54 protein-coding genes, 1 pseudogene and 2 riboswitches (2 of these 57 running past the window's edge) are annotated in these 57,671 nt (G+C 37.6%); of the genes and pseudogenes, 20 read left to right on the plus strand and 35 right to left on the minus strand.

Annotated features, from left to right (window positions below):
- Positions 1-618, plus strand: partial view of a LysR family transcriptional regulator gene (locus AC0KUU_RS15925; RefSeq protein WP_043980256.1) — the 3' portion only. Its footprint begins 255 nt before the window's first position; the window shows 618 of its 873 coding nt (coding positions 256-873); its start codon lies off the left edge, out of view; it ends in the stop codon at positions 616-618.
- Between the two features lie 31 nt (positions 619-649).
- Here AC0KUU_RS15925 and AC0KUU_RS15930 read toward each other — a convergent pair.
- The 10 genes and pseudogenes from AC0KUU_RS15930 to pdxR all read right to left on the minus strand — a co-directional run bounded on the left by AC0KUU_RS15930 (position 650) and on the right by pdxR (position 11,086).
- Positions 650-831, minus strand: a pseudogene (locus AC0KUU_RS15930) (hypothetical protein).
- Between the two features lie 134 nt (positions 832-965).
- On the minus strand, positions 966-1,934 hold the full coding sequence (locus AC0KUU_RS15935; protein WP_043980258.1) for a tripartite tricarboxylate transporter substrate binding protein: 969 nt from the start codon (positions 1,932-1,934) through the stop codon (positions 966-968).
- A gap of 24 nt (positions 1,935-1,958) precedes the next feature.
- Positions 1,959-2,630: a response regulator gene (locus AC0KUU_RS15940; RefSeq protein ID WP_013081881.1), complete on the minus strand. Its 672-nt coding sequence runs from the start codon at positions 2,628-2,630 to the stop codon at positions 1,959-1,961.
- A 27-nt stretch (positions 2,631-2,657) separates the two neighbouring features.
- Positions 2,658-4,247: a sensor histidine kinase gene (locus AC0KUU_RS15945; RefSeq protein WP_322551750.1), complete on the minus strand. Its 1,590-nt coding sequence runs from the start codon at positions 4,245-4,247 to the stop codon at positions 2,658-2,660.
- A gap of 153 nt (positions 4,248-4,400) precedes the next feature.
- Entirely contained in the window at positions 4,401-5,705 is a 1,305-nt protein-coding gene (locus AC0KUU_RS15950; protein ID WP_043980264.1) for a CitMHS family transporter, read from the minus strand.
- Positions 5,706-6,033: 328 nt separating this feature from the next.
- Entirely contained in the window at positions 6,034-6,597 is a 564-nt protein-coding gene (locus AC0KUU_RS15955; protein ID WP_043980266.1) for an ImmA/IrrE family metallo-endopeptidase, read from the minus strand.
- Between the two features lie 228 nt (positions 6,598-6,825).
- Entirely contained in the window at positions 6,826-7,236 is a 411-nt protein-coding gene (locus AC0KUU_RS15960) for a CBO0543 family protein (RefSeq protein ID WP_157842262.1), read from the minus strand.
- Positions 7,237-7,692: 456 nt separating this feature from the next.
- Positions 7,693-8,325 (minus strand): fumarylacetoacetate hydrolase family protein, encoded by a 633-nt coding sequence (locus AC0KUU_RS15965; RefSeq protein ID WP_013081877.1) that lies wholly within the window; start codon positions 8,323-8,325, stop codon positions 7,693-7,695.
- 293 nt (positions 8,326-8,618) lie between these two features.
- On the minus strand, positions 8,619-9,554 hold the full coding sequence (gene mmuM, locus AC0KUU_RS15970) for a homocysteine S-methyltransferase (RefSeq protein ID WP_043980270.1): 936 nt from the start codon (positions 9,552-9,554) through the stop codon (positions 8,619-8,621).
- A 134-nt stretch (positions 9,555-9,688) separates the two neighbouring features.
- Complete coding sequence (pdxR, locus tag AC0KUU_RS15975) at positions 9,689-11,086, minus strand: MocR-like pyridoxine biosynthesis transcription factor PdxR (RefSeq protein WP_043980272.1); 1,398 nt, start codon at positions 11,084-11,086, stop codon at positions 9,689-9,691.
- Between the two features lie 111 nt (positions 11,087-11,197).
- Between pdxR and AC0KUU_RS15980 the strand changes: the two genes are divergently transcribed.
- Positions 11,198-11,668 carry a GNAT family N-acetyltransferase gene (locus tag AC0KUU_RS15980; RefSeq protein ID WP_043980274.1) on the plus strand — a complete coding sequence of 157 codons (471 nt, stop codon included), beginning with the start codon at positions 11,198-11,200 and terminating at the stop codon, positions 11,666-11,668.
- Between the two features lie 229 nt (positions 11,669-11,897).
- On the plus strand, positions 11,898-12,098 hold the full coding sequence (locus AC0KUU_RS15985; protein ID WP_074893948.1) for a YolD-like family protein: 201 nt from the start codon (positions 11,898-11,900) through the stop codon (positions 12,096-12,098).
- A gap of 76 nt (positions 12,099-12,174) precedes the next feature.
- On the opposite strand, the gene ltaS is transcribed toward AC0KUU_RS15985, so the two are convergent.
- A complete protein-coding gene (gene ltaS, locus AC0KUU_RS15990; protein WP_043980277.1) occupies positions 12,175-14,103 on the minus strand; it encodes a lipoteichoic acid synthase in 1,929 nt (642 codons plus the stop codon).
- A 375-nt stretch (positions 14,104-14,478) separates the two neighbouring features.
- On the opposite strand from ltaS, the gene AC0KUU_RS15995 reads away from it, so the two are divergent.
- The 6 genes from AC0KUU_RS15995 (at position 14,479) to AC0KUU_RS16020 (ending at position 17,597) form a co-directional block, all read left to right on the plus strand.
- The gene (locus tag AC0KUU_RS15995; protein ID WP_370881275.1) at positions 14,479-14,679 is read left to right on the plus strand and encodes a YolD-like family protein; all 201 of its coding nucleotides are present in this window, start codon (positions 14,479-14,481) and stop codon (positions 14,677-14,679) included.
- Between the two features lie 148 nt (positions 14,680-14,827).
- Entirely contained in the window at positions 14,828-15,046 is a 219-nt protein-coding gene (locus tag AC0KUU_RS16000; RefSeq protein ID WP_013081870.1) for a helix-turn-helix transcriptional regulator, read from the plus strand.
- Positions 15,036-15,506, plus strand: coding sequence for a DUF2178 domain-containing protein (locus AC0KUU_RS16005; protein ID WP_013081869.1), 471 nt, complete (start codon positions 15,036-15,038; stop codon positions 15,504-15,506). Before AC0KUU_RS16000 ends, AC0KUU_RS16005 begins: the two co-directional genes overlap by 11 nt.
- 191 nt (positions 15,507-15,697) lie before the next feature.
- Complete coding sequence (locus tag AC0KUU_RS16010) at positions 15,698-16,108, plus strand: hypothetical protein (protein WP_342314839.1); 411 nt, start codon at positions 15,698-15,700, stop codon at positions 16,106-16,108.
- 12 nt (positions 16,109-16,120) lie between these two features.
- Positions 16,121-17,044, plus strand: a complete 924-nt coding sequence (locus AC0KUU_RS16015; RefSeq protein WP_043980285.1) for an FAD:protein FMN transferase — start codon at positions 16,121-16,123, stop codon at positions 17,042-17,044.
- Complete coding sequence (locus tag AC0KUU_RS16020; RefSeq protein WP_322551749.1) at positions 17,019-17,597, plus strand: ferric reductase-like transmembrane domain-containing protein; 579 nt, start codon at positions 17,019-17,021, stop codon at positions 17,595-17,597. The genes AC0KUU_RS16015 and AC0KUU_RS16020 overlap by 26 nt, the downstream gene beginning before the upstream one ends.
- A gap of 32 nt (positions 17,598-17,629) precedes the next feature.
- On the opposite strand, the gene gdh is transcribed toward AC0KUU_RS16020, so the two are convergent.
- The 4 genes from gdh to AC0KUU_RS16040 form a co-directional block, all read right to left on the minus strand.
- Positions 17,630-18,415 (minus strand): glucose 1-dehydrogenase, encoded by a 786-nt coding sequence (gene gdh, locus AC0KUU_RS16025; protein WP_043980290.1) that lies wholly within the window; start codon positions 18,413-18,415, stop codon positions 17,630-17,632.
- Positions 18,416-18,432: 17 nt separating this feature from the next.
- Positions 18,433-19,293: a RhaT/GlcU family sugar-proton symporter gene (locus AC0KUU_RS16030; RefSeq protein ID WP_028407570.1), complete on the minus strand. Its 861-nt coding sequence runs from the start codon at positions 19,291-19,293 to the stop codon at positions 18,433-18,435.
- 219 nt (positions 19,294-19,512) lie between these two features.
- Positions 19,513-20,199 (minus strand): response regulator, encoded by a 687-nt coding sequence (locus AC0KUU_RS16035; protein WP_043980293.1) that lies wholly within the window; start codon positions 20,197-20,199, stop codon positions 19,513-19,515.
- A gap of 12 nt (positions 20,200-20,211) precedes the next feature.
- Positions 20,212-21,780: an ATP-binding protein gene (locus AC0KUU_RS16040; protein WP_043980295.1), complete on the minus strand. Its 1,569-nt coding sequence runs from the start codon at positions 21,778-21,780 to the stop codon at positions 20,212-20,214.
- A gap of 108 nt (positions 21,781-21,888) precedes the next feature.
- Between AC0KUU_RS16040 and AC0KUU_RS16045 the strand changes: the two genes are divergently transcribed.
- Positions 21,889-22,947 carry a DctP family TRAP transporter solute-binding subunit gene (locus AC0KUU_RS16045; protein WP_043980297.1) on the plus strand — a complete coding sequence of 353 codons (1,059 nt, stop codon included), beginning with the start codon at positions 21,889-21,891 and terminating at the stop codon, positions 22,945-22,947.
- Between the two features lie 147 nt (positions 22,948-23,094).
- Entirely contained in the window at positions 23,095-24,363 is a 1,269-nt protein-coding gene (locus AC0KUU_RS16050) for a dicarboxylate/amino acid:cation symporter (protein ID WP_013081860.1), read from the plus strand.
- A 340-nt stretch (positions 24,364-24,703) separates the two neighbouring features.
- On the opposite strand, the gene AC0KUU_RS16055 is transcribed toward AC0KUU_RS16050, so the two are convergent.
- The gene (locus AC0KUU_RS16055) at positions 24,704-25,369 is read right to left on the minus strand and encodes a TerC family protein (protein ID WP_016763134.1); all 666 of its coding nucleotides are present in this window, start codon (positions 25,367-25,369) and stop codon (positions 24,704-24,706) included.
- 376 nt (positions 25,370-25,745) lie between these two features.
- Between AC0KUU_RS16055 and AC0KUU_RS16060 the strand changes: the two genes are divergently transcribed.
- Positions 25,746-25,928, plus strand: a complete 183-nt coding sequence (locus tag AC0KUU_RS16060; RefSeq protein ID WP_043980299.1) for a YolD-like family protein — start codon at positions 25,746-25,748, stop codon at positions 25,926-25,928.
- Positions 25,929-26,086: 158 nt separating this feature from the next.
- Here the strand turns inward: AC0KUU_RS16060 and bioA are convergent, their stop codons facing one another.
- The 5 genes from bioA to AC0KUU_RS16085 form a co-directional block, all read right to left on the minus strand.
- Positions 26,087-27,460, minus strand: a complete 1,374-nt coding sequence (bioA, locus tag AC0KUU_RS16065; RefSeq protein WP_043980301.1) for an adenosylmethionine--8-amino-7-oxononanoate transaminase — start codon at positions 27,458-27,460, stop codon at positions 26,087-26,089.
- Entirely contained in the window at positions 27,441-28,163 is a 723-nt protein-coding gene (bioD, locus tag AC0KUU_RS16070) for a dethiobiotin synthase (RefSeq protein ID WP_322551748.1), read from the minus strand. Before bioD ends, bioA begins: the two co-directional genes overlap by 20 nt.
- 30 nt (positions 28,164-28,193) lie before the next feature.
- On the minus strand, positions 28,194-28,757 hold the full coding sequence (locus AC0KUU_RS16075; RefSeq protein WP_322551747.1) for a biotin transporter BioY: 564 nt from the start codon (positions 28,755-28,757) through the stop codon (positions 28,194-28,196).
- A 136-nt stretch (positions 28,758-28,893) separates the two neighbouring features.
- Positions 28,894-30,330, minus strand: a complete 1,437-nt coding sequence (locus AC0KUU_RS16080; protein ID WP_043980305.1) for an amino acid permease — start codon at positions 30,328-30,330, stop codon at positions 28,894-28,896.
- A gap of 315 nt (positions 30,331-30,645) precedes the next feature.
- The gene (locus AC0KUU_RS16085) at positions 30,646-31,839 is read right to left on the minus strand and encodes a NupC/NupG family nucleoside CNT transporter (RefSeq protein WP_013055534.1); all 1,194 of its coding nucleotides are present in this window, start codon (positions 31,837-31,839) and stop codon (positions 30,646-30,648) included.
- Positions 31,840-31,976: 137 nt separating this feature from the next.
- A riboswitch (purine riboswitch) is annotated at positions 31,977-32,078 on the minus strand.
- 385 nt (positions 32,079-32,463) lie between these two features.
- Between AC0KUU_RS16085 and liaG the strand changes: the two genes are divergently transcribed.
- On the plus strand, positions 32,464-33,333 hold the full coding sequence (liaG, locus tag AC0KUU_RS16090) for a LiaG family protein (RefSeq protein WP_043980308.1): 870 nt from the start codon (positions 32,464-32,466) through the stop codon (positions 33,331-33,333).
- Positions 33,334-33,359: 26 nt separating this feature from the next.
- On the opposite strand, the gene AC0KUU_RS16095 is transcribed toward liaG, so the two are convergent.
- The 3 genes from AC0KUU_RS16095 to folP form a co-directional block, all read right to left on the minus strand.
- Positions 33,360-33,554 (minus strand): hypothetical protein, encoded by a 195-nt coding sequence (locus tag AC0KUU_RS16095; RefSeq protein ID WP_013055532.1) that lies wholly within the window; start codon positions 33,552-33,554, stop codon positions 33,360-33,362.
- Positions 33,555-33,795: 241 nt separating this feature from the next.
- Positions 33,796-34,929 (minus strand): zinc-dependent alcohol dehydrogenase, encoded by a 1,134-nt coding sequence (locus tag AC0KUU_RS16100; RefSeq protein WP_043980312.1) that lies wholly within the window; start codon positions 34,927-34,929, stop codon positions 33,796-33,798.
- Between the two features lie 118 nt (positions 34,930-35,047).
- Positions 35,048-35,896: a dihydropteroate synthase gene (gene folP / locus AC0KUU_RS16105; protein WP_080781637.1), complete on the minus strand. Its 849-nt coding sequence runs from the start codon at positions 35,894-35,896 to the stop codon at positions 35,048-35,050.
- A gap of 353 nt (positions 35,897-36,249) precedes the next feature.
- Here folP and AC0KUU_RS16110 point away from each other — a divergent pair, with 353 nt between their 5' ends.
- A complete protein-coding gene (locus AC0KUU_RS16110; RefSeq protein ID WP_165575530.1) occupies positions 36,250-37,236 on the plus strand; it encodes a S8 family peptidase in 987 nt (328 codons plus the stop codon).
- Positions 37,237-37,305: 69 nt separating this feature from the next.
- Here the strand turns inward: AC0KUU_RS16110 and AC0KUU_RS16115 are convergent, their stop codons facing one another.
- The 4 genes from AC0KUU_RS16115 to yknW are packed head-to-tail and all read right to left on the minus strand — an operon-like array spanning position 37,306 to position 41,002.
- Positions 37,306-38,502, minus strand: a complete 1,197-nt coding sequence (locus tag AC0KUU_RS16115; protein ID WP_043980319.1) for an ABC transporter permease — start codon at positions 38,500-38,502, stop codon at positions 37,306-37,308.
- The gene (locus AC0KUU_RS16120; protein WP_165575531.1) at positions 38,499-39,188 is read right to left on the minus strand and encodes an ATP-binding cassette domain-containing protein; all 690 of its coding nucleotides are present in this window, start codon (positions 39,186-39,188) and stop codon (positions 38,499-38,501) included. Before AC0KUU_RS16120 ends, AC0KUU_RS16115 begins: the two co-directional genes overlap by 4 nt.
- Complete coding sequence (locus tag AC0KUU_RS16125; protein WP_165575532.1) at positions 39,185-40,315, minus strand: efflux RND transporter periplasmic adaptor subunit; 1,131 nt, start codon at positions 40,313-40,315, stop codon at positions 39,185-39,187. Before AC0KUU_RS16125 ends, AC0KUU_RS16120 begins: the two co-directional genes overlap by 4 nt.
- Positions 40,316-41,002, minus strand: a complete 687-nt coding sequence (yknW, locus tag AC0KUU_RS16130; protein ID WP_043980323.1) for a YknW family membrane protein — start codon at positions 41,000-41,002, stop codon at positions 40,316-40,318.
- A gap of 344 nt (positions 41,003-41,346) precedes the next feature.
- Between yknW and AC0KUU_RS16135 the strand changes: the two genes are divergently transcribed.
- The 3 genes from AC0KUU_RS16135 to AC0KUU_RS16145 all read left to right on the plus strand — a co-directional run bounded on the left by AC0KUU_RS16135 (position 41,347) and on the right by AC0KUU_RS16145 (position 44,241).
- Complete coding sequence (locus tag AC0KUU_RS16135) at positions 41,347-42,654, plus strand: homocysteine synthase (RefSeq protein ID WP_043980325.1); 1,308 nt, start codon at positions 41,347-41,349, stop codon at positions 42,652-42,654.
- Between the two features lie 97 nt (positions 42,655-42,751).
- The gene (locus AC0KUU_RS16140) at positions 42,752-43,489 is read left to right on the plus strand and encodes an ABC transporter ATP-binding protein (protein ID WP_043980327.1); all 738 of its coding nucleotides are present in this window, start codon (positions 42,752-42,754) and stop codon (positions 43,487-43,489) included.
- On the plus strand, positions 43,486-44,241 hold the full coding sequence (locus AC0KUU_RS16145; RefSeq protein ID WP_043980330.1) for an ABC transporter permease: 756 nt from the start codon (positions 43,486-43,488) through the stop codon (positions 44,239-44,241). Before AC0KUU_RS16140 ends, AC0KUU_RS16145 begins: the two co-directional genes overlap by 4 nt.
- A gap of 30 nt (positions 44,242-44,271) precedes the next feature.
- Here the strand turns inward: AC0KUU_RS16145 and AC0KUU_RS16150 are convergent, their stop codons facing one another.
- The 6 genes from AC0KUU_RS16150 to AC0KUU_RS16175 form a co-directional block, all read right to left on the minus strand.
- Positions 44,272-45,279, minus strand: a complete 1,008-nt coding sequence (locus tag AC0KUU_RS16150) for an aromatic ring-hydroxylating dioxygenase subunit alpha (protein ID WP_162213652.1) — start codon at positions 45,277-45,279, stop codon at positions 44,272-44,274.
- 392 nt (positions 45,280-45,671) lie between these two features.
- Positions 45,672-46,115 carry a hypothetical protein gene (locus AC0KUU_RS16155; RefSeq protein ID WP_014461480.1) on the minus strand — a complete coding sequence of 148 codons (444 nt, stop codon included), beginning with the start codon at positions 46,113-46,115 and terminating at the stop codon, positions 45,672-45,674.
- Between the two features lie 216 nt (positions 46,116-46,331).
- Positions 46,332-49,100, minus strand: a complete 2,769-nt coding sequence (gene ppc / locus AC0KUU_RS16160) for a phosphoenolpyruvate carboxylase (RefSeq protein WP_322551746.1) — start codon at positions 49,098-49,100, stop codon at positions 46,332-46,334.
- A gap of 462 nt (positions 49,101-49,562) precedes the next feature.
- Positions 49,563-50,072 carry an acyl-CoA thioesterase gene (locus AC0KUU_RS16165; RefSeq protein ID WP_043980336.1) on the minus strand — a complete coding sequence of 170 codons (510 nt, stop codon included), beginning with the start codon at positions 50,070-50,072 and terminating at the stop codon, positions 49,563-49,565.
- A 151-nt stretch (positions 50,073-50,223) separates the two neighbouring features.
- Positions 50,224-51,270: a DUF5105 domain-containing protein gene (locus AC0KUU_RS16170; protein ID WP_322552486.1), complete on the minus strand. Its 1,047-nt coding sequence runs from the start codon at positions 51,268-51,270 to the stop codon at positions 50,224-50,226.
- A 182-nt stretch (positions 51,271-51,452) separates the two neighbouring features.
- Positions 51,453-53,048, minus strand: coding sequence for an APC family permease (locus AC0KUU_RS16175; RefSeq protein ID WP_013055516.1), 1,596 nt, complete (start codon positions 53,046-53,048; stop codon positions 51,453-51,455).
- A 56-nt stretch (positions 53,049-53,104) separates the two neighbouring features.
- Positions 53,105-53,183: riboswitch (ZMP/ZTP riboswitch) on the minus strand.
- A gap of 385 nt (positions 53,184-53,568) precedes the next feature.
- Here AC0KUU_RS16175 and AC0KUU_RS16180 point away from each other — a divergent pair.
- The 3 genes from AC0KUU_RS16180 (at position 53,569) to AC0KUU_RS16190 (ending at position 56,248) form a co-directional block, all read left to right on the plus strand.
- The gene (locus AC0KUU_RS16180) at positions 53,569-54,168 is read left to right on the plus strand and encodes a cupin domain-containing protein (RefSeq protein ID WP_080781639.1); all 600 of its coding nucleotides are present in this window, start codon (positions 53,569-53,571) and stop codon (positions 54,166-54,168) included.
- 377 nt (positions 54,169-54,545) lie between these two features.
- Entirely contained in the window at positions 54,546-54,749 is a 204-nt protein-coding gene (locus tag AC0KUU_RS16185) for a DUF3311 domain-containing protein (protein ID WP_043980340.1), read from the plus strand.
- Positions 54,749-56,248 carry a sodium:solute symporter family protein gene (locus tag AC0KUU_RS16190; RefSeq protein ID WP_043980342.1) on the plus strand — a complete coding sequence of 500 codons (1,500 nt, stop codon included), beginning with the start codon at positions 54,749-54,751 and terminating at the stop codon, positions 56,246-56,248. The genes AC0KUU_RS16185 and AC0KUU_RS16190 overlap by 1 nt, the downstream gene beginning before the upstream one ends.
- A 30-nt stretch (positions 56,249-56,278) precedes the next feature.
- Here the strand turns inward: AC0KUU_RS16190 and AC0KUU_RS16195 are convergent, their stop codons facing one another.
- A protein-coding gene (locus tag AC0KUU_RS16195; protein WP_043980344.1) for an alanine/glycine:cation symporter family protein crosses the window boundary here: on the minus strand, positions 56,279-57,671 show its 3' portion. Its footprint extends 38 nt past the window's final position; the window shows 1,393 of its 1,431 coding nt (coding positions 39-1,431); the start codon falls outside the window, past its right edge — the gene reads right to left on this strand; it ends in the stop codon at positions 56,279-56,281.

The following is a 57,671-nucleotide window of genomic DNA, read 5'->3' on the forward strand; positions in this document are numbered from 1 at the left end:
GATGATCAATTAACCGGTACTTTACGTCTAGGAGTGTCTAACTTTTTCACTGACTACAAGCTCCCTGGACTATTACGGCTATTTAAAGAGCGATTTCCTGACGTTGAATTCAAAGTCACCACCGGATGGAGCAGTGACATGGCCCACTTACTTTATAAGCACGATGTTCATATTGCGTTTGTAAAAGGTGATTATAACTGGCAGGATCAGAAAGAGCTGCTTTTTAAAGAAACGATTTGCATTGCGTCTGCACAGCCTGTTGATATAAACAACCTTCCCAATATACCTCGAATTGATTATCACCAAGATCGTTTTTTAAAAACATCTGTTGATAACTGGTGGGCTGAAAATTACTCTCAGCCTCCCCTTGTCAGTATTGAAGTGGATAAAGCAGAAACATGCAAAAAGATGGTTGTAAACGGACTCGGTTATGCGATTTTGCCGAGTATGCTGCTTGATGACGCAGCAGAGATTTACAGATACACGTTAAAAACAAAAGACCAGCAGCCTTTAACGCGCAGTACATGGATGTTTTATCATGAGGATTCATTAAAGATTAACATCGTAAAAGCTTTTATTGAGTTCATTCAAAACTTGGATTTAAAAGATGTACGCTGATAGAAAGAGGTTGAGACATACCGAAATGAATTTAATCTAAAGACGAACAAATGGGATGTATGAGCTGAACTGCTTTTGACCCTGCAGTTGATTTCCGTGCAAGACTTCTCTTTCCGCGGGAGGCCGGTGTGAGCCTCCTCGTCGCTAACTCTCCTGTGGGGTCTCACCTGTTCCGCTTCTCCCGCAGGAGTCTTCGTCTTGCCCTCCAATCAACTGCTAGAAGGAACAAAACAGATGAAACTATCCTCACCAAAACAAAAAAATGAACCACGAATCAAAAACCTTGATCAATGGTTCGTTTTTCACTCCGTCTAAAATCCTTTTATCCCAACCTCTTTCTATTGTATTTATTCATCATTTGTTCCGCCCATTAAGTCAGAATACAGCTTGCTTTGCTGTTCAAGAAAGACTTTAGCACCGCTGCTATTTTTATAAAAAGAGGTTAAATCGTTATCTTTAAGCAGCTGTTCCCATTCTTTTGTATGAACCATTTCATACACTGTCTTATTCCAATATGCTACCTGCTCTTTGGTCATATTAGGCGGTCCCATTAGACCTCTCCAATGGCTAAATGTTACGTCAATTCCCGCTTCTTTCCACGTTGGGATCTCTTTTAACTCTTCTAGCCTGCTGGGAGAAGAAACGGCGAGTATTCTTACCTGCCCTTGTTCATACTGCTTTTTTACTTCTGATAATGACATAGGTGCTACATCTAGCTGATGATGAACGAGCGCATCGATCACTTTATGACTGCTGTTGTAAACGAAAAACTCAAGCTTGGAAGAGTCTACGCCTGCTTTTTTATTTAGCTGCATGAACGATAAATGATCGTCATTTCCTAAGCGAGGTGATATTCCCACTTTCATGCTGGATTCACTTTGATTTAACGTGCGTATGAGCTGTTTTAAATTATATATAGGAGAGTTAGCCGGGACTACGATGACCTCCCATTCAGATGTTAAAATAGCGAGCGGAGTAAAGTCTTTATAGGTTAATTGACTTTGCCCTAGCAAATTATTTGTAATCAGTAAGCTGGAATTTCCGGAAACAATATTCCCTTCTTTTCTCTGTTTAATATATTTCCATCCTTCTTCACCTTGCCCACCTATTTTATTACTAACAGAAACGGGTACCTTCACAATCTTCTTTTCCGTTAGCACCTGTTGAATGGCTCTTACTGTTGCATCTGCTCCTCCGCCTTTTGCACCGGCTGCCACAATTTCAATTTCCCCCATATCAATATGGTCTTTTTTAGAGGGAGAAGAACAGCTAACAAGCAATACACTTATAAACACTATCATGAGCTTTTTGATCATATATACCATCCTTCAAGGCTAATGCTACGCTAAATAGTACTTGCGCTCCGGCCGTCCAATAATCCCATAATCATATTCAACGTGACATTCACCAGTTGATACTAGATACTCTAAATATCGTCTAGCTGTCGTTCTAGATACTCCCATGTGTTGCCCCATCTCTTCGATCGTAATTCCTTTGATGCTTTTTAAAATATCTTTTGACTTTTGTAATGTGATACCATCAATACCTGAAGGAAGAGATTTATCCGCTTTTGGCTTTGTTCTGACATGTCCAAAGTACGCATCAATAAATGATTGATCAACTTCTTCATGCGTACTAAACAGTTCCTTTTTCTCTTGATACTGTTTAATAGCATTAATGAAGGATTCCATCATAACCGGCTTAATCAAATAATTAACGACGCCGTTTCTCAAACAGATTTCTACAATGTTTTTTTCGGTGGCAGCCGTTACCACGATAACGTCAACGTGTGGAAACTGCGCTCTGATTTTTGGCAGTAAATCTGTTCCCATTTCATCTGGCATATAGATGTCTAAAAGAAGTAAATCAACTTTCTTCTCCTTTAGCATTTCAAGCGTCTCTTTTGCATTCAACGCTTTACCTACAACTTCCACACCATCTACTTCTAATAAAAATCGCTCTTGAACTTGAGCAATTCGAAAATCGTCTTCTGCAATTGCGACTCTTAACATTTCAACTCTCCCCTTACTTCTCATGATTCAGTTTTTTGGAAGGTAAACTGAAAAAATGGCTCCTCCTTTTGGCTGATTATACACTTCAATAGATCCTCCAAGCTCATCTACTATTTTCTTTATATTTGCCAGTCCGTATCCTCTGTCTGTACCTTTGGTTGAAAAACCTTTTGTGAAAATTTGATTTAGTACTTCTTCTGATATACCAGGTCCGTTATCCATCACTTCAATAATTAAATCATGACCAATATCGGTAATAAAAAACGACACTTCTTTTTCAGGCTGCTGACTCACCGCTTCAAATGCATTATCAATTAAATTCCCAATAATGATAATGAGATGAGAAATTTCAATATGTTCTGGGAGCGTATCGAGTGTACTCTCCGAATCAACCGAAAAGTGAATTTTCTTTTCAGATGCTTTTCCAATCTTCCCAAGCAATATTGCTTGGACTTTAGAATCTAGTATCTGATCAAATAGAATACGGTTTTGTGTTTGGTGTACGGCTGATTCTTTTTGAATAAACTCAAATGCATCTTTGTACTGCCCTAACTGCAGCAAACCCGACAACACATACAGCTTATTCGTAAACTCATGCGTTTGAGCTCGTAAATCCTCTGAATACTTTCGTACTTCTGAAATCGTATTGATTAAACTTTTTAATTCTGTCTTATCACGAAAACTAGCGACCACTCCTACAATTCGCTGATGTTCAATAATAGGTGTTAAGTTTAAGATAAACGTTTTTTCATTTAGAAAAATCTCTTGGTCGCTTCGGGCTATTCCCGTATCTAGCACTTCAATCATATTCGTATAAGGAAACACTTCAATGATATGATGATGTAAATATTCCGTCTGTAGTCCTAGCATATTTTTAGCTGATGTATTCATCATCGTAATAAAGCCTTGATGATCAATAGCAATAATTCCTTCTTTTATCGAAAGTAAAATCGCATTTCGTTCACGGTATAAAGAAGCGATTTCATGGGGCTCAAGACCGAGAGTATCTTTTTTAATACTTTTAGCTAAAAAAATACCCCCGATCATACCAAGCAATAAAACAGCTAGTGAAAATAGGATAATTTGCTGAATGCGCGTAATGAGCTGAGCATGAACATGAGACTTTAAAAACTCAACCGTCACTACTCCCACGACCTCCGTATACTTTCCGTGACTGATGACAATAGGCGCTTTCCCCATAATTGCAGGACCTGTGGTTCCCTCTCCGTCAAGCGTATAATATCCGCCGAATAATAGTGCTCTATCGTTAACCGCCTCTTTGTCTTTCTTTCCTATCCATTTTTGATTAGCATGAGAATAGATGATTTGCTCACGGTTTTGAACTACAATACTTGCTGCTCCGATTTGTTCCCTCACTTGCTCGGCAAGCGGCTGAATGTAGCGACTCGGCTGTTTTTTTTGAAAAGCAGCTTTGACTTCCGGCATAAATGATATTGATTTGGCTGCTTGAAGAGCCAGCTGCTCGGCTTGCCTTTTAGATTCTACAAACTGCATGTAAGAGAAAATACTCGCTAAAAGAACAATAACAGTTATGATTAATGCTGCGGATAAACCTACGATTTTTGTTTGCAGCGATACTTGAAACCATTTTTTCATTTCATCGCACCTTTAGCCTTTACCTTATAGTTCTATTCCTCTTTTATTTTATCAAAATTTTTTGTATATCCGCTCCTTATTCCAAAAGCTTTTTAGACAAAAAAACTTATCAATCCCAAAAGCGGAATTGATAAGTTTTTAGGTTCATGATCTTTACAGCGTAATAACTCCTGTAATAATAGCTACTAAAAGCATCACCATCGCTGTTCCAATCGTCCACTTTAAAGTAAAGCGCTGGAATTCACCAAGCTCGACTTTTGCCATACCGACCAATAGATACGTAGAAGCAACTAAAGGACTTAGTAAGTGAACAGGTTGACCAATCAATGAAGCACGGCCAATTTCTGCAGCATCAATACCGTATGCTGAAGCTGCTTGAGCAATAATTGGTAAAATTCCATAGTAGTAAGCATCATTTGACATAAAGAACGTAAATGGCATACTTGTGATGGCTGTAATCACAGACATGTAAGGCCCTAACGCATCTGGAATTAATCCTACTAAACTATTACCCATTGCATCTACCATTTTTGTACCTGATAAAATGCCTGTGAATACGCCTGCTGCGAATACAAGAGATACAACAGCAAGTACATTACCGGCATGTGCTGTGATACGCTCTTTTTGAACTTCTAAATTTGGATAGTTAATCATGATAGCGATTGCAAATCCAATCATAAACAGAACTTGAAGCGGCATAACTGCTGTGATAAGTCCTACTAATAAGAGAGCTGTTAAAGCAAAGTTTACCCATAAAAGCTTCGGACGCTTGTACTCGATTCCTTCAGCAGCGGCTGCTTCTGCAAAAGCTACTTGAGCATTTGTAACGTCTTGAATATCAATAACACCTAAGCGCTGGCGCTCTTTTTTCCCGAAATAGTAAGCCGTAAATAATAACCAAACAGCTCCACCAATCATGGCTGGAATCAGTGGTGTGAACACCTGTGAAGCATCTAACTTCAATGCGCTCATCACACGAGCAGTAGGTCCGCCCCAAGGCGTTAAGTTCATAACTCCACTACCCATAATAGCGATACAGGCTAAAATCATAGGCTTCATGTTTAGCTTTTTATAAAGCGGAAGCATCGCTGAGAGCGTAATCATATATGTTGTTGTTCCGTCTCCGTCTAATGAGATAATAAGAACTAAAATAGCTGTACCAATTGTGATTTTTAGTGGATCACCTTTTACGATTTTTAAAATTCTTCCTACAACTGGATCAAACAAACCAGCATCAATCATAATCCCAAAATATAAAATAGCAAACATTAACATAACGCCTGTAGGTGCTAATTCTTTTACACCATTTAAAGCCATTTCTCCAATATCACTTGTGAATCCCCCTATGATTGCAAACAATACTGGAATAACCATTAAAGCAATAAGCGGCGTTAATCGTTTTGTCATAATTAGAAACATAAATGTACAAACCATCAAAAACCCAAGAATAGCTAACATTATTACCCCTCCTATTTTTGAATCCGCTTTCATAACAGTGGAAGCGATTCGTTTGTATGTATGACTCGCATATGTATGCCAGTTCGTCTATACGATTACAACATCGCTTGTTCACTATTAAGTTGTACCTTAAAACTTTAAAATTTTCTGTTTTTTCTTAAAATAATCATAATTTACAGGAGGGTATAGTGTAAATAATTCGTACTATAAAAACTTTTAAAACTTTATGGGTAATTAAATCCTTTTTGTTCATTGGAAGAATAAAAGAAAGGAAGAGGAAAAAAGATAGGAAAATAAAAAACGGAGAGAGAGGAACTATTCTCGTGAATTATTCAATTTGAACTCTAAGAGAATAAGCTCCAGAATGAGGAGTTTTATTCCATTGAGTAAGAGACTCCTCTAAAAATGGAATGTTTTTCAACTTCTTTGTTTGGAACTTTTCTATTTTTGAATATTTCTCTAAAGCATACGTATTAGCAAACATTTCTTGCGTTCTATTTCCTTCTTTTAAAAGCGTTCCATTTGTCATACGATCCACATGATGGCCTAATTCATGCAGAATGATAAAAGCAAATTGATGAGGCTTTTTATTTTTTGTTGTATCGATAAAGACAATAGGACATTCCGTTACTGTATATTTAATATAGTCAATTTCAAACTGAAGTTTGCGCTTATCTTTTGGAAGGTTATCATTAAATTGGCCATAGTACACGCCTAGCACATCTTTCCCTTGCACTTTTACACTGCCTAAGCAATACACACCTTTTAGCCCATCCCAGTCTTTTTCGTCTGTTACATTAGCAATTTCCTGCAGGGCGGCTTTTTGCTTCGCACTCATGACTCCATGAAACGTTACGCCATGAATTTGGATTTTTTCACTACGCTTAAACATCTTCTTGCCTCCTTTGCTAAATTCCTTCTACAACATATTATTTAGCAATAAGTATATTCATTCACAATACATGGTTAAAAACATGAAGTTAATGTCAAGATTCCCGTTTTGATGTTTTTTAACCCTGCTTATATGCTGCTTCGTTTATTTTCTATTTTTACTATATTACATATGTAGCCATTAATAAAATATCATTTTTTTATGATTTATCATTACTTTTTTTTATTTCTATTTTTGTTTATCGATAATCTGAAGCCTCCGTATCATTTTTAAATTTAAAACCATTGCTATATAAAGAAAAGGATAGCAAAAAAACGAGTATAGCGTCTTCCATTCGTTATAATAAAACACTTCTGTTTGGGCAGAAATATATTCAAACAGGGTTGTAAGAATTACCCACACTGTAATATATAAAGCTTTTTTAGCCAAACTCTTGCTCTGTGGATAAAAATTTAAAAATACACTATTCGTTGCAGGATAAACAAAAATAAAAATTAAAAGATATTCAAAATCTACTCCTTTTGTGAAGAATCCATAAAGATCATATTTAACATCAAGATATATATCTGCTACCGATCCTAAAAACATAACAAACAAAGAAGTTGTGTACATTTCTATCCAGCTGATACGTTTTGGCATAACTAGTACACTCAAAATAGAAATCACCGTTGTAAGGATTAAGAGCACCATGCTGAGGACCTCGTTTTCTATAGGAGATAGAAACAGCTTTCCCATTGGATATTAAATTCATTCTGAAGGCTAAAAAATTAAGACTTCGCAGAAAAAGAGATTGAGGCATAACGAAAGCAAGCCAAACTAAATACGAACAAATAGGATAAATGATTTGGACTGCGTGGTACACCGCTGTTGATTTTCGTGCAAAACTTCACTTACCCTTCTGCGGGGTCTCAGCCACTCCACTTTCCTCCCGGAGTCTTCGCCTTACCCTCTAATCAACAGCTAGAAGCAAATATATACAATCTACGTTCACCATCACAATAAAAGATCCGAACGAGTTGGATTCTCTATCAAGAATCTCAATTCATCGTTCGGATCTTCCTTCAACTAAACTACTTTTGTTTCAGCTTCTTTTTGTTAACGAAAGGAAATGATGCAAGAACCAAGCTCTTGCTGTCCCCATTTAAGTGAAAGCTCATCATGATGAGTAAGCGGACCTACTCCCTCAGGTGTCCCTGTAAAAATAAGATCTCCTTTATCAAGACCAAAATGTTTTCCTGTAAAATCAATAATCGTTTGTAAGTCAAAAATCAAATCTTTAATATTCCCCAGCTGCACGCGTTCATTGTTTTTCACTAACGAAAAGTCTTTCTTCTTAGATGCTTCTACTCCTTCAAATGGAATAAAGTTTCCCACGACCGCTGAACGTTTGAACCCTTTTGCAAGCAGCCAAGGGTGCTTTTTTTGTTTTAATTCGCTCTGCACGTCTCGAAGGGTCAAGTCTAATCCAATCGTCATCTCGTCAACAAGTTCATCTACTGTTATGCCCTCTTTGTAAGATTGTCCAATATGAAGAATCAGTTCAGTTTCAAAGTGCACCTCTCCTTGGTCGCTAGGAAGAGTGATTGATTGTCCAGCTGCTTCAACGAGAGCGTGAGTAGGTTTGGAAAATAAAAAAGGTGATGTTGGAATATCATTATGTAATTCTTTTGCATGCAGTGCGTAGTTCCGCCCTACACAATAAATATTTTTAATATCTTTCACTTTCATCATCCCTTCTTTCGTTCAAATAAAGATTTTTCAACTTGTATTCTTTTATTTTACAAAAAAAAAAGATTGGGACATAATAAAATGAATCTAATCTAAAGACAGAAAATGGGGATAAATGAGCTGAACTGCTTATGACACCTTTGTTGATTTCCGTGTAACAGCTAGAAGGACCTGCCCACACGAAACCTACGTTCACCATGACCATAAAAAACACGAACGATCTATTTTTGATAGATCGTTCGTGTTTAACGTTAGCGAAACAACTTTTCTCACATTCTCTTTCTTTTAATCCGTTATTTTCTAGCCCATTTTGTAATGCCTTTGATATCATCTGGAGTTGTACGACAGCACCCTCCGATTAACTGAGCACCTGCTTCATACCAGCTGTGAGCGCTGGAGCCATACGTTTCGCCTGCAGATATCCCGTTCCATGTTTTAGATTCAGCATCATAATGCTCCCCTGAATTTGGATACACAATGACTGGCTTATCCGTTTGAGATTTAATTTCTTTAATAAGTGAAGAAATATATTGAGGCGGCGTACAGTTAACTCCAAGAGCCGCTACTTGCTCATAGGAATCCAGATAGCGTGCACACTCCGAGATTAATGTTCCGCTGCTAATGTGCAGGTCATCTTTTGCGCTGAACGTAATCCATGCGTACGCTCCTTCAAACTCTTCTAGCAGCCTCGCAATGGCTCTTGCTTCCATTACATTAGGAATAGTTTCACAAGCTAATACGTCTGCTCCTGCTTCAATTAATGCTTTCATACGAGGACGATGAAATTCCATTAACTCTTCTTCTGTTACGTCATACTGTCCAGTATATTCCGATCCGTTTGCTAAAAATGCTCCGTAAGGCCCTACCGAAGCGGCGACAATTGGTTTTGGGCGATTAAGACGATTCTCTTCTTGCTGCCAAAATTCATCTCTTGCTTCAGCCGCAATTTTTACAGATGCTTGAATTAACTCGCGAGCCTCTGCTTCACTCAAACCACGTTTAGAAAAACCTTCAAATGTGCTTTGATAACTTGCTGTAATCGCACAGTCAGCTCCTGCTGAAAAGTAATCTTGATGCACTCTCTTAATCAATTCTGGCTGCTCCATCAGCACTTTAGCAGACCATAAGCTGTCGTTTAGATCACAGCCATATCTCTCCAGTTCAGTTGCCATTGCACCATCTAGTACAATCACAGGAAATGTATGTAAAATTTGTTGGATAGGATTCATTGTTTAATCTAGGGTTGTCCACTAGCAGTTAGCTTCGATTACCCTATCCTCCTTTCAGATAATTTAAAATATATGCAAAAAAGTCTAAAGGACTAGGCAACTTTTGTCAAGAAACCGAAAAAACGAGCATGGATTTATAACCAAGCTTTTTTTAATCGTTTTATTCCTTCTTCTATTTCTTCTCTCCCCAAACTTCCGAAGCCTAACAAAACATGAGGCTTTTGTTTAGGTACTTCCGTAAGCCAATAACGAGAGGTACCGTAGACAGAGACATCTTGCTTTCGAGCTGCGTTAATTAATTGCTGTTCGTTCATATCGTTGTGCACGCGTATAAGTATATGCAAACCTGCAGATTCTCCTGACAACGTGATGTTTTTGTTAAACTCCTTCTGTAAAGCTGCTAAAAGAGTACTGTGTTTCAGTTGATAAGCAGTTCTTACTCTTCTTAAATGCTTACTCCACTCTCCATTTTTCATCATCAGCCCGAGCGTCCGCTGATGGAGAGTTGGAACAGCTTGCTCGTATAAAGAGAAGCGTTCATGATATTCCTTTAGAAGAACTTCAGGTAATACAAGGTAGCTGATTCTTAAAGAAGGCATAAAAGATTTTGAAAATGTACCTGTATAAATGACGCGCCCCTCAGTGTCTAAGCTTTGCAATGAAGGGATGGGAGAGCCTTTATAACGAAATTCTCCGTCATAATCATCTTCAATAATAAACCCGTTGCGGTCATTCGCCCATTTAAGAAGCTCTATTCTTCTTGAAACAGGCATGATCATTCCGTATGGAAACTGATGAGATGGTGTGACATAAACAGCTCGTGCTAGGCTATCATAAAGCTCTTGGATGTTTATCCCTTTGTTATTAAGCGACACGGGTTTTAAGGAAAATCCATGCTGCTTAAATACAAAGCTAGCCCCGTCATAACAAGGGTTTTCAAAGGCAATGTCCCAGATGCTTGGTTTTAGCATCTGCGCTAGTAAACTGAGTGATTGCTGCGTACCTGCTCCAATAATAATTTGATGTTTTGAACAAACCACTCCTCTTGATTGATAAAGGTACGTCGCAATTTCTTCTCGCAGTGATTCTTCTCCTTGACTTTCTTGGTAAGTAAACAGAGATTCTCTATAAGTTTGAAGACTTTCATTGTATCGTTTTTTCCACTCATCCAAGGGAAACAAACGGTTATCAACTTTTCCATACCGAAAATCATAGGTATACGACTTTGTTTCTGAGTGAGGATGTAAAAATACAGTCGGCTTTCTATCTGTTTGCAGTAAATCAAACTGTGTATTCGTTACGTACAGTCCACTTTTGGGCCTGCTTTCTACATACCCTTCAGCTAAAAGCTGCTGATAGGCCATATCTACAGTATTTCGACTTACGTTTAAGTAATCAGCAAAAGACCGGATAGAAGGCAGTTTGTCATTCACTTCTACCCTGCTGGATACAATTTCTTTTTTTATATATTCATATAGCTGGTGATACAAAGGCATATCATCTTTGCGGTTTAATAAAGGTGTGAACTTCACGCTAGCTCCTTTCATCTGTCCCTATTTTTTTTTTCAAATCTGGCTCTTTTAGAGGGGATACATTTCTTTTACTATAAGTGTAGATCATCTGATTAAAAAGGAGAAGATTTAATGACTACTATTACAATTCGTCAAGCTAATGCCGCTGACATGGAAGCACTTATTTCATTAATGAACGAATACATTGTTGATTTTTACAAGCGCCCTCAGCCTACCAAAAAGCAGCTGAGAAATTTAATTAATCACTTATTTCAGCATCCGGATGCTGGCGTTCAGTTTATCGCGACTCAAAATGACGAAGCAGTAGGTTTTTCGACGCTTTATTTTACATTTAGCACCACGCGTGTAAAGCCTGTAGCGATTTTAAATGACTTGTACGTTACTGAAAAAGCAAGAGGACAAAAAATTGGAGAAAAGTTATTTTCGACTAGTCACCAGTATACAAAAGAACATCAGTATGCAACTATGTCTTGGGAAACGGCTTATGATAACACAAGAGCCCAAATGCTTTACAGAAAAATGGGCGGAAATGTAACAAACGATGAATGGATTCACTACGACATTTCAAACGATATTTTATAATATTCTTCCATCCATAAAGTTTTAACACGTTCTTAACACTCCTTTCATAAATGTGTTTTATGATGAATACGACAAATAAATTAGTTTCTGTATGTATTTGTCACATTCTCTGTTAAAGTTTTCACAAAGTGTTCAAACTTTAAGTGAAAACGCTTTCTATTTTTGTGTATAATAAAAATATGCAAATGAAAATGAATGTTACAGCTCGTTAATCATAAACATTTTAAATATGGAAGGAGTTTTGAAGATGATTTTAAAAGCATTAAGAAAAAACGGGGCCGTTACAATTAACTATTATAAAAACGGTTTGCTTCAAACGTTTAAAGGAAAAGTACAGCGCCTAGATTTAACGGACCAAACGCTTTCATTAAAAGATGAACAGCAAAATACTTTCTCTATTCGCTTATCGGGAATTAAAGAAATTTATTAATGAATAGTTTACAGTAAAAAAGAACATGATGTTCATTCTGCTTTGCAGAAGTCATCATGTTCTTTTGATTTTAGCTTTATTTAGCTGATGTTTCTGTTTCTTCTTTCCCGTACATATATTTCGAAGGGTCGACTGTTTGAAAATCCTTCAGCTTGTGGAAACGAAGCAAGTCTCCATAAAGCACTTGATCAGATAACTCCAGTTCTTTCGCTACCTTCTGTTTATAAGCTTTCATTTGATTATTTTCTTTAAGGGCTTGGCCCGTCTTAGAATCATAATACGTTCCATCCACTAATGTATATTTAGGAGATACGTAGTTGCCATTGCGGAATGCAACTACATCATCATGATCCTTAGAAAATAAATCTGTGCCAAATTGGATAAACTCTTTGCTGTCAATCCCTACTAAATGAAGAAGAGTTGGCACAACGTCAATTTCTCCACCGTACGTATGATTAACTCCGCCTTTCACTCCAGGAACGTGAATGAATAGAGGTACACGCTGCAGCTGAGCATTTTCATAAGGGGTAATTTCTTTTCCCATTACTTTTTCCATTGCCGCATTATGATTTTCAGAAATACCGTAGTGATCTCCATAAATCATAATCACAGAATTATCATAAAGCCCAGAAGCTTTCAGTTCTTGGAAGAAAGATTGCAATGATTCGTCTAAATAACGAGCCGTTTGGAAATAACGGTCAACTGTTGCATCGCCCGTGTTAGCCGGCTGTATGCTTGCCTCATTGTTTCCAAGTAAAAATGGAAAGTGATTTGTTAACGTAATTAAATGCGCATAGAACGGCTGCGGTAAAGACTGCAGCATTGGAACAGATTCTTTAAAGAACGGTTTGTCTTTTAAACCATAATTAATTTTATTTTCACCCGTCATATTGTAATAACTTGCATCAAAGAACTTATCCACACCGAACTGCTTGTAAATTTCGTTACGGTTCCAAAACGTCTTATAGTCTCCGTGCAGCACAGCGCTCGTATAGCCAGCTTTTTGATCCAAAATAGCTGGTGCTGCCTGATACGTATTGCTTCCTTTCAGTACAAAGGCAGAACCTTGAGGAAGGCCGTATAGAGAATTGTCCATCATCAGCTCAGCATCTGATGTTTTTCCTTGTCCCGTTTGATGAAAGAAGTTATCAAAATACGTAAAGTCATTTCCATGGGCCAACGAATTTAAGAAAGGTGTCACTTCCTGGCCATTTAATTTGTAATCAATTAAAAAAGACTGAAATGATTCCAAATGAATTTTAATAATATTTTTCCCTTTAGCTTTTCCAAAATAAACGGAATTAGGCTCCGCATAATGACTGTTTTTAAAATTAACGACGTTTGTTAAATCATTGCTGCTTGCAAAAGCTCGCTGTTTAGAGTTTTGAGCAGTCTGAACACCGTCATACATCGTATAATTATAGGCGCCTAAATACTTTACTAGATAATTGCGGTCAAAAGTTCGAGATAGAAGCTGCGGGCGATCAATTTCTGCTAATGTTAAATTTACAGAAAAAACCATAAATCCTAAAGAAAGAATGGTTACAGCATTCTTAACCGATACTTTTTCATTATGCCAGTCAATTTTTTTACTAAAAAAGAAGAAAAAATAAATAATAAAATCAACAAAATAAAAAACATCATGTGCTTTTAATAAATCCATAATGCTTCCGCCCATACTTCCTGCATTACTTGTTTGCAACAGTGTAGGAAGCGTTACAAAATCGTTAAAAAAACGATAATAGAGAACGTTGCTGTATAACAGCAGCGTCATAATGAAACTGCCTGCAAGGATCCAAGCTCCTGCTTTCTTTCCTTTTAAAAATAAGCCGATTCCTAAAAAAATCAGCACTGAACTCACAGGGTTTATGAACAGCAGCATTTGCTGCATTACGCCGCTTACGCCTAAGTTAAATTCAGTTTTATAAGCCACATACGACTTTATCCACATTAAAACAGCGGCTAATATGAAATAGTGCAGCGGCTTAGAAACGATTCGCTTCATTTTGATTTTCCTTTCTCGATTAGTTTATGAGTAGATTCACAAAGAACATATAGAAAACCTTTATCATTGTACTCATAGAAAATGAAAATTAAATGAAATCCTAGCCTTCACAACCATAGATAGATTCTTTAAATTCATCTACTAGTTTACCTAATACCCACAAATAAATAAACTAAAATCACCTTTTTTATCATAAAACCCCTTCTTCCCTCATATACTGTACTCTGTTGCAACACCCGTACTGCAAACTTGTGCATTTTTTCACAATTTATATACAAACTATTCTCATCTTGCTGTATAATAATAATTCTGCCTTGAGCATTCTCCACATTCTTATGCTTAAGCCACAGCTTTCTTTTCATAACAGATGCACACATGAAAGGAGATGAATTAATGATTTTAAAAGCGTTAAAGAAAAACAAACATGTAACCGTGAATTATTACGAAAATGGCCTGCTTCAAACCTTCAAAGGAAAAATCCAAAATTTAAACCTAACCGACCAAACCCTCTCCCTACGAGATGAAAAACAAAACATTTTTTCCATTCGTTTGTCTGGCATTAAAGAAATTTATTAACAAAAAAGATCCTGAAGAATTCTTCTAGGATCTTTTTTGTATTTTTTATCCATAAACTATTGAAAAATTATCCAATTGGTGTTAAATTAACTTTACATAATGTTAAATCAACTTAACAAATTCATTAAAAAGACAGCGGGTGATCATATTGACTCTTATTAATCACGTAAAAGAGCTTAGAGCTAAACATGGATATACGCAAGGAGATTTAGCTGAAAAAGTTGGAGCCACTCGCCAAACCATTGCAGCTATTGAAAAGGGAAATTACGTTCCTTCCCTACTACTTGGTTTAACAATTTGTGATGTCTTTCAATTAAAAATGGAAGATGTTTTTACACTTCAAAAGGAGGAGAAAAATGTTGAGTAATGTTATTAAATCTTATTTGTTGAATGTAGTGTCCCTGTTGTGCGTAGGTTGGTTTTTATATGATTTTTTAAGCCTAAATATTCAATTTAGTGAAGTTATGACCGACCCTGAGCCTCCGTGGGAAATTACTATGTCTATAGGCTCTTTTGCTTCTTTAATTGTTCTTTTAATTGTCTCATTTTTTTACTACCGCGCGCGTAAAAAGACGAAGAACGTTTCGCCTTTATTATTTCCTTTTGAATTTGCAGAAGAAGATGAACGTGAAAAGATGATAACAGCAGAAGCTTGCAAAAAAGCCTTTGTTTTCCTCCTATTTTCTATTCCTATAGGTGCTATATTAATAGCTTTTTATCCGCTATTACCTAATTCTTTTAGCTTCTATCCCATTGCCGTTCTTTTGCTTCTTTCTCTTGTACAGTTAACGGTTTATTACGTATCAATTAGTAAGATTTATCGGTGATTAAAAAAGGGTTGTTCTAAAAAGAACAACCCTTTTTTAATCTAATAATTCACTCAATTCCCCCACAAAAATAATCCGACCTACATCTATTTCACTATTTTTTCATTTTCTCTGTCTATATTGAACTATAACAATTGAACGATGTATGTTACCTTCCACTGCAGTTTTTCTTCAGTGTTCAGTTGCAAAATATGAAAGATAAAAGGAGCATATCAATGGCAGCTAATAAATGGACAAAATGGATGGTTGGTTTATCGAGCGTTGCTGCATTTACCACTTTTATAGGACTTTCTCAAAAATATGATCAAACAAATTCAACAGCTCCAGCACTAAATAACGATGCATCAGCCGATAATTCATCTCAAACTCAAACGGAAGATGAGACGGATCTATTTCCAGATTCAGGATCTGGTTCCAATACGAACAATGGAACTAACGGGCAAGATCAATGGTCAAATGACAATTCTAGTGAGCAAAGTGATCAGTGGTCAGACGATGATTCAAGTAGCCAGCAAGATCAGTGGTCTAATGATGATGCTGGAAATAGTCAGGATAATTGGGGCAATAACGATGATTCTTCTATGCAATCAAGACCTTCTTAAGGATGTGATATAATGAGCTACTCATTTAAAGCAATGAATACCGAATTTAATGTATATGAGCTTGAAACACTTGTCAGCCAAAAAGTGGAGAGCTGGTGTTATCTTGTAGAAGAAACCCTAAGCCGCTTTCTTCCAACAAGCGAGCTTTCACAGCTTAATTCGCTGAACGGAAGATTATTTTTACCGTCAAAAATGTTGTATGAAGCTGTAAAAACAGCCTCTTACTATCACAATGAGACAAACGGGATTTTCAACCCATTTCTGTATCACTCTATTCAAACTCTAGGATATGACCAAAGCTTTGAACAACTGCCTAACAATCAGCTTCCTCAAGAAGTAGCAGCTTTTGATGCTGTTAACCCTATTATGATTCACAAAGGAATGAGAAGTATTCAGCTTGCTTCTAATGTCGGTCTGGATTTAGGCGGAATCGCAAAAGGTTGGAGCATTCAGCAAATGGCGAATCAATTAAAGAAAAAAGGAACTTCACTTGGTGCAATCGATGGAGGCGGTGATATTGTAACGTGGGGGCCTGCTAGCAAGCACTGGTCTATTGCGCTCTCTCATCCATTTGATTTATCAAAAAATCTCATGAGTATTAAAGTAAAGAGCAACAGCGGCATTGCCACAAGCAGTGTGGGCAAGCGATTGTGGAAAGTAAACGGACACACTCACCATCATATTATTGATGGCAGAATCAGCAAGCCTAGTTCATCAGAGCTTCTGCAAGTAACGGTTGTTTCAGAAGACTTGACCGTTTCTGAAGTCTATGCAAAATGCATGCTTATTCTCGGATGGGACGCCGGATTAAGATTAGCTAAAATGCATCACCCTTCTTTAGAGGTAATTGCGGTTACAAAAGAAGGCGAAGTGTTAATCGAAAAAAATGTGAAAGGTCAGGTATACCATTATGGCTACTCTCCTCGCGCAATTTAGTGCCCACTTTCCCGTTTGGAATACCATTCGGGCAGCCGGCTTAACTTCTTATTTGCTCATGTTTGTATCGGTTGCCGCTGGCATTTCTCACAGCTTTTCATTTTTTAAACCAAAACGAAAAAAACAGCTTTTGCGGGTTCATCAATCATCAGGGTGGTTCGGATTATTATTTGGCATGATTCACGGACTTGTTTTATCATTTGATCAATCGATTCATTTTTCACTTTCTGACATTTTAATTCCATTCACTTCCGATTACAAACCAATTAGCACAGGTCTTGGTACTATTTCACTCTACATTTTATTCGTACTGATTATCACATCCGATTTTATAAAACAGCTGGGGAGAAAAACATGGAAAGCCATTCATTTTCTTGCTTTTCCAGGCTATTTGCTCGCACTGTATCACGGCATTACTTCTGGAACAGATACACAGCAACCGCTTATTTTTGGGATGTACAGCATCACTGGCTGCATCATTTTGATTTTTCTTTTTTTACGACTTCAACACCAGTCAGCTCCTAAGAACCAAAAAAAAGCTCAGGAAAACTAAAAAACGCACTCTATCATAGAGTGCGTTTTTTCTTATCCGCGTCCTGCTTGGAATGATGGATACTGTGTCATACCGCCGTCAGCAAAGAGTGTAATCCCTGTTACATAACTTGCCTCTGAAGAAGCTAGCCATGCAGCAACCGCTGCAATTTCTTCCGGCTCTCCAATGTATCCCATTGGAATCATGCTTTCTACATCTGCACGCTGCTCAGGATCAGCGAATTTCTCAGCGTTAATCGGTGTATTAATTGCTCCCGGTCCAATGTTATTTACACGAATACCTTTTGGAGCGTATTCTAATGCAAGTGTTTCGGTCATGAGCTTCATTCCGCCTTTACTTGCTGCGTAATGAACAAATAATGGCCAAGGAATTTTCTCGTGAACACTCGACATGTTAATAACTGTTCCCTTAATATCATTTTCCACAAAATATTTAATCGCTTCACGGCTGCCTAAAAATGCTCCCGTTAAGTTCGTATCAATGACTTTATTCCAATCGCTTAAAGACATTTCATGAGATGAAACCGGATTTTCCATTCCTGCGTTATTAATCATAACGTCTAACTTTCCAAATTCTTTAATAGCAGATTGAACTAAATTGATCACGTCAGACTCAACTGTTACGTCACCTTTAACGGCAATTGCCTCTCCGCCAACTTTTTTAATTTCTTCTAAAACGCTGTTAGCTTCTTCTTCTTTCGAACGATAATTCACAACTACCTTGGCTTTTTCTGTCGCAAAACGAATCGCCATTGATTTTCCCAAACCGGTAGATGAACCTGTTATGACAACTACTTTTCCTTCTAAATCTTTATACATTGTTAATACCCTCCTAGTTAGCTTTTGGCGAGCCCTAACATGACTCCTGCTATGATGATCAGTATAATTCCAATAATAATCCCAACTAGCTGACGCTTCGTTTTCTTCTCACCTAAAATAATGATCCCGCCTAATGTTGAAATGACGATTCCCATTTGGGAAAGCGAAAAGCTTGTCGCTACGCCTACTTTAGGTTGTGAGATGAATAAAAACATATTACCAGCGGCCCAAATAAGACCTGGGATAATGTTGCGAATTGCATATTTATTAAATGGCTTATGCTTAAACGTCAGCAATACTCCTCCAATAACCATACCAATCGCTTGAGGTAATAAAGCCGACCATCCGTCTACATTAAATAGACGGGCTACTACAACATAAACTAAATAACCAACGGTTGAAATTAATAAAATAACAATTCCTTTTTTGAAGTTTCCTTTTCCTTCTTCAGCCTCTTTCTCTTCTTTGCTTTGAAGTGATGCTAAAACAATCCCTACAATAATAAAGATAAGAGCGAGCACACCAAGAATGATTGAAGTTTTTGTAGACCACTCGTGAAACACAATTACTCCAAATAATGAAGTGGAAACTAACTGAAGCCCAGTTGAAATAGGCATCGTTTTAGAAACTCCAATTAAATCAATACTTTTCAACTGATTACTTTGTCCAACTGCCCAAAATAGCCCCGATACAACTCCAACCCCAAAGATTAAAGGTGTAAGCGTAGGGTGTACAAAAATATAAATACCGATGGAGAAAATCAAAGCTCCCAATGTGGTTCCAAGTGTTTGACTATAAGGTCCTCCGCCTAGTTTCACATTGAAAAGCACAATACTTCCCCAAAATATGGCTGGTAAGACAGCTAAAAATATGTCCATGTTTCAAAACCTTCCTGTGCTAAAATTAAATGTCAAAGTGCATATTCCCCAATTTTTCCGCCATTAATCCTTTTTCAGGGACATTTTATGAATTAATGACCGCACGAAATATTCTTTGGATAGCGAAAACTGTATACCTTAATTTGTTCTAGGAGAGAAAAAGATATACTTTCTAACGCAAAAAAACAGCTTTTCCAAATAAAAGCTGTTCTGTATCATTTAATTTATTTTTAACATATAGCGATTAATAGGTCTCCCCACTCTGCCGTATTCAACTGATAATTTCAGCTCGTTTTCCTGTTCTAAAAACTCTAAATACCTTCTTGCTGTAACACGCGCAATTCCTACACCGTCCGCTACTTCTTCAGCAGAAATTGGATGATTTTGTTCGGAAAGATATTGTTGTATCCTCCTTAGCGTAACCGCATTTAGCCCTTTTGGAAGCAAATCGGCTTTTTCTTCGAATTGCTGAAACAGCATAGAATCTAATTCAGACTGAGTAATATGTTCTTTTTGACTTATTTTAACTTGAAACGAACGATACTGCTCAAGTGCTTGCTTCATTCGTTCAAACTTGAACGGTTTCATAATATAATCAACAGCGCCATATTGAAGAACTTTGCGTACGGTTTCAATATCACTTGCAGCCGTAACTGCTATCACGTCTGTTTTATAACCATTTGCTCGAATTTGCTGTAAGGTAGTTAAGCCATCTTGACTAGGCATATACATATCAATAATCGTTAAATCAGGCTGATGTTTTTTAATGAGCTGTACCCCCTCTAAACCATTCGAAGCTGCAGCGATAACGATGAACCCTTCAACTTGTTCAATAAATTGGCGGTTCACTTCTTGTACCATAGGATCGTCTTCTATGAGAAGCACGGTCCATTCTTTTTTATTCATTTCCCACTCCCCCTATAAAAAGAATGTAATGATAAAAGTCGTTCCAACATCTAATTCTGACTCTACTTCGATCTGACCGTTTCCTTTTTCAACAATTTGTTTTACTAAATGCAAACCAATTCCTCTATTTTCCTTTGCTTTGGTTGAAAAACCTTCATCAAAGATTCTCGCTACTTGATCCTCATTCATACCACACCCGTTATCTTCAACTAATATAGAAAGAATGCCATCATTTTGTTCCATACTTATATAGATCTTCCGTTCACGACGCTCCATATGTTGATACGAATCAAAAGCGTTCTCAATTAAGTTACCAATAATAATCACAAAATCATGATGATCTAAGTAAGGAGGAAATGAGTGAAGCTCGCTGTGGCGATCGATAGCTAACTCAATTCCAAGTTCTTTGGCACGGCTGACTTTGCTCAACAGCAATCCCGATATACTTTCATCTTTAATATGCTTATGAAGAAATTGGGTGAGCTCTTCTTGCTGTTCAGACACTTGAAAAACATACTGAAGAGCCTTGTCTTTATTTCCAAGTTGGATAAGCCCTGCAATCGTATGAAGTTTATTCATGTATTCATGGTTTTGAACTCTAAGAGCGCTTACAAATGATTTAACTCCTGTTAACTCTTCAGCTAATTTTTTAACTTCCGTTCTGTCTTGAAAAATAGCGACCGCACCGACTGTGTGATTATTAACCTTAATCGGCACACGATTGCTTAAAATATTCAAATTTCGAACTTGAAGCTCTCGATTATAAACAGGCTGATTAAGCTGCAGAATTTCTGGAAGCCTTGTATCTGGAATCACATCATAGATCTTTTTTCCAATTACTTCATCGGGTACATCCATCATAATTTTCGCTTTATGATTAAAAATAGTGATGTTCTCCTCTTTATCAATGGCAATGACTCCTTCATGCATGGCATTAAAGGTCTCCGTTCGTTCTACGAACAAACGAGCAATTTCATGAGGTTCAAGCTCAAACATCTCTTTTTTGATACGAGATGCAAGCGCCCACGCTCCCCATCCTCCAAAAAAAAGAGCAAGACCTGAGATAAGAAAGATTTCTTTTTTTAAACTTAAAATGACCTCTGTAAATTTCGGAAGAAGATAGCCTGAGACAACCACTCCTACTTGTTCATGCTGATCGTTTACAACGGGCACAAAAGAGCGAATGACCATTCCTCCTTCTCCTTTTGCTTTATCGGTATAGGTATGTTCTGCAAACGCCTGTCCCTCATCATCTCCTTTAGAGATTTCTCCAATCATGCTTTGCAAAGGGTGAGACAAACGTTCATGATTCATATTCATAACCACTACATAATAAGCACCGTGAATAATGCGAATGGGCTCTACAATTTGATTAATGTTCTTACTATCTTTTTCAATTTTTTCTCGAATTTCAGGCATTTCAGCAACTGTTCTCGAAGTGATTAAAGCCCTCTGCTCTAAATCATTTTCTTTTGACTGTACAAAATTATTAATCACCACGATACTTGCTAAAAACAACGAAAAGGCCACGATAAAAAAGATTAACCCCGTCATTTTCGTTTGCATCGATAAGCGCATCATAGCGGAACACCTACTGCTGATTGAAGTTTATTTTAATTTTACCACGTTGAGAAATTGCGTGTTAGAATATTTGTAGAGAAAAATTATTGAATCGCGGGGTTGGACATTTTGAAGATGTTTATAGGGGCAAGTATCATTGTTAGCGTTTTCTTGATGATCTATGTTTTTTTGCAGTATACGGTTATAAATCAGGATAATGTGTATCATGACGATGAGCAAAAAGGATTAAATAAGCAAATTGTGATTAATTTTAGCCACGTGGTAGCTGAAAATACTCCAAAAGGCTTAGCCGCCCAAAAATTTGCTGAAATCGTTAATCAAAAATCGGATGGTAAAGTTAAAATTGAAGTATATTCAAACGGCGTATTGTATTCAGACGACGAAGAACTTGCCGCCCTTCGCCGAAATGATGTACAAATGATTGCACCTTCCATTTCAAAGCTAAGCGACCTCTCCCCTACGTGGCAGCTTTTTGATCTTCCCTTCATTTTCGATGATTACAGCGAAGCAAAACAAGTGTTTACCGGTAAAATCGGACAGGATTTGTTGAGTACGCTGCAAGAGAAAAACATTAAAGGGCTTGCTTTATGGAGCAACGGCTTTAAACAAATGACTAGCAATACGAAACCTTTGCTCCATCCAGCAGATTTTCAAGGTCAAACGTTTCGCATTATGCCAAGTGAAGTAATCAAAAAACAATTCGAACTTCTTGGCGCCAAGCCTCAGGCTGTCTCGTTTAATAAAGTATATCAATCCCTTGAACGACAGGAATTTGATGGACAGGAAAATACCATTTCTAATATTTATTCAAAACGTTTGTACGAGCTGCAAAAATATATGACCATCAGCAACCATGGATACTTGGGCTACGCTGTTTTAATGGATGAAAAGTATTGGGACAGCCTCCCTGAAGATGTAAAACAACTATTAAGTGATGCAATGGTAGAAACAACTAACTGGATTTGGACTCAATCAAAAATGATGAACGATGAACAGCTGCAGCAAATAAAAAATAAGTCTGGCATGCGCGTTTATTACTTAAATGATTTACAAAAATCCGAATGGAAAAAACAGTTTAGCTCTCTTTATCAATCGTTTGAAAACAATGCAACAAAACAAACGCTTGATATCATTCAACAAATAAAAAATATCGAAAGCAAAAAGTGATGACTATATGTTCATCACTTTTTTTGACCAAAATGACCAAAAAGAACATTATCACCAGAAATATAAATAGTTAAAATTATCAGTTAATATAAGGATAAGAATAATGTAAGCGTTAACAAAAAAACATTCTCGAAAGGAGCATTACGTATGAAATTAAGTTTTAAAAATCTAACTGTTCAAGTTGTTATCGGTATCCTTCTCGGTATTGCAATTGGCTTCATGTTTCCTGAATTTGGAGCTAAATTAAAAGTATTGGCTGATATCTTCATTAAATTAATTAAGATGGTAATTGCCCCAATTATTTTCTTAACAGTGGTCATCGGTATCGGAAGCATGGGAGATTTAAAGAAAGTGGGACGAATTGGAGGTAAAGCTCTTTTATACTTTGAGATTGTCACTACTTTTGCCTTAGCAATTGGAATTATCGTTGTAAACTTTATCAAACCTGGGGCTGGCTTTAATATCAATGGCGCAAGCGGAGCTGATGTTACTCAATATACGCAGCAAGCAGCTGAAGCGGAGCATGGCTTTATGGAGTTTATCATGGGAATTATTCCAGACAGCGTATTTGGCGCAATGGCAAATGGTGAATTATTGCCAATCTTATTCTTTGCCGTACTATTTGGAATGGCTACAGCTACACTCGGCGAAAAAGCGGCTCCTGTCATTACATTCTTTGAACGCTGTACAGATATTTTCTTTGGCATTGTTAATATGATTATGAAACTTTCACCTATTGCGGCGTTTGGAGCGATGGCTTATACGATCGGTAACTTTGGAATAGGCTCTCTTCAAAAACTCGGTTTCTTAATGGGATCTGTTTACATTACTATGTTCTTATTTATTGTATTTGTACTTGGAACCATTGCTAAGATTTATGGATTTAATATTTTTAAATTCATTGCTTTTATTAAAGAAGAAATTCTACTTGTATTAGGTACGTCTTCTTCGGAATCTGCACTGCCAAAAATGATGGACAAAATGGAGAAGTACGGATGTTCAAAATCTGTAGTAGGACTTGTCATTCCAACTGGTTACTCATTTAACCTAGATGGAACAGCAATCTACTTATCCATGGCTGCTATCTTTATCGCTCAAGCGTATGGAGTCGATCTGTCGTTAATGCAAGAGATTACGCTACTTGGTATTTTAATGCTAACGTCTAAAGGAGCTGCCGGAGTTACTGGCTCTGGATTTATTACACTAGCAGCTACGCTTGCTGCATTCCCGATGATTCCAGTTGAAGGAATCGCGCTGTTAATTGGGGTAGACCGCTTTATGTCGGAAGCTCGTGCCATTACAAACTTAATTGGAAATGGTGTAGCAACTGTAGTTGTATCGAAAATGGAAAATGAATTTCATCCTCCTGTAGAAACAGTACAAGACGTTAATTCCGCACCTCCATTAGCTAAGTAATAAAAAAAGAAGTTGAGACATAGCGAAATGAATCCAATCTAAAGACGAATAAATGGGATACATGAGCTGAACCGCTTATGACACCACAGTTGATTTCCGTACAAGACTTCGCTTTCCGCGGGCGGCCGATGAGCCTCCTCGTCACGTACGCTCCTGTGGGGTCTCATCTGTTCCGCTTTTCCCGCAGGAGTCTTCGCCTTGTCCTCCAATCAACTGCTAGAAGGATCTAAACAAATGAAGCCTACGTTCACCACAAAAAAAACGAACCACTAATCAAAATTGATTAGTGGTTCGTTTTTCACTTCATCTTAAATACTTTTGTCCCAAACTTTTTTTATTATTAATGCGTTTCTTTTTTAGAACGTCCGCTAAGTTTCCCAACAACCACAACTAAAATAGCTAACAAAATAGGAATAATCGTATGCAAATGCGGATTCAACCCTTCTAATACGTGTCCCACCGCTTTGTCTTTAAAAATCATTTCACCAGCAGTATAGCCAAGAAGCGCTGCTCCGGCAATGATGATAATCGGGAATTTTTCCATAATTTTCATTAAAAGCTGACTTCCCCAAATGATTAACGGAATGCTGATAACAAGACCAAGGATAATGAGTAGAATATTGCCGTTAGCCGCACCCGCAACCGCTACTACGTTATCTAAACTCATAACAAGATCCGCTATAATAATTGTTTTAATAGCACCTGCTAGAGTTGAATTCGCTTTAATATCTCCATCATCTTCACCTTTTAAAAGACTAATAGCAATCCATAGAAGAAGCAGGCCTCCGATGAAATTTAAAAATGGAATTGTTAATAAATATACAGCGACAAATGTTAGCCCTACACGTAGTACAACCGCTCCTAATGTACCGAAAACAACCGCTTTGTTTCGATGCTCGTCCGGAAGATTCCGACAAGCTAAAGCAATCACGACTGCGTTATCGCCACTCAGTACAATGTTAATCAGTAAAATTTCTAAAAGATTTAAAATAAAACTCTGATCCATAAAAAAACTCCTTGATTGATTTTTATTAGTCTATTTCTCTATCTCTTATTTCATTACTAGAAATAGAGAACTAAAACTCTATCAACATAACCCGTTCTTACCCTTTAATGGAGAGAAGTAGTTATTTCACTAACAGTATTTTATCACTAAAAAGAAATTTGAAATAGGTATTTGTAAAGGAAAAGTCAGTTCATTACAATAAATCAAACCTTATCCTTTATCTTTCATCTATTTTTCACCATCACTCTCTACTATTAATAGCAGGAGAGCATTTATAAAAAATAGAGTGACTTTTATAAATAATACAAGCCTCCAATGCTTCTTCGTTATTTTGTAGTTTTTCGTCAGCTACGATATAAGAAAGGAGAAAATAGGTATGATTTTAAAAGCGCTAAAAACAAATAAATTATTAACTATTAACTATCAAAACAACGGTTTTGTTCAAACGGTAAAAGGTTATATTCAAAACTTAAACTTACTCGAACAAACTCTTCTATTAAAAGATGAAAATCAGAATGTACGATCACTTCGCCTATCAAGTATTAAAAATATTTATTGATAAAAAAAAGAAGAGATTGAGAGATAACTACACCAATCAACCGCTAGAAGCGGCTAAATAGAGTACATTCACGTTACCATAACCATAAAAAGATCCGAACGCTTTATCGTTCGGATCTTTTTTTAACATAAAATACTTTTGTCCTATCATCTTTTTATTTAACTCACTGTATGACGTGCAATTACTTCTTTAATTGATTCATATACAATTTCAACCATTGTTTTTAATTCTTCGTTTGTCATTGAAAGAATAGGCATCATCGTAATCACAGGACCTAGCTCTCTAATAATTAAACCTTTTTGGCGAGCCGCTAAAATGATGTCTCCCATAACTTTTTTATCTTCAAAAATAGACTTTGTTTGGCGGTCTTTCACAACTTCGATTCCTGCCATTAATCCTCTTTGTCTAATGTCTCCCACGTTAGGCAGCTCATAAAGCTTTAATAGATAACGTTTAAAAACTTTTTCCTTTTCTTTTACACTACGGATTAATTCTCTTTCTTCTATCAGTTCAATATTTCTAAGCGCTACTGTACAGGCTAATTGATTTCCCGTATACGTATGTCCATGAAAGAAGGTTTTATTTTCATCTGGATGAGCTAAAAAAGCATTAAATATCTTTTCGCTTGTTAACGTAGCCGCAAGCGGCATATACCCTCCTGTTATCCCTTTTCCTACACACATAATATCCGGTACAACATCTTCTTGTTCACATGCAAACAGCGTTCCTGTTCGTCCAAATCCAACTGCTACTTCGTCACAAATCAGCAATACCCCGTACGCTTTGCACAGCAGCTCTACTTGTTTTAAAAAACCGGGAGGATGTGTAATAATACCCGCTGCTCCTTGCACAAGCGGTTCAATAATCAACCCAGCTACTTCTTCTCCTTTGTTCTGCAAGAGCTTCTCTAGCTGGTGAATACAGTAAGCTGAAGCTTGCTCTTCCGTTTCAAATCCTTCCATACGGTAAGTATAAGGAGAAGGTGTGGGAATTCGTTCAAACAGCAAAGGCTTAAAGATGCGATGAAATAAATCCATGCCTCCCACACTGACTGCCCCAATTGTATCTCCGTGATATGCCTCATTCAATGAGATAAATTTACTTTTGTTTTTGTACTTTACAGAGTCGAGATTTTGCCAATATTGATAGGCAATTTTCAACGCAATTTCGACAGCGGCGGAGCCTGTATCAGAGTAGAAGACTTTCGATAAGCTGCCAGGAGTAATTTCCGCTAACTTTTTGGCTAACAAAATAGATGGAACGTTTGCGGATCCAAGCAGCGTAGAATGCGCTAATTTTTCCACTTGTATATGTAAAGCTGTATTTAATTCCGGATCATTATGTCCATGCACGTTCACCCATAGAGAAGCGTATCCGTCTAAATATTTGTTTCCCTCTACATCATATAAATAGCTTCCTTCTCCTCTTTCAATAATAAGAGGATTTGATTGACGGTAAGCTTTCATTTGCGTAAACGGATGCCATACATATTCTTTATCCCATTTCTCCAGCTCAGCTTTTTGATACGGCACAGTCAAACACCTCCTGAATATGTTGAATAACACTTTTTTGCCTCATCATTTTCTCAATATATGCATCTAACTCTTCATCGATATGTGTGAATACTGGAACGGTCATTAAAGATGATATTTGAAGCAGCTTTTCAATCGTTCGAACATTATCGTTATGAATGATAATGCTGTGATTAAAACGATTAAAAATGAGTCCGTTGATTTTAAGGTGATGCTCACTTGCATATGAAAAGGTAGAAAGCGCATCGTGAATAGCTCCTAATCCCGTTGTTCCAACAGCAATAACCGGCATTTGTGCATCTATGATCAAATCTTTTGTCATATAGAACGTTGTTTCCTCCTCAATTAAAGGTACGGCAAGGCCTCCTGCTCCTTCCACGAGCACTACATCAAATTTCTTTTTTAATTCATTAATGCGTTTTAAGACGATTGAAGGCTCTACTTGCTTGTTGCTCAGTGCAATAGCCAAATGAGGAGACGTCTCCGGCTTTAACTGATAAATACCTGTATCTGCTACTCCGAGCCTTGTTTCAAACCAGTGAATATCCGGATAACCTCCAATTTCGTCTTGATAGCCGGTTTGAAATGGTTTGCAAATTGTCGTTTTTATTCCTAGACGACCAAGTACTTTATACAAAATACTTGTAACCAGGGTTTTTCCAATATCTGTTCCAGTTCCCGTAATAAAATACGCTTTGCCCATTTTTTTCTCTCCTTTTTTTCTATGTCTTAGTTACCCCGCTTTGACCCGCTTTGATGACAAACGACTAAATTGAGGCTGCATTCGGTGAATCAGCACTGAACATAAAATACATAACAAAAGATCTCCAGGCATTGGCAAAACAGCTCCAAAAAGAAGTGTATCACTCAGTGAAAGAGGCTTTTCAATTATCCATTTCATTGCTCCGTAAAGCCAGAAGCAGCCGACTGCGTACACAATAGCTAACGTAGATAAATTAGCTAAAAAAACAGAAAAAGGTTTCTTTAAGTCATATTTTTGAATAAGGTATCCGTTCATAAATGCACCCATAGCATAGCCAATTAAATAGCCAAACGTTGGTTTGAAGATATACCCTAAACCTCCTCCTTCTGCAAAAACCGGAGCACCGATTAACCCCATACCTATGTAGCATAGCTGACTATACAAACCTAAACGCGGACCTAACAGCGCACCGGCTAAATAAACAGGAACAATTTGAAGAGTAAACGGTATGTAGGGAATAGGAATTTTTATAAATGCACCAATCGCCGTTAAAGCTGCAAATAAGGAAACATACGCCATTGTTTTCGGTTTCATATTCACCCTCCTTTCTCTTTTCGTTGCTTTAAGTTTGCAATAATTTCTTTTTATTTGTCAACTTAATTTTATTTTAAGTTTACAAATAAACAATAAAAAAAGACGCAAAAAACTGAGCTTTTGCGTCTTTTGATTTTTATAAAATTACTTTTTTGTCGTCTTTAAGCTGCACTTCTTGACGGCTGATAGATAAATCAACTTTCTTTTTTACACGTGCGTGATAATAAACATAAAACAGCAGCGCTAGTGGAATACCGACATACAGTGCCATTCGCTGTTCTGCATCAAATGCCATGCTTCCCAATACGATTGTATTTAATACTAATGCGATTAAAGGTAATACTGGGTAAAGAGGGACTTTAAATTTTAAATCCTCGATTTGCCCTCCTTGATTTATATATCTTTTTCTAAATGCAAGCAGTGATGCAGCAATCGTAATCCAGCCGATTTGTGCACCTAAACCCGCTGCAGAAATGAGCCATACAAATACTGTTTCTTGAGCAAAGAATCCTGAAAGTAAAGATAAAAGCGCAATGCCTAATGTTAAAAGCAGGGCATTCATCGGCACACCGCGTTTATTTACTTTCATGAAAGCTGAACTTGCCATGTTATCTTTTGACAATGAATACAGCATACGCGTTGCTGCATAAAGACCTGAGTTAGCTACAGATAACAGTGCCGTTAGGATAACAAAGTTCATAATATCTGCTGCATATGGAATACCAATTTGGTCAAATACAACAACAAATGGACTCTCAACTACGCCTGCTTTTTCAAGCGGAATCATACCCGCTAAGACAGCTACAGCTAGTACAAAAAATACAAGCGTTCTCCATACCGTTTGTTTAATTGCTCTTGGTACAGTCTTGTCTGGGTTTTCACTTTCCCCAGCCGCTACACCAATAAGCTCCGTGCCTTGGAATGAAAAGTTAACTGTAATCATGGTAATCAACACGGCACTAATTCCGTGAGGAAACACACCGTGAGCTGTATAATTAGAGAAAAGCGGTGCGCTGTCTCCATTACTTAATGGAAGAAAACCAAACATAGCAGCTCCACCAAGCACGATAAATAAAATAATAGCTAACACTTTAATGCTGGCAAACCAAAACTCCGCTTCACCAAACGCTTTAGCTGACAGTGCATTTAATGAGAATAATAAAAGGGCAAATATAGCACACCAGATCCATACAGGAGAATCAGGAAACCATCTTTGCATAAGCTGACCTGCTGACAAAAATTCTAATGCAACCGTTACAGCCCAGCCCAACCAATATAACCATCCAAAAGCGAAACCAACACCAGGGCCAATAAATTTTGTTGTATATGTCTGAAACGAACCGGAAACTGGCATTGCTACTGCAAGTTCCCCTAAGCAAAGCATTGTTAAGTACATAATGAAGCCACCTACGATAAACGAAAGGATAGCTCCAATCGCTCCTGCTTGGCTAATCGTGTATCCTGTTCCTAAAAAGAAACCTGTACCGATAACCCCGCCGAGCGAAATCATAAACAAATGTCTGCTTTTCATCGTCTTTTTTAATTCATTTGTTTGCTGTTGTCCTTCTATCATATTAACGACATTTCCTTTCAACCTATTTATTACGAGATATTACCTAGAAAAAAATTAATAAACCTTTGTTTTCTATGCATATTTACTTACATATTTATGCGGTGTTCTCAATTTAAATGAAACAGCCTTTTGTAATCTTAACATAATGCTCACTAGATTTAAAATGTTTTTCTGCAAAAGTAAAATGAATTTTTCTTGAATAGTGTGATTTTCTTTTACTGTGGATATTCATAACCATTTTTCTGCAAATGAATAGGTGATGCAACAAGAAAAAAGCTGTGCTTTCTAAGACGAAAGCACAGCTTTTTTAACTTTTTACCAAACAAACAATCCAACAATCATAGCACTTAATAACGAAACAGCGATACCGCTCACAAGCAGTTTCCATACGTTTTTTCCAATAATCGTTGATTTACCTTCTGATAAAGTAGAATTATACGTCCCATAAATCATACCCACCGTACTGAAGTTAGCAAAAGATGTTAAGAATGTTGTAGCAACTGCAATCGTATGCGGTGGAAGTGTATCTAGATTTTTCTTCAAATCCATCATTGCCACGAATTCATTTGTTGCTAGCTTGATACCCATCAGCTGAGCTACGTACATTGCATCATGTCCCGTTAGCCCTAGTAAAAATGCGAATGGACTAAAGATATAAGAGAAAATCTTTTGTACAGTCAAGCCGTCTACGATAACGCCTAAAATACCGTTAAGCGCAGATGTAAGAGCTACATATCCAATAACCATCGCTAAAATAACAATAACCATGTTCATTCCGACTAACATACTGTTTGAAATGGTAGAGAAAAAGTCTTTTTTCTCCGACTTTGGCGGTACGTAAATCATATCTTCTTCTTTTGTAACATGAACTGGATTCAATAAGCTCACTAAAATAAGCGCGTTTAAACAGTTCAGTGGAATTGCTGTAAACACGTACGTAGCGGGAACCATCGTTAAATAAGCACCGATAATAGATCCGCTAATACTGCTCATACTCATAATTCCAAACGTAAGCAAACGGTTGTCTTTTAACACAGAAAGCTGATTACGAATAACCGCTAATGCTTCCGTATTTCCTAAAAACATCATTTGAATAGCGAAAAAGCTTTCTAATTTAGGCAAACGAGAAACTTTCGAAATGACCCAGCCTACTTTATCAATAATCCACGTTAAAATACCAAAGTAAGATAAAATATCAAAAAATGTCACGACAAAGATGATAGGCAGTAATGCACTGAAGAAAAAGTCAACCGTTTCATTTCCCATTACGGATGGGAACGCAAAAGCAATTCCATCGTTAGCACAGGAAATTAGCCAAGTAAAGAACGAAGCAATCTTATTAATAATCCATGTTCCAATTGAAGTTCCTAACATAAACCAAGTAATGAGGACTTCAACGACTAGCAGTGAAGCAATTGGACGCCACTTTATCTCTTTCTTTTTAGGAGAACATAAAAAGACGACACCCATTACGACAAAAACGCCTAATAAATTTAATAAAAAGTACATGCAAGCCACTCCCAGGTGTGTATTTGAAAAACAAAAAAGCTCTTACTTTTCATAAATTCTGACAATAACAGAAAGTATGAAAAGTAAGAGCTTTGAAAGAAGACTGTACTCATGAGAATACGCCCTTCTTTTTGCTGCTTATATCCAAACTTTCTTGTAGTCTAGTTTTTTTCGGTTACTAGGTAGAGACTATCAGACCATATTACTGATAATATACAAGATCGTAATCTTAGCTGTATTCAATTGATATGAACAAATTCTACCCTTTATTTTTTTAATAATCAACACTTTAAAAGTTTTTCGGAATAATAAAATTGGTATGAAAATTCTATTTATTTATCACTCCTTTTGAACTACTCATAAGAAAATTACACAAAAAAAGTGAATTTAACCGTTCTTTTAACTCAATTATTTTCCTATTTTTGAAACAAAGAAATTGATTCTTTGATGAGTATGTTTAAATATCTACTTCGCCTTTCATTTAATTCCTCAAAAATATTTCATTTTTACGACTTGAGACGTAGAAAAAAATAATCCTGCTGTTCGTTGAAATTAACCGCTTTTCAATTTACACTTTATGGTAGAAGAAAACAAATTTAATTTAGGTAGAAAGCGGGTTATAACGTGAAAAAAATATTGGCTTTTATTTTAGTAATAGGTGGTACGGCAGTCCTCTTTTCTACTGCATTTGCACCTTCCTCTTGGTCGTTAAGTTCATTCAAGACGTCCAAGTCTGAAGCGGCGTTATCAAGTGATATTCAGCATATTCAAATTGACTCTCCAAGCATTAGTACAACTGTCGTGCCGCAAGATCGTCAAGATATTAAAACAAAAGTAGAAGGTAAAGGAAAAGTAGATGTAAAGCAAAATGGAGACACCCTAGTCGTCACTTATCAAAAAAGTCCTTTTCAATGGCTTTCTATTTTTTCAAATACAAAAGTGACAATCTACATTCCTAGAGATTATCACCACAACCTTGCGCTTACGGTAGGTTCTGGGGACCTTCAAGTTGCTGCACAGCCTGAGCAAGCACTTCAGCTGAAAGATGTTTCGATTAAAGTAGGTTCTGGAAATGCAAGTATTTCAAACTTGAGGAGCACCTCTCTTCGTACGGATGTCAATTCTGGAGATTTACAGCTGAGTAATGTTGAAAGCCAAACGGCTAAATTTGCTGTAGGCTCTGGGGAAATTAAAGGAACAAACTATAAAGGAAAACTTCAGGCGCGTATTGGATCTGGTGATCTCTATATGGATTTTAAAAAACTAGAAGAGGCCGTTTCTGTAGATGTAGGATCTGGAGATGCCGTGCTGGTTCTTCCGAAAAGCGCTGGTTTTAAAGTGAATGGAAAAGTAAGCAGCGGTTATATAAACAATGACTTTAAGTTAAGCAATGCAACCGTGACAGAAGATGTATTAAAAGGAAAGCATGGAAATGGAAAATATCCTATTGATGCAGCTGTTTCAAGCGGAGAATTAACGTTAAAATCAAAATAAAACGAACACGGAAGTGTTCGTTTTATTTATGGTCTCACTGCAATATACCACGCTACTCCTACGATTGATCCTATGAATACGACTCCGTAAATAATAGATAAATTCACTATACTTTTCTTTTTAGATTTTCCGTAATCTTCATCTACTTTCTTTGCAGCACTGATCGTACCTGCAAGGGCAGCAACGCCGATAATAATGACAAGAAGCAATGCTAGTTTCATTCATTCTCTCCTCCATATTTCGGTGATTGAATAAGACTGAATACCAAGATGTTATTTATTTCATTTTAAGCAGCACGATTTAATAAGAATATGAAAGCGTTATATCTTCTCTTTCTATCATAAAGCTAAATTATGTAAAATCAACCATCCAATCGTGCATTATTTTCCTCCGCCACTTTACATACATAAAAAATTCCCGAGCTTCACTGCTCAGGAATCTTCACCTAATAGAGATGGCATTTTAAGGTTTTAAAATGACTTTAATGCAGTTATCTTGATGATCATTAAAGATTTTGTAGGCATCAGCTGCGTCTTCTAAAGCGACTTTATGAGTAATAATTTCTTTTGGATCGAATTCTCCTTGTACAATTTGATCATATAATTTCGGCATAACGGGAATGACAGGAGCTTGCCCCATTTTGAGAGTTACATTTCGAGCAAAAAAAGCTCCTAACGGAAAACTGTTATAGTTGCTTCCGTATACCCCGGTGATTTGGACGGTTCCACATTTACGAACGGCTTTTGTCGCAATTTGAATAGGTCCGAGCGTTCCACCTTGAAGTTTTAATTTTTGTTCAATATATTCAAGAGGCGACTTTTTGCCATCCATACCTACACAGTCAATCACCACATCTGCTCCGCCTTTTGTGATTTCTTTTAAGTGCTCCCCCATATCTGGGTATTCTGTAAAATCAAAGGTTTCTACGGCATTCATTTTCTTTGCATGCTGCATTCGGTATGGAACATGATCTATTGCAATAACCCGTTTGGCACCTTTCATCCAAGCAAACTTTTGAGCCATTAATCCCACTGGCCCGCAGCCGAGTACGATAACGGTATCCCCTTTTTTAACATCCGCATGCTCTACACTCCAATAAGCAGTTGGAAGCACATCTGATAAAAAAAGAAGCGATTCATCTTCTAATTCGCACGATTCCGGAATGACAAATGGTGTAAAATTCCCAAACGGCACTTTTAAATATTCAGCTTGACCTCCTGGATGATTTCCAAACTTTTCAGTATAACCGAAATAGCCGCCAGAATCGTAATGTGGATTAGAATTATCACATTGGCTCGTTAAATCATCCTTACAGTATGCACACTGTCCGCACGCTACGTTAAACGGAATAATAACTCGATCTCCTTTTTTTACTTTTGTAACATCCGGTCCTACTTCTTCCACAATCCCCATTGGTTCATGACCAATAATATAACCGTGAGGCAATGGCATGCTTCCTTGATATAAATGGAGATCAGAACCACAAATAGCCGTTGACGTTATTTTAATGACAATGTCATCTTTCTTCTCTAACTTCGCATCTTCTACTTCTGCTACTTTTACCTGATTAGGCCCTTGATACGTTACCGCTCTCATTTTCACCCTCCATTTTTATAACCTTTATATTACTTAAATTTATCTAAAGGCATGTATTCTATCCGGGGAAATCAAGGAAAATAAAAAAGCAGCGCTTACGCGTCTGCTTAAATGATTATTAAAACTGAAATATATGTTTTCCTACCAGTACATCTGCCATCTTTACAAAGCGCTTGATTTCTAATACGTCATGAACTCGAACCATTTGAACGCCTTGTGCAATCCCTGCATATACAGTAGCTGCAGTTCCTTCCATTCTTTCCGTAGGAGGAGCATCAACTATTTGTCCAATAAATCCTTTACGAGAAGTAGCAAGCAGCACAGGATAGCCCATCTTTGTCAAATGATCTAGATGCTGAATCACTTCTACATTATGCGCAGCCGTTTTTCCAAAGCCAACGCCTGGATCTAAAATAATTTGATCATCTCGAACTCCTGCAGCTTTTGCAATTGATATGCTTTCTTCTAAATCACTTATCATATCTGTAATCAGATTTGTATAATTGGGCTCATGGCGATTATGCATTAAAATAATAGGAACATTATAGTCAGCTGCAACTTGAGCCATTTTGGGATCAGCCTTTGCGCCCCATATATCGTTAATAATATGTGCTCCTGCTTCTAGCGCATGCTTGGCCACTTCCGACTTGTATGTATCTACAGAAATCGGCACCTCTACGCGCTTAGCCACTTCAGAAATAACGGGCACAATCCGTTTAATCTCTTCTTCATCGCTAATTCTTGTATAACCAGGACGAGTTGATTCTCCTCCGATATCAATGATGTCTGCTCCTTGCTTCACCATTTCCTCAGCATGAGCAACCGCTTTATCTACATCGTAGTATTTTCCGCCATCTGAAAATGAATCCGGGTTTACGTTTAAAATTCCCATAATAAGCGTACGGTCCGCATAATTCAGTTCATACTTTCTGCATTTGATGACCGATTGAGACGTTAAAGTTGACACTATCCTCAGCCCCTTCGTAATTTGCAAATTGATGTATATTTATAAATATCATGTATTTTGAGAATGTCATACCGTTCGTAATTATATCAAAAGTTACCAGTCCTATGTGATTTTTCTTGGAGTTTCTTTCTTCTATAGTGTGAGATAAACATTAAAAGTGAATACACAGATAACATTAAAAATCTCTATCGGGCTTGTCTTCAGGGTCTTTTTTCCTCTTCTCACATCTTTTGTGAGTCTTTTTATTCAAAAAGAAAGGATTCGCATGAAAAGTGTTTAATTTATAGCAATAGTTGGGAATTTATAATTAAGTAACTTCCATTTTTATGGAATTCATTTTAAGGAGGATGACTATGACTCAACAACCGTTACAAGTCAAATTAATTCCTTATACAATTGAGTCGATTATCGACTCAACAAACGAAACGCCTAAAGGAGTAAGCTTAATTCAAGCGCCTGCTATTTGGGAACAAAGCAATCAAGGAGAAGGCATTGTAATTGCAGTTATCGACACTGGTGTTGACACAAATCATCCTGACTTAAAAGATTGTATTATCGGAGGAAGAAACTTCACTTCGGATTATGACGGAGATGCTTCTGTATTTGAAGATAATAATGGGCACGGCACTCACGTGTCTGGTACCATTGCTGCTGCGCTCAATAATGAAGGGGTAGTAGGAGTGGCACCCAAAGCAAAAATTCTAAGCTTAAAAGTACTTACCGGTGAAGGATCGGGAAATTACGAATGGATTATTGACGCTATTAACTACGCCGTCGAATGGCGCGGTCCTAAAAATGAGCGAGCACGAGTTATTTCCATGTCACTCGGGGGACCCCAAGACGTTCCAGAACTGCACGAAGCTGTTCAAAATGCTGTGAATAAAGATGTTTCTGTTGTTGTTGCGGCTGGAAATGAAGGTGACGACCGCGAAGAAACCTTTGAATATTCATATCCAGGAAGTTACAACGAAGTCATTCAAGTAGGAGCAGTGGACAGCAGCTTAAATCTTGCCCCTTTTACTAATGCAAATGAAGAAGTGGACCTAGTCGCACCGGGAGTTAACATTATCTCTACTTACTTGGAAAATAAGTACGCGACTCTTTCAGGAACTTCAATGGCGACTCCCCACGTGGCAGGAGCTTTAGCTCTATTAATTAACTTATGTGAGAAGGAATTTGGCCGTTCTTTAATCGAAGCCGAAATCTATGCTCAACTTGTAAGAAGAACCCTTCCTCTTGGATATCGAAAAAGCTCTGAAGGAAACGGATTTCTCATGCTCGATTTGGTAGAGAAAATACATGATATTATTAACGTAGCCCGTATCAACCCTAGTAAGTAATAAATAAGAAAAACGAGAAATCTTCTCGGTTCTCGTTAAATTAAAATAAAGACATGCGAACGCATGTCTTTATTCATATCTTAATGCTTCGATTGGATCTAGCTTCGCCGCTTTGTTTGCAGGAAGCATGCCGAATACAATGCCAATCGTCATGGAGAACAACACTCCTCCAAGTACTACTTGCCACGAAATTAATGACGGCCAGCCAGCAAATAACGAAACAAGAGCTGCCCCGCCCGCGCCCAGACCAATTCCAAGCAAACCACCAATTAACGTGAGGGTAATGGACTCAATCAAAAACTGAGTTAGAATTTGTCTTTTAGATGCTCCCAACGCTTTACGAATACCAATTTCTCTTGTACGTTCCGTTACCGAAACCAGCATAATGTTCATAACGCCAATCCCGCCAACAAGCAGGGAAATGCCCGCAATCGATCCAATAATCGTTGTCATAATTCGCGTTACATTTCCAATGCTATCTGCTATTTCTTCTAAGTTCTGCACTTGGTAAGCATCTTCCGCATCATGCAAATTATTTAACAAATCCGTTGCGTCATTGCCTACTTTTTTTAGTTGATCAGAGCTTGTCGCTTGAACACTAAGGTTGGTGTAATCGAGCTTACCGAAGCTTGATTTATACGTATTATTTGGAATATAAATGGTCGGTATTTCAAATGCTAAAAAGCCCGTTGCCTTTTTTGTTACACCAATAATTTTGATAGGCTGCCCTTGAACCCATACTACTTGTCCAAGGGCTTCTTTTTTATCAAATAGCTCTTTTTTCATATCGCTTGTGATAACACCTACTCGATTACCTGATAAAAAGTCAGAGCTGTCTAACATTCTTCCTTTTGAAACTTCCAGCTGATTAACTTCAATATATCCTTCGTTAATAGCATTAACAGTCGTATCAGATTCCTTGTCTCTATATCTTACCCCCATTCCCATTGAGCTAGAAGCCACCACATTCTTCACTCCGGGAATAGTCGAAAGAGCTTTAATATCATCCTCTGTAAAGATGGGCTCACCCGCCATTGAAAGGTCATCAGCTTGCATCTCGTCTTCAGGAGGCTGATAGTATACATCAACTGTATTGCTTGCTCCTGTTATTTCCGACTTAATCATTTGTTCTCCGCCTTGACCAATGGCTACAACGATAATAACAGCCGCTACGCCAATGATAATACCAAGCATCGTCAAAATAGAGCGCATTTTATGAGCAAGAACCGAAGAGAGAGCCATGCGAATATTTTCTATCAAACTCATAAGCTATCGTTCTCCTTATCGCTATGACTTAGCACTTTACCGTCACGAACGATAATTGTACGCGATGTGTATTCTGCTACTTCAGGTTCATGGGTAATGACTACAACCGTTGTGCCATCTGCATTAAGCTGAGAAAATTGTTCCATAATATCAGCACTTGTTTTTGTATCTAGAGCTCCTGTTGGTTCATCCGCTAAAATAAGCGTCGGATTGTTAACAATAGAACGAGCAATAGCAACGCGCTGCTTTTGCCCTCCTGATAGCTCGCTCGGTAAATGTTTCATCCGCTCACTCAGCCCTACTTTTTCAAGCGCAGCTTCTGCTCTGGCTCGTCTTTCCTTACGCGTTACACCGGCATATACCATTGGAAGCTCTACGTTTTCTACCGCTGTTAAACGCGGCAACAGCTGAAATTGCTGAAAAACAAAACCGATATGAATATTTCTTACTTTTGCAAGCTGCTCATCACTATAAGTAGAGATTTCTTGTTCGTTTAATAAATAGGACCCTGAAGACGAACGGTCTAAACATCCGATAATGTTCATTAGCGTTGATTTACCAGAGCCAGAAGGTCCCATAATCGCAACAAATTCACCGTCATAAATCTTCAAATTAATATCTTTTAAAATTGGCACTTCCTCTTTGCCAAGATGATAACTTTTATGAATATTCACAAGCTCAATCATTGAACAGTCACTTCCGCACCGTCAGTTAAGTTCTTGGTAGGATTTGTAATGACTTTGTCTTTAGAAGTTACGCCGCTTTTGATTTCAATAAATTTATTTGTTGTTTCTCCAATCTTTACTTCCTTACGAACCGCCTTTTTATCTTTCACCACATATACATATTTTTCTCCGTCTTCATTTACAACTGCTTTTATTGGCAAAGATGAAGCCTTTTTACTGCTTGTTTCAATTTCAAGCAGCAGCTTAAATCCCGGCTTAATCATCGTGATATCCTGGTCATCTACTTTTACTTCAATTGGATATTGATTAGCTGCATCATTGCCGGCTTCTGCTGATGCCTGCTGCTGAGGTAGATAGTCAATTTGTTTAACGCTCCCTGCCCATTCTTTATCAGGCAGCACATCTGATGTAATTTTGACAGCTTGACCGGTTTTAATTTTTAATGCATCGTATTCAGACAGCACACCAGTAGCTAAGTATTCATCGGTATTACCAATATGTATAAGCGGTTTTTGAACGTCACTTGTGTTATTAACCGCTTCTTTATCTACTTCTAGCACCGTCCCATTGATATCACTCGCTATGTCTAAATTACGTTCTTTTTTAGCAATTGATTTGGCTTCTAGTTTGTTTCGTTCTAAATCAATTTTAGCTGTTTCTAAATCGAGATTGAGCTGCGTACGCTCTGTATCGATTTGATCTCTCGCTTCTTGCTTACTCATTTCTTTTTCCAATTCTTTTTGTTTTTTATTTAAATTAGAAAGCTGTTTGCTTACTGAGTCAATTTGCAGCTGACTGGATTTTTTTTCTAGCTCGTTTTGTTCTTGCTCTAAATCAAGCGTATCGCTTTCGTAAGTTACAAGAGAGGTTCCCTGCTGTACACGAGAGCCTTCTGTTACGTGAAATCGTTCAACCTCGCCTTTTTCAGCATCAAAATAGACATATTGCTCATCAGCAAGCTTTAACGTACCCGGAACCATAACTGTATTTCTTAACTTCTTTTCCTTTATATTTGCTACGTGAACATTGATTGCTTTCCCACTTACACTTTGTGCACGATATACGTTAATCCCAATAACCGCAACAATAACAACTGCTACAGCTGTAATAATTATTCCTTTTTTCATTTACAACCCTGCTCCTTTAAGCGCTTCTGAAGCAGCTCCTCCAGCTCCTGAAATAGCGGCTCCTAAGATGAATAAAATAATCACTGTAATAATAGAAACAGCTTTTGATACATTTGCCACTTTTTGTAGTCCTACTGCTGTCAGAATAAGTCCCCAGATAGAAAAGATTTCAATGGAAGTAAACACTCCTCCCATAGCACCTTTCGCACCAACCATTCCATTTAACGAAGTCACATTAGCTGAAGTATGGGCTAGTGCAGCTACTCCCGTATTAATTAGCTGACCGATTGCTGTGATGAACGTAACAAACAAATTCAAACTAAACATTTGGCGGTAAGTTGTTTTTCCAGTCCCTAACTTTGCAATTAAAAACAGAATCAAACTCGTGAATGCCAGTGTAGCAACTATTGCAATCACTCCGCCAATCGCTCCGCCAATCATACTAAATGTTGAATTCACTTCAATGCCAGCTTCTTTTTGCTGTTGCAGGGCCTCTTGTCCCTGAGGGGTATAGACGGCTAGAATCGTTGTTGCAGCTGTTAAGATGAGGATAAGTAAAAGAGGTCCCCAGATGACCGGGCTGCTTTTCATTTTCTCAAACTGTACAACCGGACTCGTAATAAAACCAAAAATAGAAGGCTTTCCTTTCTCTTGGACTTCCGAAGATACATTGACTTCTGTGCTCATAATCAAACTCCTTTTATTTTGTTTCGTTATTAGCTCTTAAGACCCGTCTTTTACTATTTTTTAAAGTCTTCTAGCAAAATCGGCTCTTTCTAAGAAACTCTCAAACACCTAATATTCTAACATAATTATACAAATTAATTGACATTTTTCTTACATTTTATATTTTTTATGGTATTTTTAGAAATTAAAGAGATGTCTTAATGCTGAATGACAGCATTAATCTTATTTATATTTTCTAAATATTCAAATTATCATTTGACATCATTCAATAGAATTCGTATATTATGATTAAAGTTTATTATTCCTATGTTTTTTATAAGTTTTATATTTAAGGAGGAGTTTCAATGTCTGCTAAGAAACCATTTCGTCCTGAAACACAAGCCATCCATTCTGGCCAACAGCTTGACCCGGCTACTTTTTCGCGTGCGGTACCTATTTATCAAACAAGCTCATTTGGGTTTAAAGATACGGAGCATGCTGCATCTTTATTTAATTTAAGTGAACAAGGCTACATCTACACTCGAATTGTAAACCCTACTACGGACGTTTTTGAACAGCGAATTGCTGAGTTAGAAGGCGGAGTAGGTGCTCTAGGAGTAGCTTCGGGTCAGTCTGCTACTACCTTTTCCATTTTGAATATCGCTTCCGCAGGAGATGAAATTGTATCAGCAAGCAGTTTATATGGAGGAACATATAACCTCTTTTCGTCTACGCTTCCTAAACTGGGCATTACCGTCAAATTTGTAAACGCTGATCATCCAGAAAATTTTAGAAGTGCAATCACTTCCAAAACAAAGGCAATTTATGCTGAATCCGTTGGAAACCCGCAGGGAAATGTGCTAGACATCGAGGCAGTTGCAGACATTGCCCATGAACATGGAATTCCTCTTATTATTGATAATACGGTTCCAAGCCCTTACCTTCTTCGTCCCATCGATTTCGGAGCAGATATTGTCGTTCATTCTGCTACTAAGTTTCTTGGAGGGCATGGAACAGCAATTGGGGGTGTTATCGTAGACAGTGGAAAATTTGATTGGGAAGCGAGCGGGAAATTTCCAGACTTAACAACTCCAGATCCAAGTTACCATGGCCTTGTATACACAGAAGCTGCCGGTGAAGCTGCTTATATTACAAAAGCGCGCGTTCAGCTTTTACGAGATATTGGAGCTGCTTTATCACCTTTTAATTCCTTTTTACTCCTTCAAGGGGTAGAAACACTCCATCTGCGATTAGAGCGTCACAGCGAAAACGCATTAAAGGTAGCGAAATTTTTAGAGCAGCATGAATTAGTAGAATGGGTAAATTATGCGGGGCTTCCTTCCCACCCTTCCTATTCTTTGGCACAAAAATACTTGCCTAAAGGGCAAGGAGCAATTTTAACCTTTGGTGTAAGGGGAGGAAAAAACGCTGCGGCTAAGTTAATTGATTCGGTTCAGTTATTTTCTCATTTAGCCAATATCGGCGACTCTAAATCACTCATTATTCACCCGGCAAGCACCACTCATCAACAGCTATCTAAAGACGAACAAAAAGCTTCGGGTGTGACCCCAGAACTCATTCGTCTATCGGTTGGAACAGAAGCAATCGACGACCTTCTTGAAGATTTAGATTATGCCTTAAAAGCCAGCCAAAAAGTGAATACAACTGTTTAAAAGCTGTGATTTTTCACAGCTTTTTTTATATCATCCAATAACTTTTTATACTTTCCCTTATGCTACAATAAACAAAACGAATGAAAAAGGAGTTACTATGAACACGTTCAATTCAATACCTGCTATCACATTTACAGACGTTCATAAAACATTTAAGGATAAAGAACATAGTGTTTTAAAAGGCATATCGGGTACAGTAATGCAAGGCTCGCTCGTCATGATGGTAGGACCATCAGGATCCGGAAAAAGCACCCTTCTTTCCATGTGCAATTTACTTTCTGCACCTGATGAAGGAAGTATTGAAGTATATGGAAAAGACATTAGCAAATGGACTATTTCTGATTTACGAAAAAAAGTGGGCATTGCTTTTCAATCAGCTCCTGTTATTGATGGAACAGTGCGTGATAATATGATGCTTGTTCAAAAACTGCATGGCAAGCAGGATATTATGCCTGAAGAACTCTGTGCCTTAACGGGTCTTTCCCCTGACTTGTTAGAGCAGGATGCCAGAGATTTATCCGGTGGTCAAAGGCAAAGGTTATCATTAGCCCGCACGCTGTCGAACGGCTCTGACCTTTTACTTTTAGACGAAATCACTTCTGCTTTGGATGCCACTTCTGCTCATGAAATTGAACAGCTTATTTCTCATTTACATAAAGAGCAGAATAAAACGATTATTTGGGTTACCCATAATTTAGATCAAGCGAAACGTTTAGGAGAGGAAGTCTGGCTTTTAATGAACGGAGTGATTGTAGAAAAAGCCAAGACAGAGACCTTTTTTCATGCTCCTGTAAAAGCTGAAACAAAACAATTTATTGAAGGAGCCTTTCTATGAGTTCACTTTCACTGATTTTTACCATTGTTTTTGTTTTTATTGCTCTTTTTTTATCAAAATCTTTTCGTATAGGACTCGAAAAAGATATTATTATTGCCAGTATTCGAGCAGCCGTTCAGCTGTTAGTAATCGGATATGTTTTATCGTTTATTTTTGACGCGAATCACCCTGCTTTTATGATCTTCATTTTATTCCTTATGCTGACAGTCGCTTCCCAAAATGTTGTAAAGAAAAAAAAGCAGGGATTTAAAGCTTTTTTTCGTGTATTTGTCACTCTTTTTATTGTAGAAATCCTGACCCAAAGCGTTATGCTCGGACTACATATTATCCCTGCTACTCCACGATATATCATTCCTGTCAGCGGTATGATTATTGGAAATTCGATGATTTTGGCCAATTTATTTTTAAATCGGTTAGATGCTGAAGTAAATAGAAGACGAGACGAAATTCAATTGATTCTGGCGCTTGGCGGCACTCCTAAACAAGCTATTCATAGTATTTTAAATGCCGCAATCAAAGCTAGCATGATTCCTACTGTAGAAAGTCAAAAAACAATTGGACTCGTTCAGCTTCCGGGTATGATGACAGGCCAGATTATTGGAGGGGCAGATCCGATACAAGCTGTCAAATTCCAGCTGCTTATCGTTTTTACTATTCTAGCGTCTGCTACGCTTTCATGCGTCATTTTAAGCCAATTAACATATCCTACCCTTTTTAATAGCTATCAGCAGCTTATCCGTGAGCATACATAAAAAAAGAAAGGAGACTCCTTTCTTCTTTTTTTATTGAGCAGCTTTTTTTAATCTTTCTCCTATGTCACTTCCAAAGGTTACTCCTAAATCGCCGAGCCATCTTCTATACGCAATACTCAGTCGGTCCGGATTCAAATGAAGCTCTGCTTGTAAGTCAAGCGGCAGCTCTTCTGGTTTTTGACTTTCCACAATACTGGTATCTTGTTCAATAATAAGCTGCTGAAAATCGCGGAAATATTGATCAGGTGCATCAAACGAATAGTTTCTAGAAACCAGCGCAAACACGGTGGACTTTCTTTCCTCTTCAGGTAAAACCGCAAACAGCATTGAAAAGATTTCACCCGTTTCGTAGTTAACTTTTTTCAACCTTGCAACGGTAGGACGAAGAATTTCAAAGGTATAATAAATAGTCGCAAAGTTACCCGTGCCATCTGCATCTGCGTACACAGCGATTTCATCAGAAACGTATCGGTTATCTTTCCAATGCACCTTATAATCAGGAATTTCGGCGTAGTCAGAGTGCCCCAGGCTTCCTTCGTGAACAAAAGCCAAATGGCTTACATCTAGAAAGTTTTCTACGACACGAGGAGCTGCTGCCTGCAGAGTATGAGGGCTGGCGCAAACCGTTTTGAATCCGGAGTTAAGATGTTCATCATACAGGGGAAGAGGAGTATCACCTGCCTCGCTGTTCATCTTCACCCATATAATCCCGTACTTTTCAACGCAGTCATACACCTGTGCTTTTGCTTTTGAAGGAATAGCTCTTCCCGGCGGCTGTTGAGGAATTTTCACACAAGCCCCGGCATCATCGTATTTCCATCCGTGATAAGGGCATACAATGCAATCATCTACCACTTTTCCAAGAGATAACGCTGCACCGCGGTGGATGCACAAATCCTTAAATGCTTTAATAGCATTAGTTGTGCGAAAAAGGACAACTCGCTCTTCTAAAATCGTTACTTGCAAGGGCTGATCTGTTAAATCATGTGAATAAGCTGCAGGCAGCCATTCCTTAGCCAATACTAAATCTTTAATCATCTGCATCGCCTCCGTACAATAAGTAAATTTATTTCTTGTTTATAAAAAAAACCGCAGAAATAGAAGGAGTGCTTCTATTTCCGCAGCTTTTTCGTTCCGTAAAACAGACTATAAGCGCGCGAAGATTCTACATGATTGCAGATAGAGCGACCTTAGCACTTCATCTACAACGACAATACGTATTCATCGCTATTTTTTTAACCTTAAAACCTAACCCTTATATATTGAATAAAGAGCGGCCAGCCGCTAAAAGCTTTTCTGTCCACTGATTTCTCTTAGTTTTACTTTATCAATTTCCCACTGAAAAATCTCTTGATTTGTAAGCATCTCTAACATAATTTTTTCGGTTAAACGAATAAAAGCTGCGGTTTTAAAAACCGCAGCTTGCTTTATTATGAGCTCATATAACTGGCTGTATATTTTTTCGTCTGCTTTTGTATTTCTTGATTTAAATGCTTGAAAAATGAGAGGGTTTCTTCATAATCCGTCGCTTTTTCATGAAACTTTAATGTAAGATTTTCTTCAAACAACGTTTCTCCTTGATGGCCAACCGCTTTCAGCTGAACATCTGTAACAATACCTTGCGAAATCGAACATAATAAATAATTAAAGCAATGAACCGGAACGATATGCATGAGATGAAAATCATCGATAGTTCTATCACTTTTTGTTTTCTTAAATTCCACGGTGAGTTCTTCCGGATGAATAAACACATTTATATGCTGTTTGGACAAACAAGTAGGATTCATTTTTTGTGTATACTCACAAAATTCCAGTCCAATAAATACAGAATTCTCGGAGTCAGCTTCAATGAAGATTTGCGAATTTTTTACCATTGTCCTCGTCCTCCATATTCAATCTAGTTCCCCATCACTCGTATTCAGTTGTAGAATATTTCCATCTTTTTTCTATTCTATCATTGATTTTTCTCAGTGCCTATTTAACAGGCGGAAGTTCTCTTTAAAAGAGAGGGAACTGACAGGCAGTTCTTTATGTGAGAAGAATAAGCAAAAGACACCTCTTTTATTTTCTTGAGGTGTCTTTTGGTATCATCAGCCTGTATTACGCAACCCTGCTGCAATGCCGTTAATCGTTAATAACGCTTCTTTTAAAAGTTCTTCATTTAACGTTCCATCCTCATCTTCACGCAGCTTGGAAATGACCTTAACTTGTAAGAATGTTAGAGGGTCCACATACGGATTTCGTAATTTAATAGATTCTTTAATCGTAGGAAGATGATCCATTAATTCTTTTTGACCTGTGATTTGAAGAATCATTTCTTTTGTGAGATTATACTCTTTTTTAATAGCGGTAAAAATCCGCTCTGAAATAGCCGGGTCTTGTACCATTTCCGTGTATTCTTTTGCTGCCATTAAATCTGCTTTTGTTAAGGCCATTTGCAGATTATCGACGGTCGAGCGGAAAAATGGCCATTCTTTATACATTTGCTGAAGAAGCTGTATATCTCCAGATTTCTCTACTAAATGCTGTAAGCCCGTACCTGCAGCGTACCAGGCTGGAAGCAGCTGTCTGCTTTGCGTCCATGCAAATACCCACGGAATCGCTCGCAAGTCTTCAAAGCGATCACTTCCTTTTCGACTCATTGGACGTGACCCAATATTTAAAGCCCCCAGCTCAGGAAGAGGTGTAGCTTGTTTAAAATACGTTAAAAAGTCTGGATCTTTGAAAACAAGCTCTTGATACTTACGTAAAGAAGCAGTTGAAATCTCGTCCATTGTTTCTTCCCATTCATGTGTACGAATATCACATTGCTCAGCTTCTTGAGAAACATTTGCTGCCGCTGTAAGAAGAGCTGAGACCGCTTGTTCAAGGCTTCGGTAGGCAATGTCATATAAAGCATATCTAGAAGAAAGAACTTCTCCTTGCTCTGTAATTTTCACACCGTCTCCTAGCGTCTCAACAGGCTGAGATAAAATGCTTCGGTTTAACGGTCCACCTCCTCGGCCTAGTGAGCCGCCTCGGCCATGGAAAAACTTCAGACGAACTTGATACTTCCTCGCCATATCGTGAATTTCCTGCTGCGCTTTATAGAGCTTCCAATTAGCAGTAAGCGTTCCTCCATCTTTGCTTCCATCTGAGTAGCCAAGCATAATTTCCTGCAAATCCTGCTGTTTCCTTAAGTGCTCACGATAAAAATCTAATTGAAATAGCTGTTCCATGATTTTAGGACCCGCTGTGAGATCATCAATCGTTTCAAGCAGCGGAGCTATATTTAACTTACTTTCAATGCGGCCATCTGCATGAAGGCGGTAAATACCCGCTTCTTTGGCGAGTACCATAACTTCTAACAAGTCACTTGCAGACTGGGTCATACTGATTAAGTAGACTTCAATAGATCTTTCTCCAAATTCTTTATGTGCTCGATGAATCATGTTAAATACTTCAATTACTTGCTGCGTTTCTTTAGAGTAATTCTCTACAAACGATATCACAGGTCTTGGGTCTTGAAGAACTTTACCTAGCAGCTCAACTTTTTTCTCTTCCGTTAACGCTGAATAATCTTCAGCTAAAGAAACAGCATGGAAAATTTCTTTGATTGCCGCTTCATGTTCCCCGCTGTGATTACGGATATCAAGCGTTGCTAAATGAAAACCAAACAGCTCAACTTGGCGAATTAACTTACATAAGCTTTTTAAATGATAATCCTGAGGCTGGTGCTTTTGCAAGCTATCTTTGATTAGAAATAAATCATGTAGAAGTTCTTCCGACCTTTGATAGCCTGCTTCCGATTCTCCAACTAAATTTAATTTATGAAGCATAATCGTAAGCTTGCAGCGATATACTTCGTGTTTGATTCTCCATCGCTTTTTCTCAGGCAGCAGCGATATTTCTTGATTAATAGAATCAAGAAGATTATCTGAAACTGCGACTCTTTTTGTAGACTGACTTAACCTTTGTCTCAATTGAGTAAGCGACTCTTTATATTTACGAATAGCTAACTTCCTTTGTTTGACAAGCGTTTGCCACGTTACTTTAGGAGTTACGTTTGGATTTCCATCTCGGTCTCCGCCAATCCATGAACCAAATCGAAGAATATTAGGCACCTTCCAATTTTCTTCAGGGTAATTCTCCTGCAATGAATTTTCCAACTCCTGATGAAGTTGAGGAAGCACTTCAAATAACGTTTCATCAAAATAATATAATCCATTGGATACTTCATCCATTACCGTCGGCTTGCGATCTCGCAGTTCATTTGTTTGCCATAAAATTAATACTTCGCTAAACAGTCTTTCTTCAATTTCCGTACGTTCACGTTTTGTTAACGTTGGATTATCCAAGTTTTTTAGAAGCTCAGCCATTCGTTTATGAATATCAAGGACACTTCGTCTAGTCGCTTCTGTTGGATGAGCAGTGATGATGAGCTCTAGAGATAGAGTTTGAAGCAAGTTAGCAATTACGTCTGGCGCCACGCCATTATTTTTAAGCGAAACAACGGCACTTTCCAATGAGCCCGGCTGCATAATAGAATCTTCTTGCTGCTGATATTCGCGTCTGCGACGAATTCGATGATTTTGCTCTGCAATATTAACTAAATGAAAATAAACTGCAAACGCCCGAATAACCTGCTCGCGCATCGGCTGTTCAAGAGTAACGATTTCATTTTTTATTTCTTTATAGATAACTTCATCTTTGTTTTCTCTAAGTGATTTTGCTACTTCGCGTATTTTTTCTACTTTGCTGAGCAGTTCCTCTCCACCTTGGTGAACCAGAACTTTCCCTAACAATTGACCGAGAAACTTTACATCACGGCGCAGGGCAGTGCTGCTGTTTTGTCTTTCTGCTGCTTCTACTGTTACCATTAGACACGACACCTTCCTTTATAAATGTTGTACTTTTTAAACTTTTTAGAAAATTATATTAAATTCATATTACCATGAACGAAAATAAATTTCATATAATTTTATTTCCTCCTCTCGTTCAGGAGAGGAGATTCATCAAATATAAAAGAGAGGTTAAGACATAACTAAATGAATCCAATCTAAAGACGAACAAATGGGATATATAAGTCGAACCGCTTGTGACACCGCAGTGGATTTCTGTGCAAGACTTTGCTTTCCGCAGGTGGACGATGAGCCTCCTCGTCTCTTTCGCTTTTCCCCCCTTAGTCTTCCTCTTGCCCTCCAATCAGCTGCTAGAAGGAACAAAACAGATGAAACCTACGTTTACCATAACAAAAAAAACGAACCACTAATCAAACATGTTGATCACTGGTTCGTTTTTCATTTGAGCTAAAACACTTTTGTCTCAGCCTCTCTTTTATGCTACCAAGGTTGTCCTAAATCCAATACCGAGGCTAGTTCATTGCTTTTTTTACGCACTTGTTTACGCGTGGTAGCGCGATCTGCCCCCGTTTGAAACAGGTATTTTTCTTCTTCTGTTTCTGGAATAAGCTCCGGTACTGCGCGGGGCTTTCCATCATCATCCATTGCCACAAAAGTTAAAAATGATGTAGCTGCAATTTGACGCTCCCCGGTTTTTAAATTTTCTTTAATCACTTTCACAAACACTTCCATGGATGAACGACCTGCCCATGATACGTATGACTCCAAACATACAGAATCCTGAGGCGTAATAGGGTGCAGAAAATGAATAGAGTCTGCTGAAGCTGTCACACACTCTGTACGACTGTGACGATAAGCTGAAATGGACGCAATCATATCAATATCACTCATTAACTTTCCGCCAAATAACGTATTGTGATTATTAATATCATTAGGAAAAATGCGGCTCGTTCGAACTGCCTTTGTATCTTTACAATAATTTGCTTTCATTAGTAAGAACCTCCATTGATGCCTATCATAATAAGAATAAAAGAATGAATGAACCTATACTAGCATATTTTGATAAATTTAGCTTTACAAAAAGCTCGTCGATTTATTTACAGAAAACAAAAAAGAGAAGAAAAATTCTTCTCTTTTTTGTCTATCGAATATAGCTTGATCCAAACGTTTTACCTAAAGAATCACTGTATAGGTCACTTGATTTTACAGTCCATTTCTCATCTTCTTTCACCATAAAAATTCGTAGGGGACGACTTCCTTCTTTCGTTTCTAATTCATTTACAATATCTTTGAATTTAGAAGCCGCAAACTCTTCAGAGTGTTCTGTATCGTAATCTTTCGTTTCATCTGTGTATGCTCGCTTAAGCTGCGATACGTATGAATATAAGTCTGATAAATCAAGAGTAGTGTACTCCACTTCTACTACGGCTTTATTATTTGCATTCGCAATCACATTTGTTTTCACGCTTGCTTTTTCTTTTAAAACATCTTTATACATGTTAAAAAAATCTTTTTTTGCTTTGTCGGTTAAACTGTTAGAAAACGCACCTTTTAATTCCTCATTAAACGCTTTTTTCTGTTCTTCTATGACAGCTGTTTTATCTGCTGTTACATATTTATCATAGTCTACGTTTTCTTTGTTTAAGTAAAGGACTTCTGTGTAAGCTTGCAGAGCTTTTTCTGGGTCTTGCAGCTTATTATAGCTTTTGGCGTATTTTTTCGTATCCAGTGTTAATGTCACTTCGTCGATTTCTTCATCATAATCAGATGATTTTGGCTGAAGCCCAATTTTGTACTTTTTATCTTTTTTGACTTCAAAGACAAATGTTAATTTTTTTTGCTTTCCAGCGCCAATCTTGTCAGATGCACTGCTTTCTAGTCCAAGCTCACGACTGTTCACTCCCGTTTTTGGAGACAGCTGTTCATCTCCTTCGTATAAATACACACCGTCATAATCTGATAAAGATATACTGTTTTTGGATACATTTTTCACTTTTAAATCAACTTTCAACAGCCCTTTTTCTTCACTTGTAGCTCCTTCATCACTATCTACTAAAATGTAAGAAGCGCTGTCAATGGATGCTTCAATCGTCTTATTTTTAGCCGAAGTGGATCCTCCCGTTTCCTTAGAACTGTTGCAAGCCGCTAATACTAGCATAAGTACAAAAGCCAAAGCCAAAACATTCATTTTTTTCACAGCTTCCCAATCCCCTTTATTTTGTTTTTTTAGAACTTTATCCCAAATAAAGGTTCCCCCTGTATAAATACTTAAACCTTAAAATCTATATTTTTTACAATATTTTGATAAAAACTAAGTCTAAATTCTCCACTGACCTAAATAAAAAAACACGAGCACAGGCTCGTGTTTTTTTATTTAGATTTAAAATTTTCTTGATTGATTTGTTCAGCTTCTTTCATATATCGGTTAGATTTGCCGCTTTTAATTCCCCAGTAATAAAAAGCTAATGATACGCAAGCAATCACTAGCATATCCCATCCGAAAGGCAAAATATTTTTGCCTCCGAATTTTTCGCTTCCTATGTAGGAAATAAAAATCATGCACGCTAAATAGATAAGCATCCAAGCCCCGGTTAAAAATTCTTTTTTAAAGCCCACCCATTTATTTTTCGCTTGGTAATAAAAATAAACAGGCAGGCCAATTGCCATAATAAAGATCACTTCACCTGTAAGTGGCCACCTTGCCCAGTAAAGCGTCAAGGAAGCAAAAACGAAGCCGCATGGCGCAATAACTGATGCCCCTTTTAAATAAAATGGACGGTAAAAGTGTGAAGCCGTTTTTCTTAATGTTATAAGCGCTACAGGACCCATAATATAAGAGATAAGCGTCGCTACTGAGATCACTTCTGCTAAGACACCCCATCCTCTAAATAAAAAGAGAAACAAAAAGCAAGCTGCTAAATTCAGCCACATAGCTGGGCGCGGGACATTGTAAAGTGGATGAAGAGTACCAAATATCTTTGGCAAGTATCCATTTTGCTGCATCCCGTATAACATTCTAGAAGTAGTTGCCGTATATGTAGCACCTGTGCCAGAAGGAGAAACAAATGCGTCTGCGTATAACACAATTGTTAGCCAGTTAATTCCAAGCGCAATCGCTAAATCAGCAAAAGGAGAATTAAAATTCAAATGATTCCATCCATCAGCAATTGATGACGGACTTACTGCTCCGATAAAGACAATTTGCAATATAATGTATACAATTCCTGCAATAAAAATTGAACCAATTACAGCTATCGGAATCGATTTATTAGGTGATTTTGCTTCTCCTGCCATATTTACAGGACTTTGAAACCCATTAAATGCAAACACAATACCTGATGTTGCCACTGCCGTTAAAACACTGGCCCACCCATAAGGGGCAACCCCATGCTCACTTGAAAAGTTTCCACTATGAAAACCAGCGAAAAATAAAGCCCCTGCCGTTAAACCAGGAATAATTAATTTAACAATCGTAATAAATGAGTTTGCTTTCGCAAAGAGATTTACCGTCCAATAGTTCACAAAAAAGTAAACGAATAATAACAAAGACGCAACTGCCAACCCCTTGGACGTTAAAATGCCATTGTCTACCAATTCATGAGTCCAGCGAGCCCACTTCCACGGCCAAGTACTCATATATTGCACAGATGCAATAGCCTCCACTGTTATCGTTGAAGCGATTGAAATCCAGTTAGCCCAAGCAGCCAGAAAACCAATAAATGATCCGTGTGAATACTGAGGATATTTAACCATCCCCCCTGCTTGTGGAAACATCGCGCCCAGTTCAGCATATGATAGGGCAATGGTCAAAATAACCACCATTCCAATAACCCATGAAAAAATAGCCGCGGGTCCCGCAATTTGAGCTGCTTTCCATGCTCCAAACAGCCACCCTGAACCGATAATCGAACCTATGCCTGTCATGGTTAAAGCAAATGTTCCCATCTTCCTTTGCATATTGCTCATCCAAATCTACTCCTCTTCCCTAGGAAAATAAAAAAAACACTTGCGGAATTTTCTCAAGTGTTTGCCCAGGCGCGCGGCTTATACGCTATATGCTCCCCCATGGTCATCCATGTTGCGCCAGTCACATATAGGAATATATTTTTTATCAGTATATAACATTCATTTCTATTACTCAATACACAAAAATGTTTACATTACTTTTATAAAGATAATAAATTATTCGTAAAATTCCGAATAAAACTTCTGAAATCTCTTTTTAATTACAAAAAACAACTAAAATCCTAACCTTTCTTGTTGTTTGATTCTTTTACTCCACGAGCAGATTACCTTATAAAAATTATATTAATATATAATATTCATTTACATAATAAGAATTAACAGCTATATATCCATAGAATTCTTGCACTAGACCCTTTACTTATATACAATATGAAGAAAAGATACTAAAGTGAACTGCCCACCGCTTAGCTACGCTTGAAGTGGGAGACTTCTTTTAGGAAAACGTTAAAACCTACATATCATGCACTTCGCAACAAATGAAGTACTTCGAGCAAACTTCTCTGTTTACGCAAGCGCAAAACAGGGAAAATTACGAAAAAAGATTGTTAGAGGGATGCTTATGAATTATGCAAATGTAAAAGTTCTTTATTTTGATGACGACGGAACCATTCCAAATCACCCTCGTCTTCCAGTTTTGTTGTATGAACACGTATTTATTAGTAAGAAAGAGAAAGTGGAGAGCATTTTTAATTCTCACAACTGGAAAAACAGCTGGGTAGGCGGCATACATGATTTTCACCATTACCACAGTAATTCTCATGAAGCACTAGGTGTAATTAGCGGATCTGCACGTTTAAAACTAGGTGGACATATGGGGGAAAATATCGTGGTGCATGCTGGCGATGTGCTCGTACTTCCTGCAGGAACAGGGCATATGCGTCTGCAGTCAACTGCTGATTTTAAAGTGGTTGGAGCTTATCCAGAGGGCATGGATTACAATTTACGAACAGGAAAACAAACTGATCGCCCTCACGTATTTGATGAAATTGCACAAGTACCTATTCCTACAACAGATCCTGTTTATGGCGACAAAGGACCACTGACAGAGTGGTGGAACTAGACAAGCACTTATTGTCTAGTTTTTTTATTTGCTCTGTTTTATTCTTTCCATGAATCTCTATTTGAACATACAAATTCTTTTCTTATGATGCAATAGCAATATACTTTATCTCAGCGAAATAATAAAAACTTCCCGGTCAAAACTAAATTTCTTCTTTACCGTTCTCTTTTTGCTTCAAGAGCAACTTCGCTTAGATTATCCCCCTTTTTTTCCTTCGTAATCATTTCAAATATACTCCCACCATAACCTCTTTTTTGTTTTTCTAAAAAAATTTCCATAGATTATAACGAAATTTTCAAAAAACTTATTGCTTTACCATGTCAGACTTGCTATCATAGTGAACATTGTTAGATAAATTTTTAGTAGGAGGAGTAAAATTGAACAGAAAATTCATAATTTTTATTTTATTCATCATTCCATTTATTGCTCAATTCGTTTTTTTACCTTTTGTAAATAACATTCATCCAATTATTTTTGGATTACCTCTTTTGCATTTATGGTTATTTTTATGGGTCTTCTTAACGCCTGTGTGTACATTTATCATTTATCGTTTACAAAAATCTTGGGGGGACATTGAATAATGCAAGGAAATTTAACCGCACTTTTAATCACATCAGCAATTGTTCTTGTCGTTATCGCAATTGGCTTTATAGCGGGACGTGACAAATCATCTAGAAGCTCAGTTGAAGAGTGGGCTGTAGGTGGAAGACGTTTTGGAAGCCTGCTCGTCTGGCTTTTAGTAGGAGCAGATTTATATACTGCTTATACATTCCTAGGTCTTACAAGTACAGCTTATCAGGGGGGAAGCATCGCATTTTTTGCTATTCCTTACTCTGTTTTAGCCTTTTTAATTTCATACTTTTTTCTTCCAAAGCTTTGGACTGTTGCTAAAAAGCACAAACTTACTACGCTTGCTGATTATGCCAGAGAACGTTTTAGCAGTAAATTTCTCTCCTCTTTAATTGCTATAGTAGGTGTATTGATGCTCATTCCATATATTGATCTTCAGCTTAGCGGTATTCAAGATACTCTTCGCGTTGCAGGAACTGGCTACATTAACGTAAAAGCAGTCGTTATTCTTTCATTCTTTCTTGTGGCTCTTTATACCTTTTTCAGCGGAATTAAAGGTCCCACATATACGGCAATTATTAAAGATATTTTAGTATGGGCGATTATGTTATTTATGGTTGTTTCTCTGCCAATTATGCATTTTGGAAGCTGGGGCAACATGATCGACAATGTTGCAAAGGATTCACCTCAGCTATTAACGATCCCAACACAAGGACCTAAAGGCATTCCATGGTTTATTACAGCATCACTCGTATCTGCTTTAGCTTTATTCATGTGGGCCCACGCTGCTACAGGTGTTTTCACTGCTAAAAGTGCAGATTCGCTTCGTAAAAATGCTATTTTCTTACCGCTTTACAATATTGTTTTAATTCTAGTCATCTTCTTAGGATTTATTGCTTATCAAGTATTACCTCAAGATACAACGGATCCTAGATTAGCATTATTAACCTTAATTCAATATTCATATGGCGGCATTGGCCAAGGGTTAGCTTATGCAACGATTGCTCTTGCTTCATTAATTCCATGTTCTATCATGGCTATCGGAGCGTCTAACTTATTTGCAAATAATATATTCAGAGATTTAATTAATCCAAATGTACAGGGTAAAACATTAACAATGGTTACTCGTTCGATGGTTTTCGTTGTTATTGGACTGGCACTTTTATTCGGTTTATTATTCCCTCAAGCACTTGTTTCCCTACAGTTACTAGGGGTATCCGGTATGGTACAAATCTTCCCGGCTATCGTTATCAGTCTGTTCTGGAGAAATCAATCGAAAGAAAGTACGATTGCTGGATTAGTAGTAGGGCTGGTTGTGACGTTTACCGTACATGCCACAGGAAATTCATTTGGTCTTTATGAAGGATTCTGGGGATTATTATCTAACTTACTCGTAGTTGTTATTTTAAATCCAATCTTTTCGGCCAAAACAAAAGCAGCAACTAACGGCGTGAAAGAAACATTGTTTTCTAAAGGCACTGCGCAAACTGAATTAAAGAAAAACGCATAAAAAAAGTTCAGCCAATTGGCTGAACTTTTTTTAGATAATATTCTCTTTTTCAGAAGGGGGCGGAGCAGATTCTCTTTCCCAACATTCGATATTTTGATTGTTTTCTAACGCATCTCTATAAAAGACTGGATTTTTTCCTTCCTTTTTTTGCTCAGTATAGTCATGCAAGGCGGAAAATGCCACTTTCGATAATAGAAAAATAGCAATCAAGTTCACGACTACCATCATCCCCATAAATAAGTCTGCCAAATTCCATACAAGCTGAAGCTGAGCGATCGATCCAAAAATAACCATCGCTAAAACACCTACACGATAAGACCAAAGCCACAACTTATTTGAATTTAAAAACTCAATATTCGTTTCTCCATAATAATAATTGCCAATTAGCGTACTAAAAGCAAATAGAAATACCATGATAGCTAAAAACCCTGATGCCCAAGAGCCAATATGGGTACTAAGAGAAGCTTGCGTTAGTTCAATGCCGCTTAGTCCCTGCTTATAGGCGGGGGATAAGAGAACGATAAATGCTGTGCTTGTACAAATCACGAGTGTATCCGTCAAGACACCAAATGCTTGGATAAGACCTTGTTTAACTGGATGGCTCGTCACTGCAGTTGCCGCGGCGTTGGGAGCACTTCCCATTCCTGCTTCATTGGAAAACAGTCCGCGCTTTACTCCGTTGATTAACGTTGCACCAATTGACCCCCCAAGCGCCTGTTCAAATCCAAATGCATTTTTCACAATTAGAGATAGAACCGCAGGCATTTGATCGATATTTTTAAAGATAATGAACAGAGCCATTCCAATGTATAAAACGGCTAATACGACCACGATGTATTCCGATATCTTGGCGATGCGTTTGATTCCGCCAAAAATAATTACCGCAAATATAACTGTCATAATAATCCCAACCAACAAGCGGCTCGTTCCAAAAGAGTTCTCAAATGCTAGCGTAATCGTATTAGACTGCACAGCGTTAAACACTAGGCCAAATGATAGTGTAATGAGTACAGCAAATAGCCCGCCCATCCACCTTTTATTTAACCCTTTTTCCATATAATAAGCGGGTCCTCCTCGAAACCCGTTTGATCCTTTTACTTTATAAATTTGAGCGAGTGTACTTTCTACAAAACTTGATACTGAACCGATAATGGCAATAATCCACATCCAAAATACAGCACCCGGGCCACCAAGTGCAATAGCAATCGCTATCCCTGTAATATTTCCCGTTCCTACTCGAGCTGCCATGCTTATGCAAAAAGCTTGAAACGGAGAGACTCCTCCACCTTTAGCCGCTCGTCCTTCTTTCAAAACAAGGACCATTTCTTTCAACATGCGAAACTGCAAAAAACGAGAGCGAATCGTAAAATAAATACCAATTGATACAAGTAAAATAATTAATAAATTCGACCAAAAAAAATCA

The sequence above is a fragment of the Priestia sp. ST2 genome (assembly GCF_055810735.1).

Excerpts from the sequence above, each read along its gene's own strand:
- AC0KUU_RS16115 (WP_043980319.1), bottom strand. The coding sequence starts at position 38,502 with ATGAGTTTGATAGAAAATATTCGCATGGCTCTCTCTTCGGTTCTTGCT.
- AC0KUU_RS15955 (WP_043980266.1), bottom strand. The coding sequence starts at position 6,597 with ATGTTTAAGCGTAGTGAAAAAATCCAAATTCATGGCGTAACGTTTCAT.
- AC0KUU_RS16015 (WP_043980285.1), top strand. The coding sequence starts at position 16,121 with ATGAGCTACTCATTTAAAGCAATGAATACCGAATTTAATGTATATGAG.
- AC0KUU_RS16150 (WP_162213652.1), bottom strand. The coding sequence starts at position 45,279 with ATGATTAAAGATTTAGTATTGGCTAAGGAATGGCTGCCTGCAGCTTAT.
- mmuM (WP_043980270.1), bottom strand. The coding sequence starts at position 9,554 with ATGAATCCTATCCAACAAATTTTACATACATTTCCTGTGATTGTACTA.
- AC0KUU_RS16060 (WP_043980299.1), top strand. The coding sequence starts at position 25,746 with ATGATTTTAAAAGCGCTAAAAACAAATAAATTATTAACTATTAACTAT.
- AC0KUU_RS16190 (WP_043980342.1), top strand. The coding sequence starts at position 54,749 with ATGCAAGGAAATTTAACCGCACTTTTAATCACATCAGCAATTGTTCTT.
- AC0KUU_RS16010 (WP_342314839.1), top strand. The coding sequence starts at position 15,698 with ATGAAAGATAAAAGGAGCATATCAATGGCAGCTAATAAATGGACAAAA.
- AC0KUU_RS15995 (WP_370881275.1), top strand. The coding sequence starts at position 14,479 with ATGAAAGGAGATGAATTAATGATTTTAAAAGCGTTAAAGAAAAACAAA.
- gdh (WP_043980290.1), bottom strand. The coding sequence starts at position 18,415 with ATGTATAAAGATTTAGAAGGAAAAGTAGTTGTCATAACAGGTTCATCT.
- AC0KUU_RS16095 (WP_013055532.1), bottom strand. The coding sequence starts at position 33,554 with ATGAAACTAGCATTGCTTCTTGTCATTATTATCGGCGTTGCTGCCCTT.
- AC0KUU_RS16020 (WP_322551749.1), top strand. The coding sequence starts at position 17,019 with ATGGCTACTCTCCTCGCGCAATTTAGTGCCCACTTTCCCGTTTGGAAT.
- AC0KUU_RS16180 (WP_080781639.1), top strand. The coding sequence starts at position 53,569 with ATGCACTTCGCAACAAATGAAGTACTTCGAGCAAACTTCTCTGTTTAC.
- AC0KUU_RS16080 (WP_043980305.1), bottom strand. The coding sequence starts at position 30,330 with ATGATAGAAGGACAACAGCAAACAAATGAATTAAAAAAGACGATGAAA.
- AC0KUU_RS16075 (WP_322551747.1), bottom strand. The coding sequence starts at position 28,757 with ATGAAACCGAAAACAATGGCGTATGTTTCCTTATTTGCAGCTTTAACG.
- AC0KUU_RS16035 (WP_043980293.1), bottom strand. The coding sequence starts at position 20,199 with ATGAATAAAAAAGAATGGACCGTGCTTCTCATAGAAGACGATCCTATG.
- AC0KUU_RS15965 (WP_013081877.1), bottom strand. The coding sequence starts at position 8,325 with ATGAAAGTGAAAGATATTAAAAATATTTATTGTGTAGGGCGGAACTAC.
- yknW (WP_043980323.1), bottom strand. The coding sequence starts at position 41,002 with ATGAGCACAGAAGTCAATGTATCTTCGGAAGTCCAAGAGAAAGGAAAG.
- AC0KUU_RS15945 (WP_322551750.1), bottom strand. The coding sequence starts at position 4,247 with ATGAAAAAATGGTTTCAAGTATCGCTGCAAACAAAAATCGTAGGTTTA.
- ltaS (WP_043980277.1), bottom strand. The coding sequence starts at position 14,103 with ATGAAGCGAATCGTTTCTAAGCCGCTGCACTATTTCATATTAGCCGCT.
- AC0KUU_RS16135 (WP_043980325.1), top strand. The coding sequence starts at position 41,347 with ATGTCTGCTAAGAAACCATTTCGTCCTGAAACACAAGCCATCCATTCT.
- ppc (WP_322551746.1), bottom strand. The coding sequence starts at position 49,100 with ATGGTAACAGTAGAAGCAGCAGAAAGACAAAACAGCAGCACTGCCCTG.
- AC0KUU_RS16030 (WP_028407570.1), bottom strand. The coding sequence starts at position 19,293 with ATGGACATATTTTTAGCTGTCTTACCAGCCATATTTTGGGGAAGTATT.
- AC0KUU_RS16040 (WP_043980295.1), bottom strand. The coding sequence starts at position 21,780 with ATGATGCGCTTATCGATGCAAACGAAAATGACGGGGTTAATCTTTTTT.
- AC0KUU_RS15940 (WP_013081881.1), bottom strand. The coding sequence starts at position 2,630 with ATGTTAAGAGTCGCAATTGCAGAAGACGATTTTCGAATTGCTCAAGTT.
- AC0KUU_RS15950 (WP_043980264.1), bottom strand. The coding sequence starts at position 5,705 with ATGTTAGCTATTCTTGGGTTTTTGATGGTTTGTACATTTATGTTTCTA.
- AC0KUU_RS16165 (WP_043980336.1), bottom strand. The coding sequence starts at position 50,072 with ATGAAAGCAAATTATTGTAAAGATACAAAGGCAGTTCGAACGAGCCGC.
- AC0KUU_RS16125 (WP_165575532.1), bottom strand. The coding sequence starts at position 40,315 with ATGAAAAAAGGAATAATTATTACAGCTGTAGCAGTTGTTATTGTTGCG.
- AC0KUU_RS15980 (WP_043980274.1), top strand. The coding sequence starts at position 11,198 with ATGACTACTATTACAATTCGTCAAGCTAATGCCGCTGACATGGAAGCA.
- AC0KUU_RS15935 (WP_043980258.1), bottom strand. The coding sequence starts at position 1,934 with ATGATCAAAAAGCTCATGATAGTGTTTATAAGTGTATTGCTTGTTAGC.
- AC0KUU_RS16055 (WP_016763134.1), bottom strand. The coding sequence starts at position 25,369 with ATGGATCAGAGTTTTATTTTAAATCTTTTAGAAATTTTACTGATTAAC.
- AC0KUU_RS16170 (WP_322552486.1), bottom strand. The coding sequence starts at position 51,270 with ATGAATGTTTTGGCTTTGGCTTTTGTACTTATGCTAGTATTAGCGGCT.
- AC0KUU_RS15985 (WP_074893948.1), top strand. The coding sequence starts at position 11,898 with ATGGAAGGAGTTTTGAAGATGATTTTAAAAGCATTAAGAAAAAACGGG.
- AC0KUU_RS16140 (WP_043980327.1), top strand. The coding sequence starts at position 42,752 with ATGAACACGTTCAATTCAATACCTGCTATCACATTTACAGACGTTCAT.
- bioD (WP_322551748.1), bottom strand. The coding sequence starts at position 28,163 with ATGGGCAAAGCGTATTTTATTACGGGAACTGGAACAGATATTGGAAAA.
- AC0KUU_RS16110 (WP_165575530.1), top strand. The coding sequence starts at position 36,250 with ATGACTCAACAACCGTTACAAGTCAAATTAATTCCTTATACAATTGAG.
- AC0KUU_RS16005 (WP_013081869.1), top strand. The coding sequence starts at position 15,036 with ATGTTGAGTAATGTTATTAAATCTTATTTGTTGAATGTAGTGTCCCTG.
- AC0KUU_RS16155 (WP_014461480.1), bottom strand. The coding sequence starts at position 46,115 with ATGGTAAAAAATTCGCAAATCTTCATTGAAGCTGACTCCGAGAATTCT.
- AC0KUU_RS16120 (WP_165575531.1), bottom strand. The coding sequence starts at position 39,188 with ATGATTGAGCTTGTGAATATTCATAAAAGTTATCATCTTGGCAAAGAG.
- AC0KUU_RS16085 (WP_013055534.1), bottom strand. The coding sequence starts at position 31,839 with ATGTACTTTTTATTAAATTTATTAGGCGTTTTTGTCGTAATGGGTGTC.
- AC0KUU_RS16100 (WP_043980312.1), bottom strand. The coding sequence starts at position 34,929 with ATGAGAGCGGTAACGTATCAAGGGCCTAATCAGGTAAAAGTAGCAGAA.
- AC0KUU_RS15960 (WP_157842262.1), bottom strand. The coding sequence starts at position 7,236 with ATGCCAAAACGTATCAGCTGGATAGAAATGTACACAACTTCTTTGTTT.
- AC0KUU_RS16050 (WP_013081860.1), top strand. The coding sequence starts at position 23,095 with ATGAAATTAAGTTTTAAAAATCTAACTGTTCAAGTTGTTATCGGTATC.
- AC0KUU_RS16145 (WP_043980330.1), top strand. The coding sequence starts at position 43,486 with ATGAGTTCACTTTCACTGATTTTTACCATTGTTTTTGTTTTTATTGCT.
- AC0KUU_RS16175 (WP_013055516.1), bottom strand. The coding sequence starts at position 53,048 with ATGAGCAATATGCAAAGGAAGATGGGAACATTTGCTTTAACCATGACA.